This is a genomic window from Agrobacterium sp. GW821-FHT02D03 (genome assembly GCF_059421725.1).
In genome coordinates this window covers 1-57671 of sequence record NZ_JBWKVN010000003.1, presented here as the reverse complement: position 1 = coordinate 57671, position 57671 = coordinate 1, and the positions used below count along the sequence as shown (strand labels likewise).

The 57671-nt window shown below is 55.9% G+C and carries 47 protein-coding genes and 2 pseudogenes (1 of these 49 running past the window's edge); 22 read left to right on the top strand and 27 right to left on the bottom strand.

The features are described 5' to 3' along the window. On the bottom strand, nucleotides 1-163 hold the 5' end (the start) of the coding sequence (locus tag AC07U5_RS21915; RefSeq protein WP_113260226.1) for a dihydrodipicolinate synthase family protein. The gene continues 746 nt to the left of window position 1, outside the view; 163 of the gene's 909 nt are visible here — the first part of the coding sequence; it begins with the start codon at nucleotides 161-163; the stop codon falls past the left edge of the window. Between the two features lie 89 nt (nucleotides 164-252). On the opposite strand from AC07U5_RS21915, the gene AC07U5_RS21910 reads away from it, so the two are divergent. Both AC07U5_RS21910 and AC07U5_RS21905 read left to right on the top strand, forming a co-directional pair. After that, nucleotides 253-1191, top strand: a complete 939-nt coding sequence (locus AC07U5_RS21910) for a 2-dehydro-3-deoxygalactonokinase (protein ID WP_113260227.1) — start codon at nucleotides 253-255, stop codon at nucleotides 1189-1191. Nucleotides 1192-1257: 66 nt separating this feature from the next. After that, entirely contained in the window at nucleotides 1258-1884 is a 627-nt protein-coding gene (locus AC07U5_RS21905; protein WP_113260228.1) for a GDSL-type esterase/lipase family protein, read from the top strand. A 2686-nt stretch (nucleotides 1885-4570) separates the two neighbouring features. On the opposite strand, the gene AC07U5_RS21900 is transcribed toward AC07U5_RS21905, so the two are convergent. The 5 genes from AC07U5_RS21900 to AC07U5_RS21880 form a co-directional block, all read right to left on the bottom strand. Continuing rightward, on the bottom strand, nucleotides 4571-4885 hold the full coding sequence (locus tag AC07U5_RS21900) for an HVO_A0114 family putative DNA-binding protein (protein WP_312930952.1): 315 nt from the start codon (nucleotides 4883-4885) through the stop codon (nucleotides 4571-4573). Nucleotides 4886-4932: 47 nt separating this feature from the next. Continuing rightward, nucleotides 4933-5214, bottom strand: a complete 282-nt coding sequence (locus AC07U5_RS21895; protein ID WP_494724337.1) for a toxin-antitoxin system TumE family protein — start codon at nucleotides 5212-5214, stop codon at nucleotides 4933-4935. A gap of 226 nt (nucleotides 5215-5440) precedes the next feature. Next, the gene (locus AC07U5_RS21890; RefSeq protein ID WP_162741815.1) at nucleotides 5441-5833 is read right to left on the bottom strand and encodes a hypothetical protein; all 393 of its coding nucleotides are present in this window, start codon (nucleotides 5831-5833) and stop codon (nucleotides 5441-5443) included. Between the two features lie 63 nt (nucleotides 5834-5896). Then, complete coding sequence (locus AC07U5_RS21885; RefSeq protein WP_113260231.1) at nucleotides 5897-6367, bottom strand: hypothetical protein; 471 nt, start codon at nucleotides 6365-6367, stop codon at nucleotides 5897-5899. A 39-nt stretch (nucleotides 6368-6406) separates the two neighbouring features. Then, nucleotides 6407-7324, bottom strand: a complete 918-nt coding sequence (locus AC07U5_RS21880; protein ID WP_113260232.1) for a ParB/RepB/Spo0J family partition protein — start codon at nucleotides 7322-7324, stop codon at nucleotides 6407-6409. 736 nt (nucleotides 7325-8060) lie between these two features. Between AC07U5_RS21880 and AC07U5_RS21875 the strand changes: the two genes are divergently transcribed. Further along, entirely contained in the window at nucleotides 8061-9041 is a 981-nt protein-coding gene (locus AC07U5_RS21875; RefSeq protein ID WP_494724325.1) for a hypothetical protein, read from the top strand. Nucleotides 9042-9129: 88 nt separating this feature from the next. Here AC07U5_RS21875 and ligD read toward each other — a convergent pair. Continuing rightward, nucleotides 9130-10166 (bottom strand): annotated as a pseudogene (gene ligD, locus AC07U5_RS21870) (non-homologous end-joining DNA ligase). A 194-nt stretch (nucleotides 10167-10360) separates the two neighbouring features. Then, nucleotides 10361-11491, bottom strand: coding sequence for a hypothetical protein (locus AC07U5_RS21865; protein ID WP_313558531.1), 1131 nt, complete (start codon nucleotides 11489-11491; stop codon nucleotides 10361-10363). 661 nt (nucleotides 11492-12152) lie between these two features. Here AC07U5_RS21865 and AC07U5_RS21860 point away from each other — a divergent pair. Together AC07U5_RS21860 and AC07U5_RS21855 are read left to right on the top strand one after the other, a co-directional pair. Beyond that, nucleotides 12153-12668, top strand: a complete 516-nt coding sequence (locus tag AC07U5_RS21860; protein ID WP_162741816.1) for a type II TA system antitoxin MqsA family protein — start codon at nucleotides 12153-12155, stop codon at nucleotides 12666-12668. Continuing rightward, nucleotides 12668-14554, top strand: coding sequence for a ParA family protein (locus AC07U5_RS21855; protein WP_113260236.1), 1887 nt, complete (start codon nucleotides 12668-12670; stop codon nucleotides 14552-14554). The genes AC07U5_RS21860 and AC07U5_RS21855 overlap by 1 nt, the downstream gene beginning before the upstream one ends. Before the next feature lie 32 nt (nucleotides 14555-14586). Here AC07U5_RS21855 and AC07U5_RS21850 read toward each other — a convergent pair whose 3' ends face one another. Genes AC07U5_RS21850 through AC07U5_RS21840 form a run of 3 tightly spaced genes read right to left on the bottom strand, consistent with a single transcriptional unit; the run spans nucleotide 14587 to nucleotide 16371 of the window. Beyond that, nucleotides 14587-15753: a tyrosine-type recombinase/integrase gene (locus AC07U5_RS21850; RefSeq protein WP_312930924.1), complete on the bottom strand. Its 1167-nt coding sequence runs from the start codon at nucleotides 15751-15753 to the stop codon at nucleotides 14587-14589. Next, on the bottom strand, nucleotides 15716-16135 hold the full coding sequence (locus AC07U5_RS21845) for a type II toxin-antitoxin system VapC family toxin (RefSeq protein ID WP_312930923.1): 420 nt from the start codon (nucleotides 16133-16135) through the stop codon (nucleotides 15716-15718). Before AC07U5_RS21845 ends, AC07U5_RS21850 begins: the two co-directional genes overlap by 38 nt. Further along, on the bottom strand, nucleotides 16132-16371 hold the full coding sequence (locus AC07U5_RS21840; protein WP_113260263.1) for a type II toxin-antitoxin system Phd/YefM family antitoxin: 240 nt from the start codon (nucleotides 16369-16371) through the stop codon (nucleotides 16132-16134). Before AC07U5_RS21840 ends, AC07U5_RS21845 begins: the two co-directional genes overlap by 4 nt. Before the next feature lie 186 nt (nucleotides 16372-16557). Between AC07U5_RS21840 and AC07U5_RS21835 the strand changes: the two genes are divergently transcribed. The 6 genes from AC07U5_RS21835 (at nucleotide 16558) to AC07U5_RS21810 (ending at nucleotide 25173) form a co-directional block, all read left to right on the top strand. Continuing rightward, nucleotides 16558-17658 (top strand): RHE_PE00001 family protein, encoded by a 1101-nt coding sequence (locus AC07U5_RS21835; RefSeq protein WP_494724324.1) that lies wholly within the window; start codon nucleotides 16558-16560, stop codon nucleotides 17656-17658. 154 nt (nucleotides 17659-17812) lie between these two features. After that, nucleotides 17813-19033 (top strand): hypothetical protein, encoded by a 1221-nt coding sequence (locus AC07U5_RS21830; RefSeq protein ID WP_494724323.1) that lies wholly within the window; start codon nucleotides 17813-17815, stop codon nucleotides 19031-19033. Between the two features lie 197 nt (nucleotides 19034-19230). After that, nucleotides 19231-20967 carry an SIR2 family protein gene (locus tag AC07U5_RS21825; protein WP_494724322.1) on the top strand — a complete coding sequence of 579 codons (1737 nt, stop codon included), beginning with the start codon at nucleotides 19231-19233 and terminating at the stop codon, nucleotides 20965-20967. A 59-nt stretch (nucleotides 20968-21026) separates the two neighbouring features. Further along, on the top strand, nucleotides 21027-21587 hold the full coding sequence (locus AC07U5_RS21820; RefSeq protein WP_494724321.1) for a hypothetical protein: 561 nt from the start codon (nucleotides 21027-21029) through the stop codon (nucleotides 21585-21587). Beyond that, nucleotides 21584-24016 (top strand): AAA family ATPase, encoded by a 2433-nt coding sequence (locus tag AC07U5_RS21815; protein WP_494724320.1) that lies wholly within the window; start codon nucleotides 21584-21586, stop codon nucleotides 24014-24016. Before AC07U5_RS21820 ends, AC07U5_RS21815 begins: the two co-directional genes overlap by 4 nt. Before the next feature lie 251 nt (nucleotides 24017-24267). Continuing rightward, nucleotides 24268-25173, top strand: coding sequence for a formylglycine-generating enzyme family protein (locus tag AC07U5_RS21810; protein WP_494724319.1), 906 nt, complete (start codon nucleotides 24268-24270; stop codon nucleotides 25171-25173). Here the strand turns inward: AC07U5_RS21810 and AC07U5_RS21805 are convergent. The 8 genes and pseudogenes from AC07U5_RS21805 to AC07U5_RS21770 form a co-directional block, all read right to left on the bottom strand. Then, nucleotides 25167-25481, bottom strand: coding sequence for a hypothetical protein (locus AC07U5_RS21805; protein ID WP_494724318.1), 315 nt, complete (start codon nucleotides 25479-25481; stop codon nucleotides 25167-25169). The genes AC07U5_RS21810 and AC07U5_RS21805 overlap by 7 nt on opposite strands. Before the next feature lie 34 nt (nucleotides 25482-25515). Further along, a pseudogene (locus tag AC07U5_RS21800) lies at nucleotides 25516-25755 on the bottom strand (HD-GYP domain-containing protein); the annotation flags it as partial. Nucleotides 25756-25842: 87 nt separating this feature from the next. Beyond that, nucleotides 25843-26307: a hypothetical protein gene (locus tag AC07U5_RS21795; protein ID WP_494724317.1), complete on the bottom strand. Its 465-nt coding sequence runs from the start codon at nucleotides 26305-26307 to the stop codon at nucleotides 25843-25845. Beyond that, entirely contained in the window at nucleotides 26297-28288 is a 1992-nt protein-coding gene (locus AC07U5_RS21790; protein ID WP_494724316.1) for a hypothetical protein, read from the bottom strand. Before AC07U5_RS21790 ends, AC07U5_RS21795 begins: the two co-directional genes overlap by 11 nt. Next, the gene (locus AC07U5_RS21785) at nucleotides 28278-28472 is read right to left on the bottom strand and encodes a hypothetical protein (protein WP_494724315.1); all 195 of its coding nucleotides are present in this window, start codon (nucleotides 28470-28472) and stop codon (nucleotides 28278-28280) included. Before AC07U5_RS21785 ends, AC07U5_RS21790 begins: the two co-directional genes overlap by 11 nt. Further along, on the bottom strand, nucleotides 28465-30402 hold the full coding sequence (locus AC07U5_RS21780) for a DEAD/DEAH box helicase family protein (RefSeq protein ID WP_494724314.1): 1938 nt from the start codon (nucleotides 30400-30402) through the stop codon (nucleotides 28465-28467). Before AC07U5_RS21780 ends, AC07U5_RS21785 begins: the two co-directional genes overlap by 8 nt. A gap of 20 nt (nucleotides 30403-30422) precedes the next feature. After that, nucleotides 30423-32960, bottom strand: a complete 2538-nt coding sequence (locus AC07U5_RS21775; protein WP_494724313.1) for a sigma factor-like helix-turn-helix DNA-binding protein — start codon at nucleotides 32958-32960, stop codon at nucleotides 30423-30425. Between the two features lie 238 nt (nucleotides 32961-33198). Continuing rightward, entirely contained in the window at nucleotides 33199-34332 is a 1134-nt protein-coding gene (locus AC07U5_RS21770; RefSeq protein ID WP_494724312.1) for an aminotransferase class V-fold PLP-dependent enzyme, read from the bottom strand. A gap of 105 nt (nucleotides 34333-34437) precedes the next feature. Between AC07U5_RS21770 and dndB the strand changes: the two genes are divergently transcribed. Genes dndB through dndE form a run of 4 tightly spaced genes read left to right on the top strand, consistent with a single transcriptional unit; the run spans nucleotide 34438 to nucleotide 39458 of the window. Further along, nucleotides 34438-35529, top strand: coding sequence for a DNA sulfur modification protein DndB (dndB, locus tag AC07U5_RS21765; protein WP_494724311.1), 1092 nt, complete (start codon nucleotides 34438-34440; stop codon nucleotides 35527-35529). Continuing rightward, complete coding sequence (dndC, locus tag AC07U5_RS21760; protein ID WP_494724310.1) at nucleotides 35519-37069, top strand: DNA phosphorothioation system sulfurtransferase DndC; 1551 nt, start codon at nucleotides 35519-35521, stop codon at nucleotides 37067-37069. Before dndB ends, dndC begins: the two co-directional genes overlap by 11 nt. Then, nucleotides 37066-39072 carry a DNA sulfur modification protein DndD gene (dndD, locus tag AC07U5_RS21755; protein WP_494724309.1) on the top strand — a complete coding sequence of 669 codons (2007 nt, stop codon included), beginning with the start codon at nucleotides 37066-37068 and terminating at the stop codon, nucleotides 39070-39072. Before dndC ends, dndD begins: the two co-directional genes overlap by 4 nt. Continuing rightward, entirely contained in the window at nucleotides 39072-39458 is a 387-nt protein-coding gene (gene dndE / locus AC07U5_RS21750; RefSeq protein ID WP_494724308.1) for a DNA sulfur modification protein DndE, read from the top strand. Before dndD ends, dndE begins: the two co-directional genes overlap by 1 nt. 560 nt (nucleotides 39459-40018) lie before the next feature. Here dndE and AC07U5_RS21745 read toward each other — a convergent pair. The 4 genes from AC07U5_RS21745 to AC07U5_RS21730 form a co-directional block, all read right to left on the bottom strand. Then, nucleotides 40019-42901: a hypothetical protein gene (locus AC07U5_RS21745; protein WP_494724307.1), complete on the bottom strand. Its 2883-nt coding sequence runs from the start codon at nucleotides 42899-42901 to the stop codon at nucleotides 40019-40021. A 26-nt stretch (nucleotides 42902-42927) separates the two neighbouring features. Then, nucleotides 42928-44256: a DGQHR domain-containing protein gene (locus tag AC07U5_RS21740; protein ID WP_494724306.1), complete on the bottom strand. Its 1329-nt coding sequence runs from the start codon at nucleotides 44254-44256 to the stop codon at nucleotides 42928-42930. Then, a complete protein-coding gene (locus AC07U5_RS21735) occupies nucleotides 44253-44786 on the bottom strand; it encodes a hypothetical protein (protein WP_494724305.1) in 534 nt (177 codons plus the stop codon). Before AC07U5_RS21735 ends, AC07U5_RS21740 begins: the two co-directional genes overlap by 4 nt. 311 nt (nucleotides 44787-45097) lie before the next feature. After that, nucleotides 45098-46246 (bottom strand): ROK family transcriptional regulator, encoded by a 1149-nt coding sequence (locus AC07U5_RS21730; RefSeq protein ID WP_312930949.1) that lies wholly within the window; start codon nucleotides 46244-46246, stop codon nucleotides 45098-45100. Nucleotides 46247-46389: 143 nt separating this feature from the next. Between AC07U5_RS21730 and AC07U5_RS21725 the strand changes: the two genes are divergently transcribed. The 7 genes from AC07U5_RS21725 (at nucleotide 46390) to AC07U5_RS21695 (ending at nucleotide 53312) form a co-directional block, all read left to right on the top strand. Continuing rightward, on the top strand, nucleotides 46390-47619 hold the full coding sequence (locus AC07U5_RS21725) for an ABC transporter substrate-binding protein (protein WP_062597776.1): 1230 nt from the start codon (nucleotides 46390-46392) through the stop codon (nucleotides 47617-47619). 82 nt (nucleotides 47620-47701) lie between these two features. Beyond that, nucleotides 47702-48742: an ABC transporter ATP-binding protein gene (locus AC07U5_RS21720; protein WP_062597775.1), complete on the top strand. Its 1041-nt coding sequence runs from the start codon at nucleotides 47702-47704 to the stop codon at nucleotides 48740-48742. Continuing rightward, on the top strand, nucleotides 48742-49593 hold the full coding sequence (locus AC07U5_RS21715) for an ABC transporter permease (protein WP_062597774.1): 852 nt from the start codon (nucleotides 48742-48744) through the stop codon (nucleotides 49591-49593). The genes AC07U5_RS21720 and AC07U5_RS21715 overlap by 1 nt, the downstream gene beginning before the upstream one ends. Continuing rightward, nucleotides 49590-50453, top strand: a complete 864-nt coding sequence (locus AC07U5_RS21710; protein WP_062597773.1) for an ABC transporter permease — start codon at nucleotides 49590-49592, stop codon at nucleotides 50451-50453. Before AC07U5_RS21715 ends, AC07U5_RS21710 begins: the two co-directional genes overlap by 4 nt. Nucleotides 50454-50494: 41 nt before the next feature. Next, on the top strand, nucleotides 50495-51379 hold the full coding sequence (locus tag AC07U5_RS21705) for a glycerophosphodiester phosphodiesterase family protein (RefSeq protein WP_062597772.1): 885 nt from the start codon (nucleotides 50495-50497) through the stop codon (nucleotides 51377-51379). Next, nucleotides 51379-52149, top strand: a complete 771-nt coding sequence (locus AC07U5_RS21700; protein ID WP_312930903.1) for an inositol monophosphatase family protein — start codon at nucleotides 51379-51381, stop codon at nucleotides 52147-52149. Before AC07U5_RS21705 ends, AC07U5_RS21700 begins: the two co-directional genes overlap by 1 nt. Before the next feature lie 227 nt (nucleotides 52150-52376). Beyond that, nucleotides 52377-53312 carry a nucleotidyltransferase and HEPN domain-containing protein gene (locus AC07U5_RS21695; RefSeq protein WP_313557574.1) on the top strand — a complete coding sequence of 312 codons (936 nt, stop codon included), beginning with the start codon at nucleotides 52377-52379 and terminating at the stop codon, nucleotides 53310-53312. A 121-nt stretch (nucleotides 53313-53433) separates the two neighbouring features. Here AC07U5_RS21695 and AC07U5_RS21690 read toward each other — a convergent pair whose 3' ends face one another. The 4 genes from AC07U5_RS21690 to repA all read right to left on the bottom strand — a co-directional run. Then, nucleotides 53434-53754: a hypothetical protein gene (locus tag AC07U5_RS21690; RefSeq protein ID WP_113327799.1), complete on the bottom strand. Its 321-nt coding sequence runs from the start codon at nucleotides 53752-53754 to the stop codon at nucleotides 53434-53436. A 187-nt stretch (nucleotides 53755-53941) separates the two neighbouring features. Next, on the bottom strand, nucleotides 53942-55156 hold the full coding sequence (repC, locus tag AC07U5_RS21685; protein ID WP_312931106.1) for a plasmid replication protein RepC: 1215 nt from the start codon (nucleotides 55154-55156) through the stop codon (nucleotides 53942-53944). Between the two features lie 200 nt (nucleotides 55157-55356). Next, nucleotides 55357-56391: a plasmid partitioning protein RepB gene (gene repB / locus AC07U5_RS21680; protein WP_312931107.1), complete on the bottom strand. Its 1035-nt coding sequence runs from the start codon at nucleotides 56389-56391 to the stop codon at nucleotides 55357-55359. After that, nucleotides 56388-57671 (bottom strand): plasmid partitioning protein RepA (gene repA / locus AC07U5_RS21675; protein ID WP_494724304.1); only part of this gene is annotated, 1284 nt, incomplete at its 5' end. The genes repB and repA, both read right to left, overlap by 4 nt.

The window sequence follows — 57671 nt, the reverse complement described above, 5'->3', positions numbered from 1 at the left end:
CGAGCGTCTCAACTTCACTTGCAAACCCAGGGAACACGACACCGTCCACGCCTTTATCCAGCGCGAAGGTCACGAGGCGCTTCATACCAGCCTCGTCAACACTGCCATCGTCCAAGAATGGGGTCGGCAAAACGGGCAATATCCCTCTAAGGCGAGCAACCATGGTCTACCTCCATATTAGGTATCATATTTTGATACCTCGATTTCACTAATTGACACTACATATCGCGGCGCTTTATGACAAGCCCCAAGATGAACGAAAGAAGAGTGCGAGACATGGCGGCGGGAACAGCGACATCAATTATCGTGGATTGGGGAACGACCTCTTTGAGGGCAGCCCTTGTCGGAGAAGGCGGCGAAGAACTTGATAATCTCGAGACCGGCAGCGGCATATCAAGTCTCGTTGAAGGCCAACACGAGGCCGCGCTCATGGATGCGCTTGCACCCTGGTTCTCGAGCCACGGAGCCTTGCCGGTTGCCGCGCTGGGAATGATTACGAGCCGAAACGGTTGGGTCGAGGTTGCCTATGTACCGTGTCCCGCGGGGCCCAGGGAACTTGCCGCCGGAGCCATTCGAAGATCGCTACCAAACGGCTCCGATCTCTTCTTTTTACCCGGTCTCAATGACCCAGCCCGAATGCCCTTTCCCGATGTGATGCGGGGTGAAGAAACCCTGATCGTGGGCTATGGTCTCGAAGAGGACTCTACGCTCATCATACCCGGCACCCACAGCAAATGGGCGCGCGTGAAGGAGCAACGGATCGATGGCTTCCAGACATTCGTGACAGGTGAAATCTTCAACTTGCTCATCAATCATTCCTTCATCGCCCGAGGATCTGCGCAGCCGCCGGTCGACGATCCGGATGCCTTTCGCTGGGGCCTGACAGAGGCCAAGCAATCCGGCGCCATGTTGTCACTGATGTTTTCGGCGAGGACCGGTGGGCTCGCTGGCCGGCTTTCGCCGGAGCAGCTGCGCTCTTATGTGCGGGGGATGGTCATAGGGCAGGAGTTTCGCCAAGCTCGCGAGGCAGGATGGTTCACGGAGGGAGATGATGGAAAAATCGTCGGAAATGACGGGTTGAACGATCTCTATCTTGTTGCCGCAGAGGTCTTCGGGCTCAAAACTTCGGTCGCCGCGGATGACACTCTGGCGAAAGGAGCGCTAGCTATTCTTGCGCAAACGCCGTCGTGACCTTGATCATTAGCCTGTTGGCAGCTCTTGCCGACATCTCGTCAACATAGATGTTCCAAGGACACCATGTACGACTTCCCACCTAGTATAGGCACCAGTCGCCACGAAAACGATATCGTTGCCATTCTCGCCCGCCTTCAACGTATCGGTCTTCCAGACAACCCGATCGCCTTGTACGGCTCCTCGTCGTTCCGAATATGGAGCTCTGTCGCAGAGGATCTTGGCTCCCTAGATATCGTCAATCTCGGGTTTGGTGGCGGCACTTACCTTTCTGCTTGCCACTACCTGGACAAGCTTCTTGTCCCACTGAACCCAACCAAGGTACTGCTGTATTTCGGAGAGAACGATATAGCCAGCGACGGTCTTAAGGCCGAAACAACCCTTCAGCACCTACAGGATCTGCGTCATCGTATATCCCAAGCATTGCCGCGCGCGGAGGCAACTGTGCTGGCGATCAAGCCAAGTCCAGCGCGCTGGATCTATCGCCATGAGTTCGGCCTCTTTAACCAGCAGGCTCAAGACTGGTGTCATAATTGCGAGCAAACAACCTGGCTGGACCCTAACGCCGGTCTCCTCGGAGAAAATGGGTTGCCAATGTTCCGCTATTACTTGCCGGATCTGGTTCATCTGAATACGGCAGGGTACGCGGTTTGGTCTGAGGCACTCAAAAAATCTCATAGCTTGCTGAACTGAGGTCAGTCGACCCATCCACAATCTAGTCTTGGACAGGGATGGATCTGCAGTGTGCGGCACGGCCAGGATAGGTCTTTCACTACCTGCGCCTGCACATCGTCTACGGGGGAGTGGTCCTGCGGCGTCGAGCGGCCAACGACGGGATGCCGCCGGATTAGGTTTTCGTTTCATTTACGGTCCGAAGAGTCTTGAAGTCATCTTCACAGGCCAGGCTCTTTGGGTCACCAGAACCTCAAAAAGAGAATGATGAAGCCTGCGCAGATCCCTATCCCAAACTCGTCGAGCGATGCGATACAATGATCTCTGCGGGTGCGGTGGTTGGGTCCATTATCCATAGGCATCAACGATAGACCCCCTTTCGTTTGCTGCTTACCGCTCAGGCTCAGCTCTAGAAATACATTCTAGCCAAGGGTCAGGTTGAACGCATGCCGCTGCAACCACATCCGGGGCTTCGTCTTCCCGCGCATTTTGACGTCGCTTGGCCTTAGGAATCAGTCGCGATAGTTCTCAGGTTAGATTTGCCACTCGAAGTGGGAGGTAACTGTCTATTTCGCTCCAATGCACCGCTCATGATAGTCACCTTGCATCGAGATGGTATTCTTCTAGCGCGCGCTCGTCATTAGGTCGGTCAATATGAAACTCAGGTCGGTTGAGTAGGGAATTTGTTGCAAACCTTGTCAGCTGACAAGGTAGCGAGCGGCCAGTATATCCTCTCAGAGACTGCCCCAACCTTGTCAGCTGACAAGGTTTACCCTTAGTTGACCCGAACCCGCCTACCCGCACGTCGAATTTTGTCGGCAGCTCTCCTGCGTCTATTGAAACCATCCGCGCTCCATTAGATCGCGAGATCACCGGAACGATCACTTCAGACAGTGGAAGACGGTGCCTGGCTCACGTGAAAAACGACGCATATGAAGTCCGACTTCACCTTTTGACAGCACGGAACCCGAAGCGCACAAAAGGGCACCGCGCACTTCTTGTCTGACTCATATAGGCAAACTCAGGTCGCTCAACCTGACTACCACGCGAATGACCCGGCTCAAATTAAAATCGATGCTCGCAACGACCTAGAGCACCGCTTCATACGACGAGCACAGGCTACGAGTCCCCAAGGCGGCGTCGCAGAGCCCTTCCCTCTATCAATCATCGCATTCGAACCCGCCAGGACGCTAGTCTTTACTACATTACGCACAATCCGAAACCAATTCGCATTTCTTCGATGACCCCTGCATCCGTCATTTTCGCGAGTAAACCTTCGGCACTTCATTGCGCGACCTTACGCGACGACCCCTCCACTCCACTCCCAGACATTTCGCATTCTGCTGTCCATTGCATCTTTGATTTGAACATGAGAACCTCTTGGCGATCGGGCTAGAACCTACGAGACACCCCCTACCCAGCCCTCCACCGCCACTTGCCTTCTGGGAACCGCATCTACTGCGGATTGAGCGCTTGCTCTGATGTGGCGCCCGGTCGCCAGATCCCGCTGAACACGCGGGTGTTGTCAATTTTTGCCGCGCCCGGACAGATGTAGTGAGCATCAATCGGCCTAGCCGCGAGGAGATACCGTGGTTCTGGTCATCCGACTTCGTTTTCGTTAGACTAATTCACTGGCGAGTAAGCCAACCGGGCAGCTCTGCACATCGATCATCGGGCCGTCATTCAGGTCCTTGACGCGGAGACCAGCAACTTCGCTTCGCCGACGTCCGCCACAAACAAAGGCGACTATCTGTATCGCCCGGTCCTCGCCTTCGCGGAGGCTAAAGATGGCGTAGATTACTCTCGGTTTCGCCAACACAACACCTGAGGCGGCCTTGGGCACTCTCGCGGCGGCGCTCCCCGGAACAGTACGGACTGACTGAAAAATGCTCGCTTAAGCGTAGGGGAGGTGAGGGCAATCAACACCGGGAGCTGGTGGAGGTCAAACCCATCACATCGCGTTCTCGCTGCGCCATCAATGGCGAGGCGCGTGGCTCCATCGTCGGTCAGCAGCTCGGTGGGCAGGTGTCTGGCGTCATGACACGAAAGTACTCGATCTTTCCGACATTTGAGAGCATAGGCTGATAAGGGATGACTAAAGAAATTGCCAAGCATTACACGTTGAAGACTGCGGTTGCTGTCAGCCCGGCCGGCGGCAGCGACCCATCCATGAGGCAACGCGTAACAGGGATACACGCATGGTTCTCTACCGCGTCTCATCTGATCCCACATCGACAACGGCTCACCGGCAACATCGCCTGGGTCGCCAATCATCTCCGGCCCCAGAGCCATCGCACTGTGAACACATTCGCACCGGCCTGCTGCCTCTTCGCCAAGAGACCAGCGTGCCGTCGCGCCGCGGTCCGCAGCATCTGGAAAGATCCAGGCGTTTGCTGTATTGCTCTGGCTACGTTTCAGCGGCCATAGTGGTGCTCAACCCCGAAACCAGTCGTGTCCCGGCCAAGACGATGATGAGCTGGTGGCAGTCATGCCTTGGGAATGAAATCGAAAGCCATGGCTGAAAGGCCCAAGCGCTGATCTACCTTGCTTAATGGCAAACCTCTGTCGTTCTTCAATTTCCGGGAGGGCGGGGGCGTGCAAGAGGAAAGGCCGAAGTGGGTTCCCCTCGCCGCAGAGCACCTCGACTGCTTGGTTTGCGATCAAGCCGACGAACGTGCCCGCGCATGGTGCGCGGGCTTGGCAGCTTTCACGCGGCGGTTTTCGCAGTCACGTCGAACTCGAAGTGGATACCGTCGTAGGGGAACTCCACTCCCTTCTCGTGACGGTCGATCACCCCGCTATTGATGAGCGTAGTCACATCGCGATGAACGGCCTGAACATCGCGGTTGACGCGACGAGCAACCTCACGGATCGCCAAGGGACCTTGCGCGGTCAGAACTTTTACGATGTCGAGCCGCGATGGCGCAAGAATACGATGCATAGCCTCGTAGCTCTCAAAACCAAGGACCGGGGGTGCATCTTCAAGCGTGTCCGACGCGGCGCGCTCGGCTTTTGCTAGAATTTCGGCTTCAAGATCATCAAATGTCGTCAACCTTACAGTCAGTTTCGTCACGATATGATCCTTTCCATGTCGGCCTTGAAGGCTCGAAGCAGGTCACTAAGACCGGTGAATTCTATCTTCTCTTCGAGACCTTCGATGTGCCTATGGTCGCCTTTGCCGCGCTCATTGTCATAGCGAAGCACACACGTTCCTTCTACCACCAGCGCTAAACGGTACTTGTATGGATGAGCGCTCCCGGGAACTGGCTCGGGCAACTGCCACATCACGATCTCGTAGAACGAGCGTTCAGAAAGAACGATACGAGATTTCTGGATAAGCACTGCCTTCATGTTCATACTAACAACATCCCGCCTGTTGTCAAGCAGAACAACGGGCGATCAAATAAAGAAGCCTTACTGCCGCGGGGAGACGCTGCGGCGGGCGACGGCTGGTTTCACTAAGCCGCCTCGGCGAACTGCGTCAGTTCGTCTTTTGGTTGATCGGCCTCGCCAGCGTCATCGGCTACACCGTGCACCTCGTCGTCGCTGTCATTATCGACGCAAAACGGATCAGCATCTATCGCCGCTGCCGTTGCTGGCCGGATGGGGGCGGGGGCCATGCGGAGCCTTTGGTATGCGCCTCCGCATAGGCTGCTGCCTCTACCTTCTTCATGCGACCGACGCCACTTGCAAAGTCCGGTCCCTTGATGTCCATCAGCGCCGCCTCGATCCCATCGCGGGCGAGGTGGTTAAAGTAGTTTCCCGCCGTCGCCTCGAAATAGTTCGTCATGTCGAGGTCGAGCGCATCCGCCAGAACCTCGGCATGAGCACGCTGCGTCTCGCGGTAGTCGTATTTGTCCTTCACCGAATCGATGGAATGGGCTGCTGCAAATGCCAGCAGTTCGATAAGCTCTTGCTGACCGCGCTCAAGGCACCATTCAGAGCTATCGGCGGGGTAGCCGGGGGACATGATCGCCAAACCGCTCGGCCAGTTCGCCAAGGTTAGCGATAGCGAGACTGTTCTGGGGTGCCTTCATGCGACTTCCACCGATCTGCTGGTCAAGACGATATCGAGGCAGGAATGATCGCGGGAATGCGTCAGAACGGTCTGCGACAGGAGCGAATGCACGACGCTTGTCAGTGCGACGTGATGCTTGTTGGCAAATTCCAGCCGGGGACTGCAGTGCGCTGCGCCGTCAGGTCTTCGACAAGCGTTGGGAATGGACGAGGGCAGGGGACTGCGGTGTCGCAGTTGCGTTTCAGTTCGCATCATCAACGCCATTGCCTTCGCCTGATACGCTTCGCCATCGCTATTACCGTCCTCGGGTCGCACATAGCCACGATAGACGACACGGCTTCTTCCGCCATAGTCCATCGATATGATGGCTCCCGACCGCGCCAGATCGTCGGCGGCATAGACTTCGCGGTCGAGTTCTCCGATGCGGGCTGCGATTTCGGCAATGCGCGCCCCTGTGCCGACGTCGCCTTCGCCGCTTTCAGCCACCCCTTCGAGTTCATCGGGCTCCTCCTATAGCCGTGCCACTTAAGCCTGTTCGGCTCCCGTCTGCTCCACCTGCTCGGGATAGACACGTCCAAAGCCGTTAAGATCGCGCCAGTCGATTTCCGGCTGAATGTCCAACCATGCCCGACCTTTAAGGCGCAACTCTCCTGCAAGTGCTTCCAGCTTCTCGGCAGCAAGAGGCTCGAAAAGGACGACCTCCACGGCATAACCCTGGCCTCGCTCGTCAAACAGATCACGCTTGACCTCGCCACCGGCCTGTTCGTAGGCTTCCATGCCGCCGTTCATGCGAATGCGCTTGTCGGATGGTGCGATGGCGTCACGGCGAAGTGCTGCCTTGATGGTGTAGGCATTCCGGTTCCATGACGGGAGGCTTTCCCACACCCGTACCTGTTCCTCGTGGTCATCGCTGATCGTGAAGGCGGAAAGCTGTTCGAGGTTCATCTCTTCACTACGGTAGAGTTGAAGCAGGGCAGGGGAGACCCGCGCCAAGGCAAGACGACGCTTGACGATGGTTTCCGTGGTGGCGAAGCGGGCAGCGATATCGACAACAGAAACGCCGTCCTCGGCCAGCACCTTGAAGGCCTCGTATTCATCGACCGGATGCATGTCCTCGCGCATGAAGTTCTCGGCAAGGCTGATGCCGGTGGCGTCGGCTTCATCGCACAATCTGGAATCGACGGCAAAATCCCTGGCGATTTCGCCCGCTTCCGCCAGCAGGGTGAGGGCAAGGCGGCGACGTTCTCCGGCGATGACGAAGAAGCGCCCCCGCTTGCCACCCTTTCGAACGACGATGTTCTGCAACAGGGGAAAGCCATCAGCCCGGATGTCGGCGGCCAGTTCCTCGATGCCCTCCTTACGATAGGTCTTGCGCACGTTCTTCGGATCGCGGTCGAGCTTGTCGAGAGCGATAGTGATGATGTCGGAATTGGTATTGGTCATGGCAATGTCTCCTCAAGCATCGGGTCCAGGCGAAAGCGGCGGCGATGATGATCGCGGCGCTGACGAAAGCGGTCAGACTGAAGGCTTCACAGACAAGTTTCATGATGGTTCTCCACGGTTCCCGGTTTCTTGAGAGCAAGCCCCGCCAGTCGGGCGATGCCTTCACCCACCGTTCCGGTGGATGTGCTTTGACATCCTCCGGAACGAAGGGGTGGGGGAGTAAGCCCGCTCCCCGTTGGTCTGCCGGGCTAGTCATGGGTCCGGGCGGCTGAAAAACGGAAGGTTCGCCGCTTGCGGTGAAAGCCGTTTTTCTGACGGCCGGACGGGCGCGAGCCCGCCTGCCCATTGGCGAGCACGGCGGACCATCGTAGAGCGGACAAACAGACAGGAAGAAGAGCGGCAAGCGAAGCGGCTGCACTGTTGGCAAGAGAGCGCCACATCTGGCGATCACCGTGTAAGCGTACCGTCAGGACAAGCGATCGTTACCGGGAACGGCGAAGACGGCCGCAGGCTGGCTTCGTGACGAAGGCATAGAGCGCGATCGCTTGCGATGGCCTTTATTTCAATTGCAATCATAGAGATCATTTCAAATCTATTTGCAATCGATCCCAATTCGTATTGAATAGCAAAGCGACCAATCACGGCGCTTACCGAGGGCATCACGATGGCATGTGAGGATAAGACCCAAGCATTCAATGACACGCTCGCTCGCATACAATCAGAATTCAAGAAGGAGATGGACGATTTTGCTGAAGAGACAAAGCAAAAGACATCCGAATTGGAAAACCAACTAAAAGACGGAAATGACATCGGCGAAGGTATCGGCGCCGCCGCAGGTGCATCGATAGGAGGTGTCATAGGAGGGGCGCCTGGCGCGATTGTAGGAGGAACGATCGGTAAGGCGGTGGGATCCCTGTTCGAAGTGGAAATCACAGAACAGCGAGTCAGCTTTGACATCATTGTCCCGGAATTCGGCATTGAGGATCAAGAGTGGATCTTCACGATGCCTCAAATTTCCATGCAGAACGAGGATATCATCTTCGACATACCTTCTGTAAAGATGAAAACAATCGAAGGCCCGCCCAAACCAGAATTCACGATCAGGTGGAGCAGCGGCTTTCCCTCGATTCCCGAAACGGTTGTTACTTGGACGCCGACATACATCGACGTCCCTGAGTACACGACCGTTCAACACCGCATTGTTGTTGGCATCCCACAGGTTACGATGGTCGATGAAAAGATTGTCATAGGAGTGCCCACTGTTAAAGTGACATCTCAAAGCATTACGATGGACATTCCATCGATCACTATCAAGTCGAAACAGGATCTGAGCAACAGTGTCGCGGCGGCCGGAAAGAAAATTGCTGAAGAGGCAGAGCTTGTCGCTGAGGCGAAGAGACAATCTTTAAAGACACGAATGCGTGTCGAACTTCTGCCTCGAGCTCAGGATATGTTTCTGTGCCATCGCGGCACATTGGAAGGTCAAAGGTCGTCGCTTGACAGCCGTCTGTCAGCGCAAATCGAAATTGCCACCAATACGCTTATTACATTAAAGGGCCAGTCCGTTCCCGAAACCGACGACGATTACGTCAAGGCAAAAAATACCGTTGATACATTGATCGAACAACGGAAAGTTCAATTGGAAAAATTTGACATCGCGCTTGCTGATCTTGATCGAGCAAGCAAGAATGCTATTGAGAAGATGTTGGAAAATTAATCGCTAGAGGCGTTCTACTAGGCGCGGTCGATAGATTTGACTAGTGATGAGATACCCTCCTCGTAGAACGCCACCGATCTGACTCTCTCTAAACCCGATACACATCGGCATTGTCCTGCACCTCACGCACGCCCTTGAAAGAGGCATGGCGCAGCTTTCCGTCATGGGTCCATCCCCGATAGTGAATTTCCGCGATGATGGTTGGCTGAGCCCAGACGACATTCTTGCGCTCAACGTCGTAGACGAGGGGAGGGCGCTTGCGCTTCAGACGATCCAGGGTCTTCCGGAGCATGGTGGCCTGGGTTTCGTTGAAACCTGTCCCGACTGATCCGACATAGACGATGTCCTCACCCTGATAGGCTGCCAGCAAGAGCGCCCCGATCCCGCCAAGACCGCTTGAGGATGGCTCGTAGTCGACAATGAAGAAGCTGTCGCTTTGAACGCATTTGATCTTCAGCCAGTCGCCGGTTCGGCCGGAACGATAATGGCTGTCGCGATGCTTGGCGATGATGCCTTCGAGACCGAGCTCGCGGGCGATGCGAGCAGTTGCTCGCCATCGGCGTCGATGGTTTCGGAAAAATGGATGTCCGATCGATCAGTGCCAATCAGATCCTGCAGCATGTGCCGGCGCGACGAAAGCTCTACGGATGTCAGGTCGTGGCCATCGAAATAGAGAAGGTCAAAGGCCATCAGGATTGCGTCGGCCGAAACGGCCTTTCCGGATCGACCGCCGAGCGATTCCTGCAGGAGGCTGAAGTCGGACCGCCCTTCAGCGTCCATGACGACGGCTTCGCCGTCGATGATCGCGGTCGCGACAGGCAGTTGGAGCGCTGCGGCGGCGATCGTCGGAAAGCGGTGCGTCCAGTCATGACCACCGCGGGTGAGGATCCGGACTTTTCCGGACTCGATATGGACGGCGATGCGATAGCCGTCCCATTTAACCTCGAGAAGCCAATCGTCGTCCTTCGGCGGACTGGATTTGAGAAGGGCCAGGCAGGGTTCGATCCGCTCTGGCATTGGATCGAGAAGCAGGTTTGGCTGCGCTGGATCGCGCCGGCGCCGTGGGCGTGAGCGGAGCGGCTCGTCTTGCCTCAGAAGAGGCTTGGCACTCTTGGGCTTCTTCATACGAAGCATTGAAACACAGGGAAGTTACGAAGGTGTTGCGGTCACTTTTATGAGATGCCGAAGTTCTAAAGGACGCTGAGCGCCGTCACCAACACTTTTCTCAATCAGCAGGTCGAGACCATGATGACGCCCCTTGAAGATCGCAGACATTTACCCCGCCTGGTAAGAAGCCTTCGCAGATCTCGGATCGCGTTCTAGAAAAATCTTGCCGACTTGTTGTTTGTGTTCAGCGCTTTTGCGAGAGCCTGTATCGGCTGTTCCATGCTGATGTCCTGAATTTCCAAGATGAGCCCATCAATTGAGCCAACCGACCTCAGGGCTTTTCGGCGCAAGTCAGCATCATCGTTGATCTGATTTCTCACATGCGCGATCTTGAGCGTCAGATACTTAGCCAGGCCCTTATAGGGCTGGTAGGAGAGCCCCAATGCTATTCCCGTCAAAGTCTCGACGAAAGACTCGGCCTTGCTTATCTGCAGCAAGGCGTCCTGTTGCTCTCCTCCGGAATCGATCAGCCTTTGAGCCTCGATACAGGACAAGTCGGCGTTAACGACGAGCTCATCAAGTTTGGCGTTATGACTGACGTTTGCCATGTACGACAATTCGTTGGCGAGACTTGCGTACTTCTCCGCCGCGTTCAGGTGACCGGAAAAATAGTTGAAGCGTGCCGCATCGAGCATTGCCCCTACACGCTCGGCTCCGGAGAAACGACCAAGCCTATCAGTGTTGAGATCCATCAACCGCGATACGATGTTGAAGATTTCCTGCCGCTTTTTATAATCGGTCTGGGCGCCGAGGAAAACAGGATCACGAAACGGGTAGCGGATATACCTGCGCGCCGTTCGACCGCCCAAAGTGCCGCGCCTTCTCCGATCAACGAGGCTCGAAAAAGCGTTATCGAATTCCATCAGTTTCTTGTAGGCTTTCTCGCCATCGGCCCGGGGCTTGGTCAGAGCCTCCAGTTCTACGCGTCGAGCATGAAGGCGCAATCTACCCTCGATCGCAAATGAGTTTTGATTGACATCACTTTCTTCGAGGGAAAGCGGATCGTCAAAGAACCGCTCGGCCGCAGCGAAATGATCCTTGAGCACAGTATTCAATAAGTGAAGCGTGTCGGCATGACTTTTTCCGGTGTCCGGCGCGCCTTGAAGGATGAACAAATCGAATTTTGCACACCAGATGCGCGCCATACGGTGGTAAAGGCTTGCCTGCTCTTCAGCCGGCGCATGCTGGACAAAGGCCTCGCTGCAGGAGACGATCGCTAACAGAAGATCAGGTCGCTGCGCGTGGTAAGCTGACAGAGTAATCGATGTTAGCAGATCGATCACTTCCGATCGATCGGGGATCATGCTCGAAATATGACTAGGAACCGAGCGTGGAACTGTGAGTTCCCGATCCTCGAGGGTATGGCGTTAGCCAACTTTCCTCACCCCCGAGCGCAACATAATCTCGCTACCTCCGCAACTGCAAATTCATAGTCCAATAGTGTTGCTGCAATCAGGGATACACGTTATTTTTAAACATCAGAAATACGTCGGACTTGACATTTCGTTCAAAAGTATCATTTGATACCGCATGATCTTGGAGCGCTTTTGGAAGAAGATAGTGAAAAAGTTTCGGAAAGCGTTCGATCTCTGCTCGCGAACCGATGTTCCTCTCGGCGGACCCGTAAATCCGAATTTTCGTCACATTCGCCAACCCGGTGGAAGCCTAATACCCTCAAGGACCCCCGCCGGTCGGATGAATATTTCACAGACGACTCCGCTTGGGAATTTATTGCGGGACACATCAACTCTGGCTGCGAAATTGAAGTTATAAGCCTCAAGTTTCCTGCCGGTTCTGTAGGATATGTCATAATTGTGGATGGAAGCCCACCTGTCGATAAAATCTACATCAAGCTTCAATTGGGATCGAGTTTCGTACTTGGACGAAGCTTTCATGAGAGCAATAGCCCTTGATCTTCCTCAACACACCAACAGGATAGCTGAGATGGAACACAAGCCTGAATGCTGCGATTTCTGCAGTTCTAGTGGCGTTTCTGTAAGGTTTGAAACACAGCAGTTTGAATATGGCGGGGGCGATGATGCCGTTTTGCTTACCGTTGATGTTCCAGTTTATCACTGTGCCGCTTGTGATTCATCTTATACCGGAGAGGAGGCTGAGGATATAAGGCATGCTGCTGTATGTCGCCACCTTGGACGCTTGACGCCAGAAGACATTCGTGCGTTCAGAGACCAGTATAGCCTCACGCAAAGTGACATGGCTGACCTGACCGGGCACGGAATTGCATCGATCAAACGGTGGGAAACCGGGAATCAGATCCAAAATCTTGCGATTGATCGATATCTCAGACTGGCTAGAATACCTCAAAACATACAGCTACTCAAACAAATGGAAAGCGCTAGGCACTCGGAACCTGCTTTCAAGACAAATCTTGATGCTCGACAGCTGCAAGAATCGCTCGATTTTAAACTTCGTCCCTCCAAACAACACAAAGTAGCTTAATGTATGTTGTAACCTTCTATTCCTACAAAGGTGGGGTTGGCCGGACAATGGCCCTTGTAAATGTCGCGGCGGAACTCACTCGGCGCGGTCGACGTGTCTTAGTAATCGACTTCGACCTTGAGGCGCCTGGCATCACCAGCTTTCGACAATTTGCAGGTGCGGACGAGAAGGTTGGGATAATTGACTATGTGAACAACTATCTCCAATCTAATGTAGCGCCTGACGCTTCCGACTTTATCTCTGAGTGTAGCCTGGATATTGGGGGAAAAACTCTGCCGATTTGGGTGCTGCCTGCGGGGATGCGCGACGACCAGTACGGACAAAAGCTCGCGGCTATCGACTGGCAAGATTTGTATGAGAATCGTAGTGGGTATTTGCTATTCGAGGACTTAAAGCAACAAATTGCTTTGAACGCGGTGGGCTTTGATTACGTTCTGATAGACAGCCGAACGGGTCATACAGATGTCGGTGGCATTTGTACTCGCCAATTGGCTGATGGCGTCACTTTGATGTTCTTCCCCAACACCCAAAATATTTCAGGTTTGAAAACGATAGTCGAGGAAATACGCGCTGACTCGGTTGCGCGAAAGAGAAGCAAGCAGCTTATCTTCTGCCCTTCACGAGTTCCGGATTTGGATGATGAGGAAGGCATTTTGAAAGTAATGCTGGACAACGCATCTCAGAAGCTTGGCTACTCGCGACCAGATTGCACCATTAAGCATTATGACAGTCTGTCGTTGGTCGAGGAAAAAATCTTTGTAATCGATCGACCGAAAACGAGACTGTCCGGACAATACCGTAATCTAACTAAGTCGATTGTCAGGGCAAACCTCGGCGATCGGGACGGCGCGCTACTAGCTGTGCAAGAAATAAGATCACTGATCTCGTCGAAGTCGGAAGAAAGTGCTGGCCAACCTGTATCGACGGATCCGGTGCGGCTTGACGAGATTTTGTCAAAACTTGATAACATCTGGGAGGCCCATCAAACGGATGGGGAGGTGTGTTGGTTCATCGCTGCCGCATATCACGATCTTGGTAGATTTGCTGACGAATTGGAGGCTCTTAACGGAGCCTTGGCAGCTGGATATTATAAGGCCCACCTCGCGAGGGCTATCAATCTATTGAGTCAGTCGAGAGGGGAAGAAGCCCTTAAAGATTTGGTCGCGACTATCCGGTCACCAGACACAACTGCTATCGAATTAAGCACCGCGATTGAAGCGCTGAGAGAAATCGACGTAAGCTGGACGGAAGTTGTTGCTAACTCTCCGGCTTTGGAGGAACTCAGCCCCGACGATGTAGGAGTGCTATCTGATATCTTGATGTCGGATGAAAGGACTGTGGCTACGGCCAAGAGACTCTTAAAGAGGGCGTTAGAAAACGTCCCCAGGGATGTAGGGGTAGAACCTGCACTTCATAGCGACCTTGTGCTTTCACTGATAGCTATCGGCCAATATGAAGAGGCTATGCGCGTGATTGGTGAACCGAGAGAAAGTGTTCTATTAAGTAAATCAACGGCAGACCTCTTCAACTACGCAATGGCAGAGTGGGGCGCGACTGGAATTGTCCCTGAAGACCTACTGCAAGCAGTTATTGATACGGATCGCTTAGGAAACAGCGAGCGTTATCTACAGGTTAATTATTGTCAGTGCCTTGCACTCTCGTTTGCACTTATAGGCCATCGAGATGAAGCATTGCAGTTGCTCGACGTCGCGAAGGCTAAATCAGTGGCAGGTACCGTTTTCAGCTGCTGGCGCTACCTTTACGCAACTCGACGAACCATGATGGAAGACCTAGAAGAAATGAGAAATTCTTTCATTTTAGGTACAATTGATCCTCCTTTTATTCGTCGCAATCGGAGCTCGATTTCGTCGAGGGATTGGCATTGATCGGGATGTCTTCCCGGACGATGCCTAATAAACTATAGCAGCCTCGCCGCCCGCCCGCTTCTTCTTGTGGCACTGTTGTAATAGCTCGAGGCTTGCTGCACGGACCGATGGCGCGACTGCTCCATCGCTTCTGGAAGCGGAATGCCGCGGTTCGCGGCCTCGGTAAGATATCCTGATCTCAGACCATGAGCAGAAAACTCTGCCGGGTCGAGACCAGCAAGCGCCGCGCGGTGCTTGACGACATCATTGACCGACTTTGGATCGAGCGGTCGAGGAGACAAGTTTCCCCAACGATCGATTTTACGAAAGATCGATCCTGACTTGATGCTGGCTGCCTCCATCCAGGCATTAAGCGCCTCTACCGCTCGACCCGTGAGATAGACGATCTCATCGTGATCAGCGCCAGAGGTTTTGGTACGGCCGAGATGGATGGATAGCGAGGGGAGGGGAGGGCCATCTTGGCGCTCGATCGGCGGCTCCTGTGTCAGTTGCTCTTTGCGTAGTCCGGCAATTTCACTACGTCTGCGGCCACCCGATGCGAATGCCACCATGAGGATAGCCCTGTCGCGGAGATCACGCAGACTGTTGCTACCGCATGACGCAAGAAGCTTCGCCAACACATCTCCCGTCACGGCTTTTGCGCTCTTGCGCTTGCGTGGTCGTGGTGTCGCGCGAACCGCGAGGCGAATGGCTTGCTTTAGGGCAGGGGAGGCGAACTCCCCCGCTGCGCCGCGCCATTTGGTAAGCGTTGACCATGACGCAAGACGCCGGCGCACGGTGTCTGGCGCATGCGGACCGAGTGACCTGAGGAACCCCTGATCGCGCAACAACCGATCGACATCCTGCGGCATGCCGTGGCCAGGATCGTCACGCCGGCGCTCCGCGTCCCACAGATGATGGGCAACGAACTTCAGAAGTAGCGCTTCGGGAGCTGGCCACGAAAGACTCTTGCCAGTCGATGCCAGACACCATGCCTGGAGATATGCTAGGTCCGAGGTCAGTGCGCGAAGGGTGTTCTCGCCCATGCCTTCGTTAACCAGATGCTTCAGCGTTTCGATGTCCTGATCGGTCAGAAGCTCGGCCAGCTCATCGCGGCGCTCAATCGGCAGGACGGCGGCGATGGTGTCGAGCTTTTCGGCCCGTTCGGCAATCGTTCTATCGTCAGTCGCCATGGGCGAAAGGACCCAGAACTTGGACATCCTGCTTTCGGGCTGCGGCGGCGAGTTTGCGGTCAAGCGTGGCTAGCGCCAAGCTTCTGTTCATGGCAAGAGCAAGATAGGCGGCGTCATAAGCACTCAGCACGTGCTTGTTCGACAGGAGAAGCACCATCCCATCACTGCCTATTCCGGCGTCGTCCAGCGGAAGACGCCTGATCCGCTCCATTCCAACAAGTGCATCGCCCGGTCCGATGCGGCCACGCCGCTCTGACATCGCAAGAATATTGCGGATCTCAAACCAGAATAGCGAGGGGATAGGGCAGGTTGCAGATATCGACCCTATGATAATTTCAGCCTCGGCGGTAAATTCTTCTGGCAGTAGCCATGCGGCTGCCACGGACGCGTCGATGACAAAACTCATCATCGACGACCTTCATCGCGCCAGGATAAAATTTCGTCATGTGTAGATGGCGTTGCCCTTGAACGCGCAGCACGCACCTCGTTCATCAACAGCTGCAAGTCAGTTTCTTTTCGGATTCTCGACATGCGAACGATTGGGTCATTGCCACGTGAAATGATCACATCTTCACCGGCCTCGACTCGAACCAGCAGTTCAGACAGATGCGCCTTCGCTTCGGATACTTTGACGGTGGTGCTCATGGTGGCTCCGATAACAACGATTTGACCAAAAATATCGGACCCCGCCGACATGGTCAACCGCAGAGTCTTATAACCTCCGATAAGGGATACTTATCGTTAGTTAGGTGAACCGCTATGCATGGCAGTGTGTGACGCTAGCAACGGAGCAGTTTGCTTTCGCTATTCAAATCGGGCATAGTTATTTCAATGCCTTATGATCTCGCCAAAATCGATATGACAGAGCTCAATGCACCGGCCGCCCGTGCCGGTGAAGCTTTGGTACGTCTGGATGAGCGCATAGGCCGCTCGCCGATCCGCGACGGCTTTCTCGAGCGGCAGAACTTTGCCGACGCTATCGCGTCGCTCTGGGTCGACGGCGAACTCGTCCACCTTGAGGACATCGTCCTGCACGATGCGCGTCTCGATATCCGCACGCCGACCCACGAACTGACCATTGCGCACTCGATCCTGCGTGCCCGCCGGCAGATTTTTGCACATCCGCCCGACTGGGCGCTCAGCGCCGCAGGCATTGCTCGTTTGCGGGGGAGGGGAGTGCAAGGTGACCATCCCGTTCCGGCGCGATCCGGTTTGACGCGCCCGGTCGGGGAAGATGACGGTGGTTTGGTGCTGGACGATGACTCGCGCGGCGACGACTTCACCGAGATTGACGCGGTGTTGGCGCGAAGCACCGCAGTTCTGAACGGATCGGCCATCGCCCGACTGGCCGATGCCCGCGATCCGTTGGTCTATGACGTAGACTGGGACGAAGACGAGCGATTGGCACAGTGGCGTGTGGGGCTTAACGAAACCGACGGCCTCTCACCGGTGTTGCGCGGCGCAATTTTGCTCGATGCCTGGAGCGCGATCGAAGTGCTACAGCACCGCACCGAGCTCGGCCGCCAGCTGGTCGCCTCACTGCTGCGCCGCGACGGTACGACGCCGTCCCACCTGCCGGCGCTCAATGTCGGGCTGCGCAGCGTCCGACGTGAACAGCGGCATTCCAGAAGTCGAATGACGCGGCTGCTGGCGCTCCTCGAAGCGTTCGCTGCGGCGGCGGAACTGGGGATGAAGGAGCATGACCGCATCCTGCTCGCCCGTCAGCAGCTGGAGCGTCAGGCATCCGCCAAACGAACCAATTCGAACCTGTCACGGCTCGTCGACCTTGTAGTGGCGCGGCCTGTCGTCTCGGCGAACCTGATCGCCAAGGAGCTTGGCGTCACGCCGCAAGGTGCGCGTCACCTGGCGGCGCAGCTGCCGCTCAGGGAGATGACGGGGAGGGGGAGGTTTCGGGCGTGGGGAATGCTGTAAGGGCAATTTTTGCTATCGAGGCTGTCTTGGTTCGCTGGCCCGCTCATAACAGAAGGAGATAAGGGTGGGATAGATCGTTAGGACGCAGCGATGTAAGCTTGCACGCGGTGGATGTGGAGCTGTCTGATGCCACGCAAGTAAGGGAAACGGGAAAATGGACCGCGAACTGTTCGTATTTGTAGATGAAACGACGTGGCCCCCAGCACCTGGCTTGCCTGCCATTCCGGCTTCATTTGGCGCCGGTGCCCAAACGTTCGACGTGAACATTCCAGCGCTATTGCTCACAATTGGCTACCTGACAACTCCTTCTCATGCGTCCGGTGTGTCGCTCAGTGAGTTTTGGGCCTGGGTGCGTTATCTTCACGCCGTTGCTGACGCAACCGACCTTCGCTTGACGCCCGCTTTCTTCGAACTCGACGCGCATCAGAAAACAATCCTGAGCGATGATTTCGGAATGGGCGCGCCGATATACTGGCTTATGGACCGACTACAGCTGGGGCCGATCGCCGACGGGCGATATTTTATAGATCGTGTCGCTGCCTCGGTTGGCGCGACTGCTACAAAGCCGAAAAAGCGAGGACCAGGGAAATCGCCTGATTTCGTTGCGCAGGACACGAGTGGTATCTGGCACATCATCGAGTGCAAAGGAACTCAGACGGGCAACGGCTATCGCGAGCAGCAATTGGGCGCGCTGGGTCCACCGCCGACCGGTGCGATAGCGCAGAAGAGGACGATCACTTTCCCATCCGGCTATTCCGGCCAACGCCTGGCCTGCGGTCTCCAAATCGGTGTGCAAGGCGGCGCGCACGGCAGCAGCCTAAGGATTATAGATCCGCCAGGAGAGGAGAAATTCGCGGTTGACGAGGACGAAATGATCTACGCGAACGATGCCATCATCAGAGCCGCAAGTGCCAAGTCTTTGCGACTTGCCGGGTTCGGAGCCAGTTCGGCAGCGATGTCGGCGCCATCAGGTGCGACTCCTCGGTCGCGTCCGACCTCAGGACGATACGAGCGCATGCGCCGCGAAACTGTTGACGATAAAAAGGCACGCGCTGAGGACGAGTTGAAGAACAGGCGGGACCGGGCTGCTTTCACCGCTGACAAGCGGCGTTACCTTGGTCGACAGATGGACTTTGATCTTCCGGCGCCGATTACAGTCGGAAAAAGCATCTTCCGTTCCGTTCGGGTCCGCTATGGCGTTTCCCTCGACTTTCTGGGGGAACTGTCCAACCATCCGTTGGTTGAGGATCCTATTCAGGAGGTCGACGGTGATCTCGCGGCCGCGAAAGAACGCACTACCACAGATGCAGCAGGCAAAGGTGCTCGGATGCACGTTGGGGAAGCCTTCGTTTCAGAAATCAATCTGCGTTCTTGAGGTCGGCCTGACCTGTCGTCACGGCTTTTTCGATCGTGGTAGGGAAGGCTTAAGCATCCGTCCATTTTCACGGCACGTTGTGTCTCTCCATTCTTCGGATCGCGATCAAATAGATGGTGGCCGGGACTAGGTTCCGTGATACTTCTTCCGCGTGTTAAATATGGTCTGCCTTGGACCCTGAAGGACGCGTGAAGTTAATGCCAACTGCGACAGATATCAGCGTACTGGAAGTCGTTGAGAAGTTCGATACTGCTCCGTTTCAAGTCGTCGCGAATGCAGTGGCGAACGGTGAATTCTCGTTTTGGGTGGGGTCTGGCATTTCGCGCAATGCCCCAAGTTTAGGCGGCCTGATCGACCGTGCGATCGAGTTTATTCGTATCAGAGCAATGAACGCAGCCACCGAAAGCGTCTTCATGCCGGTCCTTGAAGAAGTTCTTGTACTTGCTCGCGTGGAGAAATCAGCGGTTGCTGCCAACCTCGGCGTCCCCTTCGTGGACTGGCCCCTAAGCGACGCCATTCGCGATGAGTTGTGGACGAAATATTCTGAGCTTCTCGATATACGCGTTCAGGATGAAGAGGCCGACTACGTCCTGTGGGATGCTGTCGGCATCAGGGAAGCTTTTACAGCTCCGCCCCTTCCAGATGCTCCACATGTCTGCATCGGTGTCCTGATTATGGAGGGCGCCGTGAGATCCATCGCCTCGGGCAACTGGGACGGGTTCATCGAGGCTGCGGTCGATCGTCTAACTGGTGGCGCCCCAGGAATCTTGCAAGTTGTCGTAGATCCTGATCACCTCAGGGACCCTGCGGCCAGAGCAAGACTGCTCAAATTTCATGGCTGTATCGTCCATGCAGATCAGCAACCGGCACTTTATCGGAAGTTTTTGACCGGCAGTCACACTCAGATCGTCAATTGGCCCAACAACCCTGACTTCGCTGCGATCCGCAGCGCGGTCACCGAGCTGGCGAGCAATTCGAAGTCGCTGGTACTAGGACTTTCAATTCAGGACGCCAATCTGCAAGGTGTTTTTTCTGCCGCGTCACACGTGCATCCCTGGCCTTGGCCTTGTAGTCCGGCGGCTCAGGCCCATGTCTTTTGCGAAGACCACATCAAACCAGGTCAGCGGTCGGTGCTGCGTATCGTTTATGGCGCCAATTATAATCCAAACATCGCGGCGATCGAACAGAGTGCTCATTTGCGCGCGTGGGGTGAACAGGTTCTCATCGCTTTGGTCTTCAATGTGATCGAAAAGAAACTTTGCTTGCTCATGGAGCTGTGGCTGGCGGAGATCGGCAAAACAGGCTTTGCGTCTCGGCTTGCGACGGACTTGAAAAACGCGCGCAACCTAGGCGCCTCCCACGCCGTAGATAACAGGACCGACTTCGTTTACCGGGCGATTTCTTTATGGTCGAGAGCGCTGTCGCTCTATCGAAACGGGGCGCTGCAGGATGGGCCAGACACCTATCAAGAGCTGAGCGCCTCCACTCCCCTCCAGCTTCCTACGGATCAGAACGCCAAAGCGGCTGGTCTTGGCCGACTTGGTGCGGCCATCGGCCTTCTGCAGTCCGGCCACGAAGATGGACGATGGAGTATCAGCGCTCCCCGGAGCCTAAATCTCGTGGACGGGTCAATGACCAAAACTTCTGCATGGGCGGGAGCGGAGCCCCGACCCCTCTTTCTAGTTAAGAGCGTAACCGAGGCCATCAACTTGGAAAAGAATGGGGCCTTCGCTGGCGACAAGGCGATCGTCCTTCATGGTGACGACACCTACCAACGGGTGTTCGCTGGCGGAACGACCGCACGTCGGCCTCGCGGTGCGCCGGGGCGGACGGGTCGCTCCAGTACTCGACACGTGAGCATATCCCACCTCGTCGAGACGAGTGTAGATGTAGACGATTTGATCCACCGCTTCAGCAGCGAGGTTGCCCTGTGACACGATCGCCGCTCATCAGTGCCATTGCAGGTCGGCTCGCGCTAGCTGGATATAGCGAGGTGCTCACGCCGTTGAAAATTGCCGCGGTCAGCTTTGATTTTACCGCAGCGTTTCGCGGGCGCGACGGCCGATCGCTTGATCTTGTACTTCTTGTCGACACCACCACCGGTGACTTCGGGGATAATAGCGCGGGTCGAGTGCGAAATCGGCTGGAGGCGCTAAGCCGAGCACTCGACGTGACGGGTTCGCGATTTGTTGTTACAGTTATCCTGGCCGGAGCTGCGTTGGTCGGCGATGTCGAGGCGATAGCAGAAACCTGCAGGGTTTTGGTCGTCGAAACGCTTCCACAATCCAGCAGCGGTGCGCTAGAGCCGGCCGCCATGCGGCAGCTGGAGGATCGTATCCGCGTTCTGCTTCCACTGGAAATACCTCCTCGAGCAGACGGTGACGGCTCGGAAAGAGGAGCCATTGAAGTATTGCTGAAGTCGTTGCCGCCTACCACCGACACCAATCTTATTGACCGCGTCGTCGAAGCGTCAGCAAGAGGGGAGGAGACTGTGATAGCAGCGCTGTCCGAAGTGATCGGTCAGGCGATGATTGTCGAGAGGAACGACAAATGAGCGAACCGATACTTAGCAGCGTTGACGTCGTCAATTTCAGGAGTATCCGCGGTCGTATTTTCGCGCCCCTTGATGCACAGGTCGTTCTGATTCACGGCGAGAATGGCGCCGGAAAAACCAGCTTGCTTTCGGCGATCGAATTAGCCCTGACGGGTGGCGTGCAGTTTCTACGCAGGGCGGACCCTGTGTACGATGCCCAGTTGCTTCACCGGGGCTCAAAGGCCGGGAGCGTGGAGGTCAAAACTTCGCTGCCACACGTAGGCGACTTCAAACAACAATTCGATTCAACTGGGATTTCAATCGGTCGGACGCTTGATCATGCTACGGCCGGTTTCTTCGCTGAACGCGCATACTTGCCGCAGTCCTACCTCGGCCAGTTGCTGCAAATCTACCAGGAGTCGGCGTCTGATGCGAATTCGCCGTTGGCGAAATTTGTTGGCAGCCTTCTGGGATTGGACCAGCTGGACGCTCTTGAAGCCGGCCTCACACCATTAACGGACGTGCGTAACATCCGCAAATATATCGAGGGCTGGGCAGATGTGGAGCTTGAAAAAAAGCAACTGGAAGGCTTGATCAAGACGCAGAAACAGACCCAAACGCAAGTTCAAGCTTCGTTCAGTAAATCGATAGCATCACTGACATCTGCTCTCGAGGGGCTCAACATTGCGATCGTCCCTACGGCGGAAACCCTCGATGCGGTTGGAGACATCCTGGCCGGTAGTGTCGAAGAAGGACTTGGCACTTACGCGGATCGGCGTCGAGAACTTGCTGCGATCCTGTCAGAATCCCAAACCGCTTCGGAAGGCGGTTTGAGCGCAACCGAGGCAAGTCTTGCTGCAAAACAAAACAGGGCAATCGAAGAATATAAGGCTTGGCAAGCGACATACGCCGCTCGCTTCCAGTCGATTCAGAATTCGTTGGCAGCCCTGATTCCTGATGTGTCGCTTCCGTCGGCGATGGACGAATACGCCACCAGGGTGCAGACTATTCTCTCAAGCATGCTCTCAACCGCTTCTCAGCAAGTTCTTGAAAGCAGGCGCGACGTTCGGCGTCTGAGTGACGCCGAAGACGAACTTGCGGGCGCGTCTGAAAGGCTTGAAGCAATCGAAACGGAAATGGCGCAGTTCGCACGTGACTCCAGAGAGCTCTCAAAGGCTTTGGCCGAAATAAGTTCATTTGTTGCGGATACCGAAATCTGCCCCGTGTGCGAGCGCGATTTCAGCGAGCTCGCCCAGGGAAGTCTTTCAAATCACGTGCATAGCAGAGTTCGCAGCTTGTCCGATTCAGCGGAGCGGCTGCTGACGCTCGGTCGCGCAAGATTCGAAGCCCAGCGACTGGTCGATGATTTGGCTGATGAGGTCTCTTCTCTCACTCTTCGCGTTATTGATGCTGAAGAGCTTGCTGCCTTGGAAAGGCAGGTCGCCAGGGTTCAGGATGCGCTTGGGGAGTTACAAACTCTGTCGCCGATCCTGATAGACGGGGCCAGTCTAGCGGCGGCCGATATTGCAGCCAGGCGCGAGTTTTCTGCCGAACAGGTCCGCAACCGTAGCCGGTTTGCCCTAAGACAGACACTCGCTGACTTTGCCACTTCTATTGGACAGCCTGTTCCGACCGATGACGAGACGATTGAAGCTGCCGCAACCCGACTACAGCAGGTGCTTGTCAACGCGCAGGCCAAAGCGAATGGACGTGAGGACCTGCGGCAACAAGCCCGGAGAGCTTTGGAGGACGCTCAACTACATCGGTTGGCGTTGACCGAGGTTGATGTGGCTATTAACAACTATCAGCAGCAGTCCGATGCAGTCGAGGCAGCTTTGCAACGTGGGCAGCGGCTGCGCGAACAAGGTCAGACAATTCGAAGCCTTGTAGATACGGTAAGATCGGGAATTATCCGACGAGAGTTTAACGACCGTTTGAACAAGCTCTGGCGAGACCTGTTCGTCCGGCTAGCGCCAAGTGAGCCGTTTGTACCCGCATTCCGCATCCCACCATCATCAACTCAGCGGCTGCAGCCCAAACTGATTACCGAGCACCGGGACGGTGGTGATGCGGGCGGCACTCCAGGAGCGATGCTCAGCGCTGGGAATCTCAACACGGCTGCTTTAACGCTCTTCATCGCCCTTCATCTTTCTGTCCCCGCTCAGTTTCCCTGCCTGATCCTCGATGATCCGGTCCAATCGATGGATGACGTGCACATCGCTCATTTTGCGTCGCTGCTGCGAACTTTGTCGAAGGAGCACGGTCGACAGGTGATGATCGCGGTTCATGATCGGCAACTCTTCGATTATCTCAAGCTTGAACTTAGTCCGGCCTATCCGGGAGATAGCCTTCTCACCCTCGAATTAACACGTGGAAATCGTCGCGATACAAATTGCCAACCGGAGCGCTTCTCGTTCAGGGACGAAGATGTGCTTTTCGCGGCGGCTTAAGCTGATCGCGCACAGGCCATGCGGAACGCATGGGTTTAGGGCTAATCTCGTTCAGCCTGGCCTTGTTCTTACCGTAGCTTAGGATAATATTCTCCGGTAAGAATTAAGGAAAGCCGAGTACCAGATATTTCTATCGATGACCTCCAGAAATTTGCGGTTGGCTTGGCGTTTCTGCTTCCTGGTGCCATCATTATTTACGTCAGATCGCTTCATTTCTCGTCGGCGCTCCTCTTGTCGCTGCTACATTCGCCGTGTCGCCGGCCGCGCTTGGTCTTTTCATCGGCAGCATTACAGCCGGCTTTGTCTTTGGAAGCTTCCTGTCTGGACGATATGCCGGCCGTTATCCTCTAACGACCATGATGATCGCAGGGCGAATTGTTGCTTGCAGCGGTCCTACGATTTGTCTGATCCTGCTTTTTGCTGATGTTGGGAATGTGGTCGCGTTGCTTGGCCCTTGTATTCTTGTCGGCGTCGGCAATGGCCTGACAATGCCAAGCGCCAACGCCGGCGCGCTCTCGGTACGACCCGACCTTGCCAGGAGTGCAGCCGGATTGGTAGGCGCGATTACCCTTGCTGGCGGCGCAGCCGCATATCCAGCCCATTTAGCGCACCACCCAGTCTACACAGTCAACCTAGTCGACATCGATCTCTATTGCGAATGGCTAAGCCGTAGAACCGGATTGGATGTTCGACTTCCCACGGAGAGTGAATGGGAATATGCCGGCGGGAACGGCTTTGGGTGGCAATACGCATGGGGTGACGACTTCGCCCCTTTTCAATGCAACACGAATGAGATGCTGCTCCAATCAACCACTCCTGTGGGCATATTTTGGGAAAGCACTAACAGATGGGGTGTTTCCGATCTCATTGGCAACGTGGAGGAGTTCGTAGCCACCGATTATACGCCTTATCCGGGCGCTAGAGTGGTAGAAGACGATCTTTATAGAAAGTTAGGGAACTATCGCATCGCAAAGGGCGGCGCGTTCAACAGGTTCAGCGACTTGGCGCGAGTACAGTGGCGTCACGGCGCCTATCCGAGCTCTCTTTACGCTATCGGTTTTCGTGTCGCACATTCCTATGGGGCGTTCGAGCTCGATGACCTGAGCGCAGATGACCAAGCTCTCTCCTATCGCTCTGCCGCTGACGCCCTTCAATGAGCCGTTCCGGAATCGTGGAAATCTGCTGGGTTCTGTGGCCGACGAACGCGTCGCCGCCCGGGCTCGAGAACAAGACGCTGCAACGGGGATATAGGCGGCGTCTCGTCATCATCGGTGCAGATAAGCTGGAGATCCCACAGCTGCTCCAAGGCATCCTGGATGCGCTTGCCAGCATATCCGCGCCCCGTCCAAGCCGCGATAACGTCCAATATTGTCACGGCATTGTTGGTTCCAAACCGGGGAAGCTCGGTCAATATCGCCAAAGCCAGAGCATCGGTCAGCGATCCGGGCACGGTGGGATTTTTCATGGCGTCGTATCCTGCTTGAACAGACGTTAGCCGATCAGTGCAGCGTGCCGCTGATCACCATCTTCGAGACGAACGACGCCAGGAGTTCCTCATCAAAGTGCCCGGGCGACGTCATCATTAGGTTGATTGCCTCAGCCTGAGACCAGGCGCGTTTGTAGGGCCGGATCGTCGTCAGCGCATCATAGACATCACAGATTGCGGCCAGACGCGCGACGTAGGGAATGTTCTGCCCCTTTAGGCTAGAGGGATTACCTGACCCATCGAATTTCTCATGCTGCATCGTTGATCATCTGCCGGAATGTGATCTCGTCCGAGGATTGACGCATCCGAGTACTGCTGCGTCCTCATTCATAGGCATCGTTCAGGCCAGCAGATCACCCATCGTCTTGATATAATGACGAAGGAATTCCTGTGATGAGGTTGGCCGGGTCTCCCGGGATTCGGACAGAATCTCATAACCCCCGCTCGCATAGGCATTGAGGCGTTTCATCCCCTCGTCGGTCATGCCGGTCGGCGTATCGGCCGCGACAAGCTTCTTGAACGTGTCGCGCACAGCGGATTTCTCGGAAAGATCGATCCCCTCCCGTTTCAATTCGGCCGTTACCAGCAGTCCTGTGATCAGGCGTTGGGCCGGCTTATAGTCCTGAATGAATTCATTCACGAAGACATTCGCCTGCACGCCGATGCTTGCCGGATCCGTGCGACGCCCGCCGGCCAGGCCAGCCATCAAGCACAAATAATAAAAATCGAAGTCGGTTTTGAAGGGCTCTACATGATCGATATCCGCGAACCATTTAATGGCGTCGCTGCGCAGTCTAAATGGCATCGACTTCCCCCGAATCTGTGAGGTCGAAGGAATAGAAATAATCCCTGTCCTCGACCAAGACAGCATTACTGGTTTGTTGAAATTTGCCGGCGGGAAGGCTGCGCATGAACCTTTCCGTACCCGGCGTTATCCTGAAATGGGTCAGGAATTTAATATCGGACACATGTTGCTCGAGCGCTTCGACAAAGCCCGGTCGCTCGGTATTGATCGTAAATCCGACGAATTGGCTGCAAAGCTCGGGAATGAGTTTGCCGATCCTCCGTCTTACGCCGTGGTCGATTGGGTTGGCCGGGCTGTCGACGACCAGTGGAAAGTCATTGTTTCCGCGGCGCAGCACACTCATCAGGAAGGTGTATCCGACAGACAGGTTCTGCCCGACGCTGGCGCTCTCCTGCGAGAATAATCTGAGTGATCTGTCGATCTTGCGGATGGTGAGAGGGTCGTTTTCTAGGACCTTTGCCAGTCGGCTATTGCAGACGTCAACGATCTCCGACTTAATCGTGGCGCGTGCTCGTTTCGCGGCACTATCGAGCAATTGGACGATAAGATCGGTCTGATTGCGAAGAAGCACCGTGGCAGTTGCTTCAGCAATCTTTCCCTCGATGTCTTTTATCCTCTTCTTGATCTCGCTCAGCGACTTCACCTGGCCGTCAGGTTCGTCAGGATCGCCGGGTCCGTCGATGTTGCGAATGAACGATTGCAACTCGGCGAGTTCCGCCTCGTGTTTTTCAAGCTGCTTTTGCCAAAGTCCAAGCTGATCATCACCATTGTCGATCAGCTGCTGGCGGAGTGCCCGCACCAGACCGTCCGCGGTCTTTTCCCGGCGGGCATCGCTGGCCAACTGATTGCTGAGCCTGGTCACCCGCGTGAAACCGGCATCATCTTCGGTACTGCGCGAGAAATCCTCGACATCTTTCTTCAGCGCATTGATGACGCCGACATCATCTGCATCCAGATAGCGCTTGGCTTCAGACCTAATTTTGTTTGCGGCGTGTTCGTCCATAGGATTGCCGCAAATGCAAAACGGTTCCTGCAACAATTCGTCGAAGAACTGTGCCGAGGTATTTTCCGGCAGGCGCAGGCGGTCCAGGTTATCGCGAAGGTCCGTCAGCTGGGACGCAAGTTTCGGATGGAGGGCATAGGGAAGCCGCATCGCCGACATGAGGTTGACCGAAGAGCTTGCTACCGAAGCCTTCGCGGCGTTGAGCTCCAGGACCGCATGTTCATGTCTGGCGCGCGTCGCTTCGACATTACTCATCCGCTCGTCGATTTTTCGCTGCAGGTCGACGATCTCGCCCTGAAGTGCCTTACTTTTGAGGCCGGCCGCTTCCCGAGCTCCGACGAGGTGTTTTTGACGCTCCTTCAGCTGGCTTTCCTGGTCACGCCATCTGTTGAGAATGCTTGCCGATTTGCCTGTCGCCGCCTTCGCCTTAGTTTCCCAGTCGTCCTTGGTGCGTGTAGCGGCGTGCTCGAGGAGGTAGAGCTGACAAAGCGCATCGACGGCGCGATCAGCCTCAACCAGGTCGGAGTTGAGCAGCCTGTCGGCAAACTCACCGTCGAAAATGAAGAGTTTGAGAAATTCGGGCGCCATGAATTTATGGACGGCCGGGGGCACATGCCATCGATGAACGATGCCGCCACTGCCCGGATTGGACGTCGTGTAACGCGCCTGCCCGAGCGAAAAGTCGAGTGTCAGCTCGATGGTGAGCGCCTTTCCATCAATAAGCAAGGTAACCTGAAATACGCCCCTATCGACATCCTCGTCCGGCCGGCGCAATTCGCGTACTGCCTCGACGGTCCATTTTTCGGCAGACCCGCTCAAGGTTGCGTTCAGCAATCTCAAGGTGGTGGTTTTGCCGGTGCCATTCGGCATCTGGATGAGGGAAACCTTGGGGATCACGCCCGATGCCGAACGCAAGTTCACCTCGACATCCGGACACCGCAGGCCTTTCGAACTCCAACCGGCCAGTTCAATCCGCATGATTGCTTTCTCCCATGACCAGAGCCTTGCGAACATTGTCGAGAAACTGCAGTTCTTCTTCACGAGTCGGCTCTCCGTCGCTCAGCTGGCTGAGCCAGGCAATTAGCCGTTGGGCAACCGAGGTCGGTTGTCCCATCTCGGCTGCGACGTCGTTGATCGCGGAAACGAGGGCTTCGTCAAGCATCTGCTTTCCTTCTTACAAGCGATAGTTCAGTCAGCCAGGCAGCGCGCTCCTGATCCGCATTGGGGAACGCATCCTCCTCTCCGGCGGGCCGGACGAAATCAATGACGCGGGCAATTTTGTCTGGATTGACAGGGTCCGACCGCAAGCATCGACCGATGCGCTGGATGGTCTCGAGCTTGGCTCGGGCCGAGGCGAAGAGAATGACATTTTTCAATGACTTGATGTCGATCCCCTGCGAGATGCGATGGCAGGTGATCAGACAGTCGATCTCACCGCGCGCAAACTGCACAAGGTGTTCGCGGTCGTCTTCTGCATAATAGGTCCGGTAGCGGTGGGTATGCCGATGGATCATCTCAAGCAGCGCATTCCCGTATTCTTTGGTCTCGACGAAGATGATGGAACTCTTCACGGCGCTCGGATCGCCATCGAGAAACGCTTTGAAGACGGAAGGCTTCTGCTCTGCGGTCTTGTAGACTTTCGAGAGTTCGGTCCAGACCTCCTCCTTCGACATCGGATTTCCATCGCGCTGGCGTGCGGCCTGTTTCGCATAGACTTCCTTGAGGCGCGCCCGGTCGCCGGCCGTCAGATGATAGGTGAGGGGGACATAGTCGAATGGGCTCAACACCCCGCGTTCGATAGCGGACTCAAGCGGAAAGCGATAAAGGGTGGGACCGATCTCGACAGCCAAAAAGGCATTGCCCGCAGCATCATAGGCGCGATCCGGGGTGGCGCTCAACCCGAGCCGCCAACCGAAAGCCAGATGTTCCCCGGCCAATTTGACGACATTGCTCGGAACCGCCAGGCCGTGAACCTCGTCATGGATGATAATGCTGCTCTTGCGGCGTGCCGGATCGAGATGCAGTAACACCTTATGCAACTGCTCGCGCGAAATGACGAGCAGGGACCTGACCGGATCCAGAGCATATTCGGCCAGTTCACGATGATCACCGAAGTGCCGATAGATCAGCCAGCCTTTGCCCGTCGCAAGGTTCCAGGCGTCGAGTTCGCTACTCCATTGAGACAGAAGATCCGTACCATCCGTGGTCACAATCGCGCTTGTGATCGTCCCATCATCGATCAGTTTCGACAGGACTTTGATAGCGGTTCGGGTCTTGCCCGTGCCGGTCGCCATCTCAAGCACGCCGGCCCGCGCCGCCAAGAACGCTTCGGCGGCTTCCGACTGATGGCGCCATTTGGGGTCTTCGGACGGCGTGCGGCCGCCCGTACCGGGCTTTTTAGGGATTTGTTCGGGTGCCTTGGCCCTCAGCCGCGCCACGATACCGGGAGAGGGTACGACCACTTCCAGTCCAACCGCCTTGCCGAGCCATGCTTCGTCGAACTGCTGGATTTTCGTATCGATGCGATCGCGTTCGGAGGCGTGCCAACTGCGATAGACGTCGATCGACTCGTAATTTCTGTGGTGTCCGCCAAGCGTCTCGTTGGCAGATCCCGTGAAGGCGATCTGCTCGCCATTCTCAAGGTCGAAAATGCCGATCTTCTCATGGAACATGCCGGCGTCGTCATAATGGGTCGCAAATGCAAACCGGATTTCCAGCCGATCGTTTGCAATCAGCCAGGCGAAAAGCGCCGCACGGGCCTTTTGATCGTTCGGCTGTTCATGGAGGGCTGCAATCTGCTCCAGAACGCGATCGGCAAGCATCTGCCGGTAGGCGGCGCGGCGCGGCTCGTCCGACAGTTCCTTGAATGTTGCGACATCTTCCGGGCTTAGTTCAGGCGAAGCGATAAGCTGTATCCTGAAACCGTCCTCATCGAGTGCCCGTGGCAGCGCTTCTAGCCAGGTCAGAAGAGCGTAGCTTGAGAAATACCCCGACGCGCGGCGGTAACGCCTTGCCTGCGCCAGACAAGGCACGAAGAAGTCGCCCGCCAAAGAATCGCGACCGCTACGGTAATGTGATTTGATCTCATGCATCATGGGCACCGAATTTGGCATCACGTCGTCATTTCAAAGCGCAAATTTTCCAACAATCTCTCAAATCCCGCATCGTCGCCCTTCTTCCGCTCATCTTCGATGAAATCCATAACGGTTGGTAGCCGTGCTGCGACGATCAAGGCGTCGCCATCGAACAGCTTCTCGATGATGCCGCTTGTGACCCAGCCGAGCGGGTGAGAGAGCTGCCTGACAGCTTGCTGCATCTTTTGACCCAGCGCACTTTGCCACTGAAGCAACCCATGGCGATGTCTCTCGCTTTCAAGTTGCTCCAACCAATGATGCAGATTGGGCCCGACCTGATGGCGGTCTTGCCAGTGCTGTTGGGGAGTGAGAATCCCGAGACCGACCAGGATAGCGAGCAACCCGACCGAGGTGTGGTCCGTCAGGCGGCGCAGTAGGATCCGGTTTGCCCCGATCCACCCGAGCAGACCACGCTCGCGCAAGACGATACAAGCGCTCAAGACCGCATTTATGTCGGGCAATACGAAGGAATCTTCGCGCGCATCTGATGCGAGACCGAATCGGGCTCGCTGTCCAGCCAGTTGCTGCCAACGTGCAATCTCACTGTGCTCGAGTGGCCAGGCGTCGATGACAGCAACCGAAAGGAGCGCATCCACAAGAGGCGGTTCGGCATGGCGGCTTGCCCATAATGCCCAGCCACATTCCATTTCAGGGCACCAGAGCGAGAAGGCGCCCCACGGCTCGCCAGCATGGCGGGCCATCGCGTAAGCGCGAATTTGTTCTGGGTCGAGAAGATAGTTCGGCGGATTGGTCGCAAGTACACGCCCGGACGGTATTTGTCCTGCAAGAGCGTACAGGCCCGGCAGTGGGCGTTCGAACCGTTCCTTGTTTGTAATCAACGTGGGCGCGATGCTGTTGGCCGACCTGCCCGGCGGGAGCATGTCGTCCGCCCGCAACAGGATCTCCGACAGCTTAAGGGGGCCGGCATGACGAAGGGCCGCTTCGATGGCATCTGCGTTCGTGTGACGCAGATCGCCCGAGGTTTCGTCGCCATCGGTATCGGCCTCGAGGAGCCCCGCACTCACGTCTTGATCGAGCAATGTCGTTGAGGCCGTGCCAATGCTCGACCAGATCCCGTCCCGTATTTCCAGAAACAGGTGCGGATTGCTGTTCATGACGATTTCGAGATCCCGGGATGAACACGCGTCGTCAGCAAAACGGCTCCGCATGCGCTGGACCAAAACGACGATATCCATCGCCTGTCCGTGTTGCGCAAGCAGCGCGTGAGCCCTCAAGGCACGACGCATTCGCGGTCCGGGGCGGTTGGCAAGAAGGTAGCCGCCATATTCGTATCGACCGGAAAATCGCAATACAATCGGTCCAATTCTGCCCTCGTCCATCGCCGTATTGGAGGCCGGAAGGAGCCGGTCCGCCATAAAAATCGCAAGTTGCGCCTCCGCGGCCTCTATGTCAGCAATCTGTAAGTCTGGACCCAGCCAACCGCCGCGAAACGGCGTCGCGAAGTAGGCGACGCATTCATAGAGCGAAAGACCGGCAACCTGCAGAAGGAGCGACCAAGCCGGAGTCAGCTGTTTGCTGCGGCCGTCCAGATCTGCCGGTGTGAGGGTGCCGCCGACTGCAATCATCTGCCACAGCTTACCGGCGTTGGCGATCGCAGTCCGTTCGGCCGAAACGCGATATTTCGCCCGCATCCGCCGGATCGCTTTTGCCTCGATCTGGCGTATACGTTCCCGGGTGACCTTGTACCGCTGCCCGACCTCTTCGAGGGTCTGCTTGGCGCATCCGAGCCCGAATCTGTTTTCCAGGACCTCACGCTCGCGCGGCCTGACAAACGATAAGGCTTCGTCGATCAGTGCCTCCACAGAGGCGAAGGCCGTCTGCGGGATTGTTGATGCCAAAAGCGGCCCGGCGGCGCCGTCTGCGAATTGGGACCGCGCGAGCGCATCCAATTCTCGGGAGGTCGGAATTTCGCCAAGGAGCAGAAAGCGGGCCGCCGCGCTGGCCAGCCCTTCTGGCAACCCCATCTGGGTCAGCCACTCGACACATGCCTTCCTGAGCGAAACGCGCCAGGCAAGTGTAGAATCGTTGCCGACATTTTGCTGACCAGCCAGAAGCGAACATCGCTCATCGAGATGTTCCAGATTGACGCGTAGCGTATCCTTCGCAAAGCCCAAAACTTCGACGGCTCTTGCCAATCGAACGGGCAATAGCCCGACGACGACGACCTCGTCCGTCGCGATCTTGTCGGCTTCGCAATAGATCTTCGTTCGAAGCTCTTCGCCCAGGGAAAGCAAGCCAGCGCTATTATCGTAAACCAGTTTGTGAAGCTCGGCCGCTGATTTCCGGCCGAGGTTTTTGACGGCCCGACGCATCACGTCTGGGCCGAGATCTCCCGCCGCTAAATAATCCGCAATCGTCTCGAAAGGAAGTCGCCCGCCCGAAGCTGCATCGATTATCGAATTGCGCAATCGAACGCTGGTATAGGAACCAAGCACCAGTTCCAAAATGGAGGAAGAACCCGGATCTTGCCCCGTCAATTCGTCGATCGATCCCAAATCCTTCGGCCTGTAAGTTTCCAGAGAGACCCGTCCGACATTTCAATGGTCTGAGGAAGACCTGCCCTCAATGCCATTCGGCCTCCTGATTCGCGCATATGCTACATTGCTTCTCCACAATCACAAACTGCAATTCCCAATAGCGTAGCAATTTCATGCGATGACAGCAAGATTGGCGCATCCGGCGGCACAGCAGGCCAGTCGGCCCGTATGATAGGCCGCGGAAGGACCGCCTCGCCTAGCGATCGCCGAGCCCCGCAACCACCTCCATGAATTCGGCCCAGGGGATTTCGCCTGTCATGTGGCTCCAGGACAGGCGGACGGCGCCCTCGATCTCATCGCGGCCAAGCCCCATGGCTTCAAGGACGTGGCTTGGCTTGTAGCTCGTGGACGTACATGCCGAGCCATTGGATACGGCGGCCAATTGCCGTGTCGCCAACATCAGCGCCTCAGAATCGACCCCCGGGAATGAGATCGACAGGACGTGCGGAAGCGTGTGCTGGCGATCACCGACGATCCGATAGTCGAGCTGGGCCAGGGCTGAGATTGCCTGTTCCTTGCGGGCGAGGCAGAGCGCGGCGCGCTTGTCGACGTCGCGTCGCGCGATATCTATGGCAACGCCAAACCCGATGATAAGCGGAACCGGCAAGGTTCCGGGCCTGAGACCGCGCTCCTGCCCGCCGCCGAACATGAGCGGGGCAAGCGGAGGAGGGGAGAAGCCTCTGCGCCGGCCAATCAAGGCCCCGACGCCCTTTGGTCCATAGATCTTGTGCGCTGTGGCCGAGATCAGATCGATCCGTGGATGGCACAGATCGTCGAAAACCTTTCCGAAGGTCTGGGCGGCATCAACGTGAAGGTACGCTTCACCTTCGAGCCGCTCGGCAATCTCGCCAATGGGCTGGAGCACCCCGGTCTCATTGTTCGCGTGCATGACTGAAACGAGGTGTGTGTCGGGCCTTGTGGCGGCGAGCACGGCATCCGCATCCACCCGCCCGGAGGGACCGACCGGGACATAGGTCACCTCGAAACCAAGGCTTTTAAGGTGGTCAACGGGCTCAAGGACCGCCTTATGTTCGATAGTGGTGGTGACGATGTGCTTGTGCCCGCTGGCGATCCCGGCAGACGAAAGGCCAAGTATTGCCAGATTGGATGCTTCTGTGGCGCCTGAGGTAAATGTCACGTCTGCTGCCTGGGCGCCAACTGCAAGTGCGATGCTCTGGCGCGCGCGCTCGACGGCTTTCTTTGCGCTAAGACCGGCAGCATGCGTCCGACTTCCGGCGTTGCCATATTCCGCCTCGAACGCCTGAAAAAGGGTGGCCTGCACCTCGGGATCAAGCGGCGTCGTGGAGTTGTTGTCGAGATAGACGGTCATTCCCAGGTGCCCCGTATGCAAAGATTGATGTGCATGTTTGTTATTTTGAATGACAAACACACGCCAAGTTTGTATGTAGTGCACACCAGCCGTGGATATGTAAATATGAATCAGGCCTTCCAGTATATTTTCCCAGCCATTCGGGGCATTCAAGCGGGCCGCGAGTATTTTGTGTCGATGTGCCCACTGAAGCTCATTCCGAAAATCTTTCTGTTCGACGAGGAGGAGCTCACCCCCGAACTCCGGGCACAAAGGACATTGAACAAGGCCCGAGTGCCCGAGATGTCACGGTATTTGACCGAACAACCAACAAGTTACGTCTTTTCCGCGCTGACGGCCTCAATCGATGCGAACATTCATTTCGAACCAGCCTCCGACAAGAATGCCGGTCTTGGCCTGCTGCATGTGCCGATGAGCGGACGCTTCATCATCAATGACGGACAGCACCGTCGCGCTGCAATCGAGGCCGCACTGCGGTCGACTCCCCGTCTTGGTGATGAGACGATTGCGGTGGTTTTTTTCCATGACATCGGCCTTGCCCGTTCACAGCAAATGTTTGCCGATCTCAATCGGTATGCGATCAGACCTTCGACCTCAATCTCAGCGCTCTACGATCACAGGGATCGCATGGCCGAACTCTGCCGTCGCCTAGTCAAGGAAGCGCGGCCCTTCCGTGATCTGGTCGAAATGGAAAGAAGCACCCTTTCGGCACGCTCCCGGCGGCTGTTTACGTTCAGCGCGATCTACCAGGCAACCCAGGCTTTCTTTGCCGGACGCGAACTCAGCGATCTCGACGAGGAGCTGAGCGAGATCTGCGGGTTCTGGGAAGGTCTTGCTATGCGGCTACCGGAATGGGAGCAGGTTCGGCGCGGCAAGATTGCAGCCGGGGAGGTCAGGCAGGACCTGATTCATTCGCACGGTGTTGTCCTGCACGCATTCGGCCGCCTCGGCGCGTCAATCCATCACACAGGTCCGAAGGACTGGGCTGAACGCCTGAAGGCGCTCTCGGCCGTGGACTGGTCACGAAACAATCCTGATTGGGAGGGGCGAGCCGTCATCCGTGGCCGGCTCTCTAAAACGACGCAAAGCGTGATCTTGACAACCAATTACATGAAACACCGGTCGGGCGTGGAACTGTCTGCGGACGAACTCGGCCTGGAACAGGCTTTTGTGAAGGGAGAGCTTCATGGCAACTGAATCAGCGCGGGCGAGAAGCGCATTCTCGCCGAACGGGCTGCGCCCGAGCATCGCCACCCTGATTGCAAAGATCCAGAAGGTTTATCTGTCTGACGAAATACCGTGGGTGGTCGGCTATAGCGGCGGGAAGGACTCCACTGCGGTCCTTCAACTGGTGTGGCTGGCATTGAGCCAATTGCCCGCCAAAACGCCCATGAAGACCGTCTACGTGATCTCGACCGATACGCTTGTGGAAAACCCGGTGGTCGCCGCGTGGGTGGACGAATCACACCGCGTCATGGGTGAGGCAGCGGCGAAAGCCAGGCTGCCGATCATACCCTGCAAGCTGGTTCCCGACATCAACAACACGTTCTGGGTAAACCTGATCGGCAGGGGATATCCGGCACCCAGGCCTAAGTTTCGATGGTGCACCGAGAGAATGAAGATCCGTCCGGCGGATGCCTTTATCGCCGATGTCATCAAGCAGAATGGCGAGGCGATCGTCGTGTTGGGAACCAGGCGCGCCGAAAGCAGTGTCCGCGCCGCGCGCATGAATGCCAATGACGAGGGCAGTCGGCGGGAATATCTGAGCACGCACAGTTCACTGGCAAACGCGTTCATTTATAGCCCGATCGCCGACTGGTCGAACGACGACGTCTGGCTGTTTCTGATGCAGGTGAAGAACCCCTGGGGTTACGACAACAAGGCGCTATTGAACCTCTATCAGGGCGCATCCCCGGACGCAGAATGCCCGATCGTTCTCGACACCTCGACACCGAGCTGTGGCGACAGCAGGTTTGGGTGCTGGGTCTGTACGCTTGTCGAAAAGGACAAGTCGATGTCGGCTATGGTTCAAAATGACGAGCAGAAGGAATGGATGGCGCCACTTCTTGCCCTTCGCAACGAATTGGACGAGCCCGACCACGGAAGACGTGACTTCCGCCGGATGAGCGGTTCGGTCCAACTCTACAATCGCGAGGACAAGCCAATCCCCGGGCCTTACACACAGGCCGCCCGCGAGCACTGGTTGCGGCGGCTGCTCGAAGCCCAGGAGGCCGTTCGAAACCACCCGAAGGCGCCGGATACCGTCAGGGGGCTGCAGCTCATCACACAAGACGAGTTGCAGGAAATTCGCCGCATCTGGATCGTCGACAAATATGAAATCGAGGACAGCCTGCCGGCGATTTATGAAGAGGTGACAACCCAGTCCTTCGAGAGAAGGTCGATCGATGACCGTCAGCCTTTTGGAAGCGCCGAGATGGCCATCTTGAAAGATATTGCCGATGGCGATCAGGTCCATTTCGAACTGGTGAGAGAATTGCTCGAAGTCGAACGCGGCTTTCGCACGTCATCGCGGCGCGCAAGGCTGTTTGAACGCCTTGAAGAGGCATTTCGGCGCGGCTTTTACGAAGACGCCGACGATGCGACGATGCGCGCTGTTCGGCGGCGAACCCTATCTGGGCTTTTGGAAGGTGTTGGCTCGGAAACAGCCGATTTTCATGATGCGGCCGAGGCTCTGTCAAATGCGCTACAGGCGAGCGGGGGAGGTCGAGAGAAGTGATTTTAGACGAATTGACACTGGCAAATTTCGGCGTTTATCGCGGCGCGCAGACGTTTCGACTTACACCCGCCGAAGGAAGGCCCGTGATTTTGATCGGAGCTCAGAATGGCGGCGGCAAGACGACGTTTCTAGAAGGGCTGCAGCTCGCCTTTTTTGGGAAACTGAGCCCCACCTTGCAACGCAGGTCCGGCAGCTACGAGGATCATCTGAAACGCTTGGTGCATCGGGGCGGCGACATCCACGTGCCAACGATGGTCCAAGTCCGCTTTCGCAGGACGGTCGAGGGGCGCCCCCAATCGTTTGAGATAACCCGGTCGTGGACGGTGCACCGCAACAGTGTGAAGGAATCCTTCGACGTCATCGTTGACGGCGTAAGCGACCGGGTTCTGACGACACACTGGGCTGAATATGTCGAGGAAATGCTACCCCCACGAATTGCGCCCCTGTTCTTTTTCGATGGCGAGAAGATCGAGCAATTTGCAGAAGTCGAACGTTCGTCGGAAATCATAGGAACAGCGATTTCGGCGCTTTTGGGGTTGGACATCGTCGATCGCCTCGAAACGGACCTCGATGTCTTCGCCCGGCGCAAAGCCGCCGAGATCAGCGGCGATGAGGTCAAGGGAGAACTCCAGCAAATCGTCTCTGCGACCGAGGTCTCGGAAGCCGCGGTTCAGGTTGGTCGTACAACATTGGCTGGAGCTGTAGCGCAGCGCGATCGGCGCATCGAGCTTGTGGACCGCGCACAGCGTGCGCTCAAGGCACAGGGCGGGGACATATTCGCAGCCCGTCACGAGTTCGGTCGTCGCGAAAACGATGTCAACAGGGCCCTGGAACTGGCCGAACGCAGTTTGCGCAACTGGGCCGGAGAGATTGCGCCGCTTCTTTTGGTCGAAGACCTCTTAAGGAAGGTGGCAACACAGGCCAAAGTCGAAGAGAAAAGCGATGAGGCGCGGTCCGTTGCAGGCGTGCTCGAGGAGAGAGATTCGTCATCCCTGCAGATCATGCGCTCGAGCGGAGTTCCGGAAAATGTCGTTGGCATTCTTGCTGCGTTCTGGGAAAACGATCGTAACAAACGCCAGGAAAATGCGGCGTCGGACCGCTATCTCGGTTTGACAAGCGGTGCAAGGCAAGAGCTGCGTGCGCTTTCTGGTGAAACGCTCAATAATTGCCGGGTCGAAGGCGAGAGATTGGTCGCCGATGTTCAGGCACTAATTGCGGAGCGCGACGATATTCAGCGCCAACTCGCGGCCGTACCGGCTCCGGAAATCATTGCGCCACTGCTTGCCGCCGTTGAAGCGGAGACTGCCGCTCTCAGCGCGGCAAACGATGAGGTTTCCGACGCAACAGCCGCTCTGCAACATGCTGAAAACGCGTTGAATAAGGCCCGCACGCTTTACCAAACCAAACTTGAGGTCATGGTACAGGCCCAACTCCAGGAAGAGGACACGCAACGGCTCCTGAATCATTCGTCGCGCGTACGCGAGACCTTGACGCATTTTCGCCGAAGGATTGTCAGGCGCCATATCGGCGAAATAGAACGTCACGTTCTGCGCTGCATGCGGCAATTGCTTAGAAAGGAGGCGCTCATCGGCAGTGTCGAGATTGATCCTGCGACCTTTGCAATTTCGTTGAACGACGGCAATCTGCAAACCATCGGCCTGGAACAACTATCAGCCGGTGAACGTCAGTTGTTTGCGATCGCCTTGTTGTGGTCGCTCGCCCGGGCGTCAGGGCAGGAGGCGCCGACCGTGATCGACACGCCGATGGGCCGCCTTGACTCCGTCCATCGAACTCATCTTGTCAACCGATACTTTCCCCAGGCCAGCAAGCAGGTGATCCTGCTTTCCACCGATGAGGAAATCTCTGGCCAATATCTTGCGCTGATCGAGCCTCACCTTGCTCGGTCGATGACGATTTCCTTCGACGCCGCAAACCGCTGCAGCCGAGTCGACGAGGGTTACAATCTCAACCCGCTGCTTGTCCATGATCGGGAGGTCGCCTGATGGCAATCGAAACAATCCGCATCGATGAACGCGGACGTGAACAACTGATACGTCTGAAGCGACACACGCGTATCGAAACCTGGAATGTCCTTTGCCGATGGGCTTTCTGCACATCGCTTGCCGAAAAAACAAGTCCTCCGCTACGCTTGTTCAAGGGCGAAGCCGCAGTCGAATTGACGTGGCGGGTGTTCGGGGGACACCATCACGAGCTTTATCTCGCTTTGCTCAAGGAGCGGTGCCGGCAAGATGGTCTGGGCACCGATGACTCAACTCTGCATGAGCAGTTTCGTTTACACCTGCACCGAGGCTTGGGGTATCTGGCCGCCGATCGCGGCGTGCGGAGCATCGCAGGATTGGTCGCAAAGGGATTGCCTACAATAGCCTAGAGTTCAAGGCCTCATAGGGACCGTTCGGGGAAGCAGCGCGTGAACTAGCGCTGCCGCTCAGGCGGCGCGTTCGACGGTTCGGCGGCATGTTGGCCCTCGTGCAGCTTCAGCTCGTGCTCGACGGCCATCCGGATAAACTCTGCACGCCTGTTCTTTCCAACAAGCGCGTCAATTCGATCGGCGAAATCGTCCGGCAGTCGCACTAGGATCGGCTTGACGTTCAAAGGTGGTCGCCCCATTCCCGGGAGATATCCGAAGCAAGATGACGAGTCAAATTGCTTCGCGCAGTAATAAGCGATATCGGTTATTGAGGCAATAAGCGATATCGCTTATACTTTGCGTGTTTCTACGTGAGGGCCCGCAATGTCATTCAAGATCTGCCTCCGGTGCGCAACACGTCACGAACGGGCAACGTTGCGATGCCGTAAACCGGAATGCGGTGGAGAGAGCTTCCGGGAACCGACGGGCGAAGAGTTAAGGGCAAAACGGCAGGAAGATATCCGCTTTGAGGAACTGCTGCGATCCCTTCTTGGACCGAACTCAAACGAATAGGTCGACCGCTAGCGCAGCCAACCAGGATCGATTCCATTGCGTTGAGCGGCTGTAAGGGCCTCCTCGACGGCAGCATCGTCTTGTCGCAAATTCATGAATTCGAGAACCTTGCTGGGACCGATTTCCTGCATGTTGCATCTGCGTTTGAGATAGGATGCGATCCACGCCGCGGCTAACGTGGCGTCCGGCACGAACGCAAAAGACGCAATAAGTGACGCGACAAAGACCCCGTCGCTGGTGAAATCCTCTTCGCGCTCAAAGGCAAATTCGAAAAACTGCATGAGCCGAACCATCCACTGGACATTCCAGACGAGTGAGCTCAACTGCTCAGGCAGTTCGGAGGATACTTCCCAGAGCGGCGCAATCAGGCGCGTGTGCAGGGTGGACGCGGCTTCGCCAAGCAGGTCGCGATGTCCAGTATGAAGAGCAAGCGCGATAATCCCTCCACATTTTCGGAACACGATGCGCGGATTCTTGCCACCAAATTCTTCGTTCGAAAAAAGCTCCGAAATTTCATTGATGATGTCGTCTAGGCCTGCTTCGATCGTCTCGCGATTGGGCAATCCGATCAAAGGCTCGAGGTGTGGCAAAATATGACCAGCCTCGCCGAGTGCGTTACTCGTGAACTCGACGACGCCCAATTCGGAAAAATGCTCGGCGGCTTGCCGATAAGCATGCATTGCATGTTGCCATCGCTCGCTGTGGGCATGGCAATTGCCGATATGGTGCAGAACCGAACCACGGTTAAGCGGATCTCCCTCCTCGAAAGTCTGTTCGAGACATTCTTGATAGTAAGGGAGCGCTTCGTCGGGGCGGCTGGAAAATTCCAGGCCGCGCGCTAGCAGAAAAGCGGCATCGCGTACCCAATTTCCCTTGGAGCCATTCAAACTTCTCAAAATGTCGTAAGCTTCTTTTGCTCGCAGAACGGTTGTCTCGTGGTCATGCTTTATTTCGGCATTGTTTGCTTGCATGAGGCGCAAAAGCGCCAGTGGTTCACCTTCTGCATCTTTGGCCAGCAATTCGGCTTGTTCGAGAGTAGCTGCCGCGGCTTTAAAATTGAAATCCCGCTCTGCGAGCGATTGCGCCTGGAGCAGGAATTGGACGGCATCCGATAGTTTTCCATTGACGATCGCGACCTCGCTAGCACCCGCCATGACCCGTTGTCCCAACGCAAAGAGGCCAGTCATGAACAGCGTCATCATCAGAGAGTTGGCAAGCCCGATCGCGGCATCCGCAAACTCCTCGCCTTGGTCGGCGAGCGTCGATGCAAGATCGAACGCCGCGATTGCATTGGGCAATTCGCGGCCCATGAACTGCCTTCCGAGGACGATGGAGCCATCGTCGTCCTGGCGCTGCAGGCCCTGCGCGTACATGGTTACAACCCATTGACTGGTGCAGAAAGCCCTTTTGAGATCGAGATTTATGTCTGTTTCACCTTGCCTGGATGCATGGTGAACGAATGCTCGCACCGGTGACAGCATCGTGTAGACAGCACTCGATAAAGACGAATTGCGGAATAGTTCATCTTCAGTCAGTTCAATTAAGCTCCAAGCACGAAGTTCGGCTGCGGCCTGTCGATAGTCGGCGCCGACGAGACGGTCTAATTTGCGAAGAGCCGGGCGGACCCCGGCGGGGCTTGCTGCGATGAGCCACAGGAGCCGCTTCTCACTTGGCCCTAAGGCCGAATAGGCAAGCTGCAGGCAATGAACGAGCGAGGTTGTCTCGCGCTGGAGACGGCGACGCGGAAGGGCGACCGCTTCGGCACCAAGACGGTTGAGCTCATCAAGGACAGGGGTGGGTGACTCAAAATGCCGGAGCAGTGCAGCCAAAATTTGTAGCGTCAACGGATGGCCATCTGCGAACGCGAGCAATGCATCCGTTTGCGGGCTCGAAGACTCTTCAATCTTCATGACTTTGACCGCAACGTCATCGTCGAGCGGACCAATCGGCAGCACGTGTTCGAAACGCAAGGAAGGAAGCGTGACCTGTGATGTGACAATGATGAGAGCATCCCGGCTACGCGACAGCAATCCCTCAAGGAGATCCGTGATTTCGTCTGTGCCGGCTCCCAATTTTTCGATCCCGTCAAAGACGATGCAAGCCCGCACCTGATCGAAGCGGGGCCAGCCGTCCTCGATCTCGATCCCCATTGTACGCGCTTGCGAAATCAGGGCTTCACGCATTGTCAGCGAACCTTGCATCGTGTCGACATTCACCCAGACGACAGGCCGGTTCGACGCCGAACGCCGCAAGGCGTGCAAGAGGAGCTGTGTCTTCCCGATGCCGCCGATGCCATGAACAAGCAGGCTTTCGCCGAGACGAATACAGTTAAGCGCGAGATCGAGTTCTTCGTCACGTCCCAAAAGCTCCAGACACAGTGGTGGCGCAGCGTCGATCGGCCATCGAGCCACTGAACGGCCGGTGTTAAGTCTACGCTGTACCCGCTCGATCGCGTCTTCCTTGAGTGCGGTGAGCACAGCACGATCTATCACTCCGGTGTCGATTTTGCCGTGACAGTTCTTGCAAATGCGAATGAGATTGTGGTGATGGTTCGAGTGGCTTGTCGACCAATCGATGATGTGAGCGTTGTCGAAAGGACTTCCTTTTTGGCAGAGCGGGCACATTCCCCCCGACTCGACCTTCAGATAGTCGACGACATGCTTTGGTACCGCTGCACGAGCACCAGCCGGAGACGGCCATGGCTCTCTAAGCCACAGGTCATACTCATCAAGTTCGCTCCTCTCGAACAAAAGTTCGCCAGCGTTGCTTCCCGCCGGAAGCCTCCGACTTTCGCCGCCCTTGGCGCCCTTTTTTACATAGGAATATAGGAGCTCCGGCGTAATCCTCAGATGTCGGCTGGCTTCGATCACGTTCAAAGCGACGTTCGTCATGTTGCCTGCTATTTGCTGCTTTGACTTTAACCGCCCACGAACTGGTGATCTTCGAAGGGAAGATCGGACACCGGCAAGAGCCCCAGGTTCGCGCGAAGAATGCGACGGATTGCCGTACGATTAGAACCCGAGGCGTTCTGAAACCGAATATGCCCGAAATCGACATTAGCGGCGGGCTTTAGCCGTTGGCGGAATGCCTCCATCGACAGATCCCGTTGATCGAGCATCGGACCAGCGATCTCCCGATAGAGATCAAACAACGCCTGCACGCCGACCGTCTTGCGAATAAATGAGTTTGGCGCGGGGTTTTTCCAGAACAATTCGTTCGCGACGTTCACGAAATTGCGCGTAGCCGTGTAAATCAGGACGTCATCGCCTTCGCGATAGGCCTTGCGGAACGGTGGTCCGTTGGTCCTTCCCTCCGGCAAAGACGACCTTTTCATATGCCGGGATTGGCGAAGCAAAGCATTGTCAGTTTTAGGATTGGAACTGATGAGTCTTACGATTCCACCGACAATCGTCGCGAAAGAGATCTTCATCTCTGACTTTGCAATCATCTTAGCCGACGAGAAATCGTTTCGCGGCGCCACCACGATGTGGCCGTTCATACTCGAGTCTGGGTCGGTCGCAAGACGTCTGGCAAGAAAAACTGCAAGTTTCTCCGGAGACCATTCGTTCTCGCCTTCGTCGGAAACATTGTAGCCGAAGAGCTCATAAGTCAGGCTCTTGTCCACCGGCTTTTGGTTCGAGTTGATCGTGGCAAAGATCGTTGCCTGCATTGGGGGTGGAAGATCGATAAAGACGGCACAAAGAAGCTGTTCATCCAACCGTGCCGGGTCCGCCTCGGCAAAGGCAAAGAGACGATGTTGTCCGTCGATTACACGTGCGAGCTGTTCGGAAGTTGGAATGACGAGTTCATACGTTTCGTCGATGACATTGCCGTTGCCGTCGGCTATCGGGGTCGCCTCGATCCGCCAGCGGTTTGCATACTCGATGGCGGCCGCTTGCTCATTGCCCTCTTCCGGAAGATCGGTATCAAGATCTCCCTCGACGCGGGCCTCATCCCGGCGAAAATTTGCTGCAAGGATGATGGAGTTCGGGAAAGTTGCGTCAACCTGATTGATGTAGCTAGCAATAGCTTTGAGCCGTCGGGGATCCTGAAGGCGCTGCGTACCTTCGATGCTGTACCCGCCAGTGACGGGGTCGAGTGCTGCGGATACGGCTTTTGTGTAAGATAGTTGCAGAAGCAGCCGGGCGCTTAACACGACCGCAAAGAAAGATCCGATGGGCTGCTCTATCTTAAGAGCTTTGATCCTCATCGGGAACGTCGGGTTTAAGGCGGTCAGATCGTTCATAGTTTAATTCCACTGTTGCCGCCCGAAAGCTCGCGGTTTGGATTGCCTCCCGACGCCGCATCGGGGTTGACCCGGTCCTGAAACAAGTCGTCCTCGCCGTTGGCTAGCCACCAGGACAGCGTCGCGACCAACAGACCGCATATCCCAAGGAAGTGCGTCAGTCTGATGGATTCACTGGCCGCTGACAAAAAATAGGCAGAGCAAACAACCAGGAACGCGAGGACGAAGGCAGTAACTACGGCCATCTTGTTCATCGACAGCGCGAACTGCATCAGGCATGGGACGCCGACGGCGAGAATCGCGGTCGCATACGCTAAGCGCAAGGGTCCGAGACTTGGATGCGCGTGTTCCGGTGTCGGCGTGAAAAATAGAATGTTCTTCACCTCGATCCAAACGCCCAAATATCCAAGAATAAGAATACCGAGGACCAGAACGACATAGAAAGTCCGCTGCCTGCACGGTCGGCTCATCCGCCGTTTTACAAGAGCCCAGGGGTCCTCTTTCGGCAAAGGTTGGTCACTCGTCTCCATCTGTCCTCGCGCGGCAGCTGCATTTGTTCTGATAAATGCCTTTCTACAATGAGTTGCAACTCCGTTAAAGCGAAACGGAACAAGAACTTAGCTTTATGGGCTGAAAAGAATTTCGCGCAGCCAAACCGTGGATTGAAACCAGGAGTGTAGGGCCCGATCGCCGGTCTGGTGCTATCTGGTCGATTTTGGGGCGTAGACCTTGATTTCCTGTAGTAATTTCTCAGGGCGGCGGTTCGAATCTCTTCAAGGCGAGCAAATCGAAATGTAGTTTTGGGGTTGGACACGTTTAAACAATCTAGACGATCATACCACTACTTAAACGACCGCATCCTGAAAGGCAGCAATGCCGCGCCGATGGCGGCAGGATCGCCTGCGGTCTCTCTGAGAACCAATTTGGCCTCCTGTGGGCCGACGCCGTAGCGGTGTTCTCGCTCCGAGGGCATGTGGACACGCGCGATCATCATTTGGCCGAGCTTTCTCGGCAACTGTCCTCCGAAGACGATGGCTTGAGGATCGATGACTGCGATCAGACTGGCAACCAATCGGTCCACCTGAGGCATGGTTTGATCAAGCCATTCTTCCACGCCGGGCCAGGTTGGATCAAATTTCTGATAGAGCGCTTCGATAGACTGTATGTCAACGCCATTCCTTTGCAGTGTCTCGATCAGATATTGCAGGGCTGGCCGCTTAGGAGATTCGTCCGGATTATAGATACCGCTGAATTCGCCAGCATTGCCGAAAAAGCCGTGAAACGGCTGGCCACCCAAAATAAGCCCTCCGCCAAAACCGTAATTGAATGATAGATAAGCAAAGGTCTGGCACCATGAGCCTACGCCGCGTAGGCTTTCACCGATCGCCCCGGTTGTGGCATTGTTTTCTAGCCAGACAGGCAGGCGGAACCTGTCTTCAAGTATTGGTTTCAGATTTATCAGCGACCAGTCTCGTAAGGGCTCCGGCGCATTAAAGGCGCGGTCTTGCGATACAAAAAATCCTGACATCGAGAAGCCAAGGCCAATCATCTTTTCGCGTGGTACGCCGTGGTCCGCGAGCAAGCGTTCCAATGCGAGAGAAAGCGCGGCTAGTGTTTTCTCCCGGTCGCTTGGGAGCATGTTCAGCTTTTCCTCGACCACGATGTCGCAGCGGAAATCGGCAATGCAGATCACAACAGAATCGGTGTTGATGGAAATGCCAAGAGAATAGGATGCTTCCGGCACCAGTTCGATGTTGGGGCTCGGCTGGCCTCGGGTGCCTTTCGGCGCAGCCCCAGTGCGCAGAAACCCGCGCTGTAGCAACCCTTCAATCAGACGATGCACCGACTGCTGCGTCAGGTTCGTGTGGCCAGTGATCGACGCCCGAGAGATCGGGCCATGGCGGCGCACGATATTCAGAATGAGGCGTTCGTTCTCGCTGGCCAGCGGCTGGCGATCATAGATGGAGCACGCGTTTTGATCAATGGTCATGGACTTTGGATAGCGGCTCAACGGGGTGGTCGCAACCAGCGCACGCGCTTGTGAAAGCATTTTTCACTGGACTGTCATAAATATTACACCTAAAGTGTATTAATGGGAGCCAGTGAACAGCGGGTCCCTAGGAGGAGCTACCAATGCCTATGAAGTCCATTGCGATTGCCGCGCTTGCGCTGGCAACGACGGCAGCGCCTTGCCTGTCGGCAGAAACGAATATGAAAAACCTCGACTTCGATCTTGCCAAAGTCACGCGCGAGAATTTCTACGAAATCGTGGTTCCCGCTGCCAAAGCAGAAGGAACAGTCACCATGTATAATTTTGCGGGAAGCTTCGCAGATACATGGAAGGAGCTGATCACTCGGTTCGAAACAAAATACGGTATCAAGGTTGCTTACAGTGATGTGAAAGGCGACCAGGCAAATCAGCAGTTGATCGCGGTTCAGTCAGCCGGGCAGGATTCTCCCGTGGATGCTTATTTCGCCGGCGGTGGTGGTTATCCCTTGCTGTCTACCAAAGGTGTGGTGGGCAATATTCCGCTGACGAAAATACTGCCCAATATGGCCAATTACGATCCGGTCCTTGCCGAGACCGTTTTTGGAAAGTCGCATGGCGGCAGCTTTCCGCTGGTCCACCTCAACCAGACGGCAGTTGGTTATGACTCGGCCTTCGTGAAGGTGCAGGACGTGCCCAAGAGCTTTGATGATCTTCTTGCATGGGCTGAAAAGAACCCTAAGCGACTTGGTGTGACACTGCCTGCGAAGGGCGGATCGGGCAGCGGGTTCATCTACTCCGTTGCTCTCAACTATCTGAGCGGTGAATGCCGCAAGCAACTGACCGATTACAACAAGACTCTTCAGCAGGCCCAGGACTGGGCGATGACATCCCATTGCCTCCAACCTGTCTGGGACTACTACCGTCGTCTGCTTGCTGTAGCGGAATTGACGAACGGCAACGCCGATACGCTGAACCTGATCAACAATCAGCAGCTCTATATGGGCACGGTCTGGGAGGATCAGGTGATGAGCTTCCTCGGCACCAAGCAATTGCCGGAAACCTTCCGTTTGACGCTGCTTGAAAAAGGTCAGGTCGGCTCCGGCGACGCGATCTTCGTTCCCGCCAACGCCAAACATGTCGCCTCCGCGCTACTGCTGATCGATATGGCGATGAGCAGGGAGTTCCAGCTTTGGAAGCTGGAAAACAAGGCCTCACGCTCCCCACGTCTGGATGTGACCAACGATTTGATGCCCGAGGCAACGCAGGTGCATGTCCTTCCAAAGGATGTCTATCCGAGGCTTTCCGTTCCGGCATTCTGGGACATGTCGACAGCTCTTGCCGAAGCACTCGATGAAAAAGTGTTGAACCAGTAACGACGTCTTGAACAGCAGGCCATTGGCATTTTTCTGAAAGTCCGTGGCCCTGCGACGCGCGGAACAGGGAAGGAGTATCGTCATGAGCGAACTTGAAATCCGCAATATCACCAAGGATTATGGCGTAAGTCGTGCCCTTCATCCTGTGTCCATCAATGTGGAACGCGGTGAATTCGTCACCATCCTCGGCCCCTCGGGCTGTGGAAAATCGACGCTGCTGCGTATTCTCATGGGCATCAGCGAACAGTCCGGTGGTGAGATATGGCTGGGTGGCAAGCGTATCGACACGGCTCCGCCAGAGGCGCGGGACATTGCCATGGTCTTTCAGTCCTATGCGCTGTTTCCGCATATGTCGGTCGCCAAAAACCTCGGCTTCGGTTTGCGGATGAAAAAGATCGCCAAGGATGAGCGCGCACGTCGCATCTCCCACGCGCTGGAAATTTGTAATCTTTCCGGCCTTACTGACCGCATGCCGCGACAATTGTCGGGCGGGCAGCAGCAGCGTGTGGCGCTCGCACGCGCCATTGTCATGCAACCAAGTCTGCTGCTGTTCGATGAACCCCTTTCCAACCTGGACGCCAAATTGCGGGATACGCTACGCCATGAATTGACGCAGCTCCACCGGCGGATTGGTGCCACAAGTATCTATGTCACGCATGATCAGGCCGAGGCCATGGCCATGTCAGACCGGATCGTGGTCATGAATGCCGGGCGGGTGGTGGAGGTGGGGACGCCGCTTGAGCTTTATCGTGCGCCAAAACATGCTTTCACTGCCGGTTTCCTTGGCCAGACCAACCTGCTTCACGTCGATGCGGATGGAACACAGGCGCAGTTGCCGTGGCATCAATCCGTCAACCTCGACAAGACGGCCATCGGGCCAGTGCAGATTTCCGTGCGCCCGGAGAACATCGCGATTACAGCCGACGAGAACGGTACCGGTACGGTCTCTGCCGTTTCTTTCATGGGCGCCAATGCACTTTACACGGTGGAGATCGGTCAGACGCAGGTCCGTGTCAGCCAATCCGGTGCAGACCATCTGATCGACGCAGGACGTAGCGTATCGCTCCAGTTCCCCGGCGTCGTGCACCTTCTGAACGATGCTTCGATCAGGGAGGCTGCATAATGCAAACCCTTCTTCGCGCCCGGCGCGTTCAACTGCTCGTGCTGTTGGCACCCGGTGTCGGTTATCTCATCTTTTTTTTCGGTGGACCGCTTTTATCAGCGCTGCTCGGTAGCTTTCGGCTCGAAGATGGCAGTTTCACTTTGTCTCTCTACGAGCGGATTTTCACGCGGCCGTCAATGATCCGTGGTTTGAGGACCTCGATTTATTACGGTGTCATGCCGGTCATCGTCTCGCTTGCAGTCTCGGTGCCGCTGGCACTTCTGATCAGTAAAAGCTTCATCGGTCGCAAGCTCTTCAGCGGGCTTTACAAATTGCCGATGGCGGTGCCTGGCATTATTGTCGGCCTGATGATCATCGTCGTTTTCGAACGCGGCGGTTTTCTGGATCGTCTCGTCGCTCCGCTTGGGCTGGAACTGCCGAAACTCGTGCGCGACGACTGGGGTATTGGCGTCATTCTTGCCAGTGTCTGGAAACAGATACCATTCATGACGCTCATCATCACAAGTGCCTTCGCCGCCATTCCTGAAGACATCAGATATGCGTCGCGCACATTGGGTGCGTCCCGTCTCAAGACCTTTATCTTTGTCGAGGTTCCACTCGCTATGCCGGGCATCACTGCCGCAATTCTTCTGACATTCATCGGGTCCATGGGGTCTTACGCCATCCCCGACATTGTCGGGCCACCGACGGCTCGTCCGCTTTCGGTCTTGATGGTGCAGGAGTTTAATCAGGGCCGCTTCAATCAGGTCTATGCAATGGGAATGGTTTTGAGCCTGTTCGCAGTGTTTGTCCTGCTCGCCTACTACACGCTTACGTCTCGCATCGGTCAGATCCGGGAGAATGCCCAATGAGCGCCGTAGTAACAAACGCGGTTGCCATTCCTCGCCGCCGGGCATTCCAAAAAGAAGATCGCCTTTGGGTCTCGATAGGACTTTATACGGCGCTGGGCCTGGCCATCGCCGTCCCGCTTGCGCTTATGTTTCTGTGGAGCATTGCAGACGGCTGGTCGCCGCCGCTTGTGATACCCAAAGATTACACGATGCAACGCTGGGCAAGCGTTCTGGAGGATTCCAATCTTATTCAGGCTGCCTTGAATAGCATCGTGATCGCCATCGTCGTCACGTTCGCAACAGCCGCAATAGCCCTACCCACCGCCTGGGCCATGGCACGGTTTCCATTTCGCCTGAAGCGGTTGGTCGAAATCTTCATCCTTGCGCCGATCATCATTCCGGGCCTCGTCGTTGCCGTGGGTATAGGGCAGGTATTTCTTGTGCTGGGTCTTGCGTACTCGGTACCGGGGGTCATCCTTGTGCAGATCGTTGGCACCCTGCCACTGATGATCCGTTTGATGACGGCGGCGCTTGAAACCATTCCCGACGATCTTATCCACGCCGCGCGCTCTCTTGGTGCAGGCACGGTCGGCATCGTCACCCACATCATCCTGCCGCTTGCCATACCCGGCCTACTTGCCGGTGGCCTCATGTCGTTCATCGGCAGCTTTGAGGAATTCGATAAATCCTTCATCGTCGGCGCGCCGGTGGTCCAGACGCTGCCGATCAAGCTTTACATGTATCTCGATCCCTATTCGATGCAGCTTCCGCTCGCCTCCATCGTCTCTTTCATCCTGCTTCTCCCAGCACTCATCGTCTTCGTCATTGCCGGTCGTATCCTGCGTGACGACCTTATGGCGGCGGGCATGGGCAAAATCTGACCTTCCTCAACACCTGATTTCAACATCTGAAAGTCGAAACCATGTCTGCAATAATGACTGCCTCCAGTCCTGTCGGCGATAGCTGTAATGTCTTGTCCATCTGCTCACGCAGCAACCCGGGAATCCTCACGATAGCCCATCGTGGGTTCTGGACGAGAACGGCAGAAAACTCGCTTGCTTCCGTCCGTGCAGCGATTGCCGCTGGCGTTGATATGATCGAAATCGACACTCAAGCGACGGCAGATGGCACGTTAGTCGTCATTCATGACGAGACGCTCGACCGAACAACGAGTGGGACCGGAACTGTCGGCGAGCTCCCATTCGATGTCGTTAGAGCGGCGAAGCTGCGGGTTGGGGCAGGAGGTGCTGACGCCGAAATCACCGACGAGTGTGTTCCCACGCTGGAAGAACTACTCGAAGAAACCCGCGGCAAGATCACCGTCAACATCGACACCAAGTTCACACGTGACCTGCCTCTGGTCATGGAAACGGTGCTGCGGCTCGGTATTGAAGACCAGGTGCTCGTCAAAACGGACATCGACCCGCAAGCGGCATATTTCGATATTCTCGATGCGGACTGGTTCGGTAAAATTCCTCATATGCCCATGTTCAAAGTGCGTTCCGGCCACTTCACAGACGACCTGCGCCAGATCGAAGCGCTTCATGCACCTATGATCGAAGTGAAGTTCACAGATATTGCAGACCTTGCCGCAGGTCGTGAAGAGCTGGAGCGCCAGAATATCCGCCTCTGGATCAACACGCTCGACGTCTCATACTGCCTTGATTTCAACGATTCGCGCGCACTTAGCGAGCCCGACAACGTCTGGGGCGCACTTGCGCTAGCTGGTGTCGGTGCGATCCAGACCGACGAAGTCGATGCCTTCAAGGGTTGGCTGAAGACCCACGAAACAGTGGTGGTTCAATGATGGCGATGCAAGACGAACGGTTGGCCAACGCTGTCGCAATCATTGAAGAGGCAGCGACGCTGGCTCTGACATTCTTCCATGCGCGCAGTGGCATAGAAACCAAGACCAAAGGTGTTCAGGATTTCGTCTCCGAGGCTGATACCAGCGTCGAACGCCTCGTCCGGGAGCGTCTGGATGCGGTTTTTCCGGGCGAGACTGTTTTGGGCGAGGAAATGGGTGGACATGCGGATGATGCTTACTGGATCATCGATCCGATTGACGGCACGGCGAATTTTCTGCGAGGCTCTCCCCTGTGGGGCATATCACTCGGTTTCGTTCGTAATGGGCGCCCGGAACTTGGTGTTGTTGCTATTCCGGTCCTGAAAGAGGTTTATGCCGCCGCGGATGGAACGGGTCTCCTTTTGAACGGTAGGGCAATAAACCGCGATATCTTCTTTGAGGATGTGCAAGTCATGTCTTTGGGTGATAGCGCATCAGCGGATGCCGAGGAGGTCGCAGCGCTCAACGTCGGTCTCCGCCACGCGGGCTGGGTGGTGGAATCGATCCGTTCCACATCCATCGGGCTCGCCTTCGCGGCACGTGGCATTTTCGACGGGCATCTCCAAAAATTGACCACCATGTGGGATATCGCAGGTGGGGCGGTTCTCGCCCGCGAAGCCGGCCTCGACGTTCGCATTGGTTCCCGTACCGGATCTGGCATTCCTTGGATTGCTGCCGGAACACCCAAACTCATGACTGCGGCTGGCGAGTTATGGCCTGAAACTCAATAGCTTGACGCAGCACGCAGATGAGTTTGGGAAAGAATTTTATGGGTCGACAGTTCGATTCCGTTCAAGTGCTTCATTATATCTGAAAAGCCTGAAATCACTGGTTGATTTGCAAAAATAGCTGAGCACTTTTGCCATTTGATGAATGTTGCGAAGCGTATAAGGTCCATGGATACCACCAGCGCGATGACATCGCGGCGACAATCGGAAGCCAGTCAGACCCCGTTCCCATGATGAAATCCTCCCTCGATCATATCCCGCATAGAAAGCAGCGAGAGCTCGCGCGTGCGCTGGAGATCCTGCACGAGGAGTTCGACGATGCGCTGAACGAAGGCACGGCCGACTTCAAGAAGCGCGGACGCATTCTCAAGATCATACTGTTCGGCTCCTACGCCCGCGGCACCTTTGTCGATGAGCCGCATACGATGAAGGGCTATCGCTCGGATTTCGATTTGCTGGTGATCGTCAACAATCGCAAACTGACCGACCATGCCACCTATTGGTACAAGGCGGCAGACCGGATCATTCGTGACAGCTTCATCGAAACGCCGACGCAGTTCATCGTCCACTCACTGCGCGAGGTGAACACAGAGCTGAAGAAGGGCAACTTCTTCTTCTCGGATATTCGCAAGGACGGTATCGCTCTCTATGAACTGGATGACGAGCCTTTAGCCGAGCCGAGACTACTCACTGCGGAGGAGCGATTGAATGCGGCGCAGGACCACTTCGCTCAAAGATTTTCAGAGGCAAAAGTTGTTCTGGAAACGTCTCGGTTTCAATTGGAGCAATGGCGAAAACTTGGAGGCGCTTGGTCAAATTGGTCTGCCTTCAGTTTGCATCAGACGATTGAGCAAGCTTACGCGTGTGTCTTGTTGACCCTCACAAATTACGGTCCGCCCTCGCACAACGTGAAGTTCCTTCGATCGCTAGCTGAAGAGCAGGATCTTCGACTGGTGGACGCGTTTCCTAGGGATCACCACAGACAACGCGCAATGTTCAACACCATCAATGAAGCATATGTAAAAGCGAGATATTCTAAGCATTTTAAAATCACCGAGGAGGCGCTCGTCTGGCTTGGTGAGCGGACCGCGCATCTGTTGGAGTTGGTGAGACTCGTGTGCGACGAGCATATCGAAAAGCTACAACGAGATGTTAAGCCTAGTTAGGCTCCCGCATCCAGGCTGCAACTCAAGAGTATTCCTCGGCTTTCGCGACCACCAATTGCCGCAACTTTGCTTAAAACGGCCAAACTTCCCTCAAAAAACCGCCGTCACGCCGACGGGCCTTCTACTCGGCAGACTCAACGAAGCTGATCTCGGTTTTGCTCGAGAGAATGATATGGAGGTCTCGGATCATACCGGCGGCGCGAAGGAAAGCATCCCGGACTTCTTCCTCGCTGTGCCATCCATTTTCGATAGAGAGAGCGAGAGTGTGAATGTCGAGAACTCGGTCGCGACCGGGACCCGACGGCATGCCAATCGTTTCGCGTAAGTCGCGGATCGTCGCCACTGCCCGCTCAAGCATCCGTCGCTTTTGATACGTGTCTAAAAGGCCAAGTCTGTTGGCATCAAACACTAGTTCAGCAATGAATTTATTCGTCAGTGTCACGGTCCGAGTGTCATTTGGCACGGAGCTAGCGTCAATATTAATCCAGCTAACCCGGTGCTCCAGACGATTGTTTCGAATTATGCTGTGACGACGGTGCATCAGCCGGTCCCTTCCAATGGTAACTTTATCGGTTGCGCTCAAAATGAACCGCCGCGCCACAGCCTCCGAACTACCAACGAGCGATCTTTCATCCCGTTGCCTTGTCCGACTGCCCGGCCGCACGCAACAACGCCATGAGTACAGGCCCTAGCGAAAACTCGCCACGTTTGGCCCTGTTGGTGAGATCTCGCAAATATCCGCCAGGCGAATTGATATAACCGCCGCGCTCAAGGATACAGGCGATTGTGACCGCCGCATTTTCCGCCCCCATCGCCTCACACGCCTCCTGATACGCGGAGGGGCTGACACCCAGCATCGATCGCACCACGACCGCGGCAGTCATAAGCTCGCGCCAGTTACTGATCCGGCCATCGGGACCGTAGTTGGAAATTTCAGGGCAAGCCCGAAGTACCAGTCCGATAGGGAACGCCTTAATCGGCACACTCTCGGCTCGCTTCTTCTCGCTCGGCTTCGCTCCCTGCTCCTTTTCAGAGCTAGGTTCAAGTTCATTAAGGGGTTTGGTATTTGAATTCTGTACGTGACGCTCATTATGAGCATCATTGGTGCTCGTATTTGCAGAAATATCTTCGAAATTCAGGAGTTTGAGTACATCCTGCCGCAGAACGCTCATCTCAGCGGCAATATTCCTCAGGTCGTTGAGGGTAGGATTGCGTGGAATCCGTCTAACAAGGTCAAGATAGCGCTCTTCCATTCGAACCCAGTCACCGACAGCACCCTCTTCAAGTGCAGCAGATATCAGCTTACGGATGTCGCGCCGGCAGATGGTCAGGGCCTCTTTTTCTCGACGAAACGCTAACCGCTCCGCCGCGACCTGCTGAGCGAGCAAAGCGAGTTCTTCCGCACGCGTCAAAAGCGGTGAAATATCGAAACCATAGGCGTGTTCTATCGAACCATCTTCGTCCTTGCGCGCGTAACGCTTGCCGTTTGCGCTGTCCTTGCGAATGATCAGGCCCGCCTCGACAAGAAGAGCCAGATGCCGGCGCAGCGTTGCACCTGCAATGCCATGAGCACGAATGGACAATTGAATGTTTGAAGGGAACACGACCAGTTGGGCGTCCTGGCGCAATTCGTTTTCCGGGTAGAAGCTGAGCAGCGCGTCGAGCACCGCAAGGCTGCGATCCTGTAGCCCCAGCCTCTCACGCGCTTCGGACGCGTCGCGGAAGACCTTCCATTTGTCGACTGTTTTGCCCTGCTTGATTTTCGTCGTGGCTATCTGCCGCTTCACAAGCGCAAGCGTTACCGGCCGCCGCCCAAAAGGCGTCGATACCTGTCCGTCTTCCATGTCCTCGCCCCATCAAAAAGGCAAAAGAAGAACGCTCACCAAAACGGTGCCAAATTCTCTTGACTGGGATTCAGGGAAATGCGATTCTCTCGTTGTCACACATCGAGAAGGGCTTCCATGACGGCAACGTTTCGGGGGCCTTTTTCTTTTGCGCGTTTTCCTTCCTTTGAAGTCAGTTTCTCGGTTGCCTCGCAACCAGATTAGTCTTTCGATCGCTCACGGTCGAAGCGCTCCGCCAACTCGGGCAGCGTCGCCTCGATAAACGAGAGGAATTCTGCGCCGCGCGCGGTGCTGGCAGAGATACGCATGTCTTTTTTTGTCCGCACGAACCTACCGAGCTCTTGCCCAGCAGTGTTTGCAATCGTGGTGCCGTTGCTTTGAGCTGGCTGCGATGTCCGCAAGGCATTGAAAGCCGCAAGGAACTTCTGGTCAGAAGCCTGGCGCTTAGTTGTTGCTTCAGAAAGCGCTGAGCGCAGTTGATCATGCAACTCGGCTTGCTCAGAAAAGACTTTGGCAAACTCAGCCCACCTTGGACGTCCAACCTTCGGAGCCCGACCGATGGCTTCGATAACGTCTAGCGGAACAGTGCGATAGACGGCACGCATTCTCGCAAGTTCAGGATCATCTATGGATAGCGCGGCCTTGATATCGCGTGGCTTGACGTCGGCGTCGTCCATGCGGGAAGCAAACAATGCACGCTCGATCCAGGTAAGGTCCTGCCGGTCGGCATTCTCAATGCCTTGCGAAATAACCAGTTCGACATCGGAGATTTCGACTTCGATGGCTTTGACCGGAATCCCGATTTCCTTGGCTGCGCGTAGACGGCGGTGGCCATAGATAACCTGATATCTATCTGGAGACGACGGGGACCGGCGAACCTGGATAGGGACCTTCTGACCCTCTGATTTGACCGAGTTGCGAAACGTCTCGAAATCCGACGCGTCGTCATCCGGTAGACGATCGGGAAATGGCGACGGGTCGATCATGGAAGGATCGATCTCACGAATTGCGCCACCACCCGATTCCAGAAGCGCTTTCAGTCGATCACGCTCGGACTTTATGTCGTCGATCGCCCGATGCGCGGCGCCGATAACACCAGCGCCGACGCGCGTTGGGACTGGCGCAACTGGCTGCTGAGGCGTCTCAGACGAAGTCGTGGAGAGCCGATTTTCGAGCTCGGCCGACAGCAAACCAAAATTCGCAACGATAGATTTACGCGACGACTTAGAGGTCATGTCCGCCCCCAGCTATTGTTGATGAGTTTTACGATCGCTTCATTGACGGCATCGACCGCCTCACGAGCGCGCTTATGCGTATCACGGCCGATCTGCCCCATCTCAAGCTCGTAGATAGAACGTTTCGCGAGCCCTGCTGCCTCTACCGCAGTGCTTTCGATCAGAGTCGGCAGAAGCACGTCCGATCCAAACAGGTGACGCATCATAGCAACGACCTGCGACTGCGGCGCATCATTGGGATCGTGTCGAGTGACCAGATAGCGAATGAAGTCTTGATCGAGCTTGGCGCCACTCTCGTTCAAGACGCTGATCAAGTCGCCCATCATCAAAAGGAACTGGCTCATCGATGCCACATCGAGCATCGCCGGATGAACGGTAATAATCATGCTGGTGGCAGCGTAGATCGCGCTCAGCGTCAGGAAGCCGAGAGAGGGTGGAGTATCCAGAATGACGACGTCGTAATCTTCATCGACATCGGCGAGGGCAAGCTTCAGACGCTCGAAGAAAATCGCGCCAGACCCAGATTTTTGCGCCAGAACTCGCGGGGTTTCGTGTTCATATTCCATGACCTCTAGGTTACCTGGGATCAGGTCGATGCCATCGAAATAGGTCTTGCGAATGATGTCGCGGATCGGCCGCCGTTCCGCTTCGTCGTAACGCAGCGCTGCGTAGATGGTCTCGTTTGCACCGACGTCAAACTCCGGCTGCGCGCCGAACAGAGCCGATAGGGATGCCTGCGGATCGAGATCGAGTGCAAGCACGCGATAGCCCTGCAGAGCAAGATAGTGCGCTAGATGGACACAGGTCGTCGTTTTCGCACTACCGCCTTTGAAGTTTGCGATGGCGATAACCTGGAGATGCTCACCTGGACGCCGCCGTGGCGAGAAGCGGAGCGCTTCAGACGGCTTCTGGCCTGCAAAGAACTCTCTGAGCTCATTGATCTGGGAAAGCGAGTAAACGCGGTGATTGTTTTCAAGGCGGCCCGGCAGAGGCCCGCGACCCTCACTCGACATGAGTTTGAGAGTAGAATCAGGTATGGAAGTAAGCTTGGAAACTTCATTTGTGAGGAATGGACGCAGGCTCTTCTCCGACTTGGGAGGATACATGCGCGTGCGGAGTTCCTGCAATTGCTGGGACAAAAGGCTTGCGTGCCGCGCGATCTTGCTGCCGGCATCTTCCTTCTGTCCACCTGTCATTTCTGCTCGTTCCGCTATCGCCATAATTTCCTCTTGGCGGGCAATTGCCGGTTTGCCGACTTCAACCCGCCAAAGGTACATCAC

Bases quoted from the DNA above. Each gene is read 5' to 3' on its own strand.
- AC07U5_RS21905 (WP_113260228.1), top strand. From the start codon at position 1,258: ATGTACGACTTCCCACCTAGTATAGGCACCAGTCGCCACGAAAACGAT.
- dndE (WP_494724308.1), top strand. From the start codon at position 39,072: ATGGCAATCGAAACAATCCGCATCGATGAACGCGGACGTGAACAACTG.
- AC07U5_RS21805 (WP_494724318.1), bottom strand. From the start codon at position 25,481: ATGAAAAATCCCACCGTGCCCGGATCGCTGACCGATGCTCTGGCTTTG.
- AC07U5_RS21860 (WP_162741816.1), top strand. From the start codon at position 12,153: ATGGAACACAAGCCTGAATGCTGCGATTTCTGCAGTTCTAGTGGCGTT.
- AC07U5_RS21695 (WP_313557574.1), top strand. From the start codon at position 52,377: ATGATGAAATCCTCCCTCGATCATATCCCGCATAGAAAGCAGCGAGAG.
- AC07U5_RS21785 (WP_494724315.1), bottom strand. From the start codon at position 28,472: ATGCTTGACGAAGCCCTCGTTTCCGCGATCAACGACGTCGCAGCCGAG.
- AC07U5_RS21850 (WP_312930924.1), bottom strand. From the start codon at position 15,753: ATGTCCAAGTTCTGGGTCCTTTCGCCCATGGCGACTGACGATAGAACG.
- AC07U5_RS21770 (WP_494724312.1), bottom strand. From the start codon at position 34,332: ATGACCGTCTATCTCGACAACAACTCCACGACGCCGCTTGATCCCGAG.
- AC07U5_RS21835 (WP_494724324.1), top strand. From the start codon at position 16,558: ATGCCTTATGATCTCGCCAAAATCGATATGACAGAGCTCAATGCACCG.
- AC07U5_RS21790 (WP_494724316.1), bottom strand. From the start codon at position 28,288: ATGCGGATTGAACTGGCCGGTTGGAGTTCGAAAGGCCTGCGGTGTCCG.
- AC07U5_RS21855 (WP_113260236.1), top strand. From the start codon at position 12,668: ATGTATGTTGTAACCTTCTATTCCTACAAAGGTGGGGTTGGCCGGACA.
- dndB (WP_494724311.1), top strand. From the start codon at position 34,438: ATGAATCAGGCCTTCCAGTATATTTTCCCAGCCATTCGGGGCATTCAA.
- AC07U5_RS21895 (WP_494724337.1), bottom strand. From the start codon at position 5,214: ATGAAGGCAGTGCTTATCCAGAAATCTCGTATCGTTCTTTCTGAACGC.
- AC07U5_RS21875 (WP_494724325.1), top strand. From the start codon at position 8,061: ATGGACGATTTTGCTGAAGAGACAAAGCAAAAGACATCCGAATTGGAA.
- AC07U5_RS21815 (WP_494724320.1), top strand. From the start codon at position 21,584: ATGAGCGAACCGATACTTAGCAGCGTTGACGTCGTCAATTTCAGGAGT.
- AC07U5_RS21705 (WP_062597772.1), top strand. From the start codon at position 50,495: ATGTCTGCAATAATGACTGCCTCCAGTCCTGTCGGCGATAGCTGTAAT.
- AC07U5_RS21710 (WP_062597773.1), top strand. From the start codon at position 49,590: ATGAGCGCCGTAGTAACAAACGCGGTTGCCATTCCTCGCCGCCGGGCA.
- repB (WP_312931107.1), bottom strand. From the start codon at position 56,391: ATGACCTCTAAGTCGTCGCGTAAATCTATCGTTGCGAATTTTGGTTTG.
- AC07U5_RS21845 (WP_312930923.1), bottom strand. From the start codon at position 16,135: ATGATGAGTTTTGTCATCGACGCGTCCGTGGCAGCCGCATGGCTACTG.
- AC07U5_RS21840 (WP_113260263.1), bottom strand. From the start codon at position 16,371: ATGAGCACCACCGTCAAAGTATCCGAAGCGAAGGCGCATCTGTCTGAA.
- repC (WP_312931106.1), bottom strand. From the start codon at position 55,156: ATGGAAGACGGACAGGTATCGACGCCTTTTGGGCGGCGGCCGGTAACG.
- AC07U5_RS21715 (WP_062597774.1), top strand. From the start codon at position 48,742: ATGCAAACCCTTCTTCGCGCCCGGCGCGTTCAACTGCTCGTGCTGTTG.
- AC07U5_RS21720 (WP_062597775.1), top strand. From the start codon at position 47,702: ATGAGCGAACTTGAAATCCGCAATATCACCAAGGATTATGGCGTAAGT.
- dndC (WP_494724310.1), top strand. From the start codon at position 35,519: ATGGCAACTGAATCAGCGCGGGCGAGAAGCGCATTCTCGCCGAACGGG.
- AC07U5_RS21725 (WP_062597776.1), top strand. From the start codon at position 46,390: ATGCCTATGAAGTCCATTGCGATTGCCGCGCTTGCGCTGGCAACGACG.
- AC07U5_RS21745 (WP_494724307.1), bottom strand. From the start codon at position 42,901: ATGACGAACGTCGCTTTGAACGTGATCGAAGCCAGCCGACATCTGAGG.
- AC07U5_RS21825 (WP_494724322.1), top strand. From the start codon at position 19,231: ATGCCAACTGCGACAGATATCAGCGTACTGGAAGTCGTTGAGAAGTTC.
- AC07U5_RS21910 (WP_113260227.1), top strand. From the start codon at position 253: ATGAACGAAAGAAGAGTGCGAGACATGGCGGCGGGAACAGCGACATCA.
- AC07U5_RS21735 (WP_494724305.1), bottom strand. From the start codon at position 44,786: ATGGAGACGAGTGACCAACCTTTGCCGAAAGAGGACCCCTGGGCTCTT.
- AC07U5_RS21795 (WP_494724317.1), bottom strand. From the start codon at position 26,307: ATGCCATTTAGACTGCGCAGCGACGCCATTAAATGGTTCGCGGATATC.
- AC07U5_RS21880 (WP_113260232.1), bottom strand. From the start codon at position 7,324: ATGACCAATACCAATTCCGACATCATCACTATCGCTCTCGACAAGCTC.
- AC07U5_RS21740 (WP_494724306.1), bottom strand. From the start codon at position 44,256: ATGAACGATCTGACCGCCTTAAACCCGACGTTCCCGATGAGGATCAAA.
- AC07U5_RS21730 (WP_312930949.1), bottom strand. From the start codon at position 46,246: ATGACCATTGATCAAAACGCGTGCTCCATCTATGATCGCCAGCCGCTG.
- AC07U5_RS21890 (WP_162741815.1), bottom strand. From the start codon at position 5,833: ATGTCCCCCGGCTACCCCGCCGATAGCTCTGAATGGTGCCTTGAGCGC.
- AC07U5_RS21830 (WP_494724323.1), top strand. From the start codon at position 17,813: ATGGACCGCGAACTGTTCGTATTTGTAGATGAAACGACGTGGCCCCCA.
- AC07U5_RS21700 (WP_312930903.1), top strand. From the start codon at position 51,379: ATGGCGATGCAAGACGAACGGTTGGCCAACGCTGTCGCAATCATTGAA.
- AC07U5_RS21780 (WP_494724314.1), bottom strand. From the start codon at position 30,402: ATGCATGAGATCAAATCACATTACCGTAGCGGTCGCGATTCTTTGGCG.